The sequence below is a fragment of the Streptococcus sp. SG2 genome, from assembly GCF_030439925.1.
GTDB classification, from domain to species: domain Bacteria; phylum Bacillota; class Bacilli; order Lactobacillales; family Streptococcaceae; genus Streptococcus; species Streptococcus gordonii.
On the sequence record NZ_JAQFJD010000004.1, the window covers coordinates 115,343 to 173,013 of the forward strand.

Annotated in this window: 58 protein-coding genes and 2 pseudogenes (2 of these 60 running past the window's edge); 52 read left to right on the forward strand and 8 right to left on the reverse strand. The window is 40.6% G+C overall.

Going from position 1 to position 57,671, the window contains the following annotated elements:
• A protein-coding gene (locus tag PCY09_RS08815; RefSeq protein WP_125397246.1) for a dipeptidase crosses the window boundary here: on the forward strand, window positions 1–963 show its 3' portion. 372 nt of this gene lie to the left of the window's left edge; the window shows 963 of its 1,335 coding nt (coding positions 373–1,335); the start codon falls outside the window, past its left edge; the stop codon is at window positions 961–963.
• A 36-nt stretch (window positions 964–999) separates the two neighbouring features.
• Here the strand turns inward: PCY09_RS08815 and PCY09_RS08820 are convergent, their stop codons facing one another.
• Window positions 1,000–1,470, reverse strand: a complete 471-nt coding sequence (locus PCY09_RS08820) for an arginine repressor (RefSeq protein ID WP_012130653.1) — start codon at window positions 1,468–1,470, stop codon at window positions 1,000–1,002.
• 11 nt (window positions 1,471–1,481) lie between these two features.
• The gene (queA, locus tag PCY09_RS08825) at window positions 1,482–2,510 is read right to left on the reverse strand and encodes a tRNA preQ1(34) S-adenosylmethionine ribosyltransferase-isomerase QueA (protein WP_125397245.1); all 1,029 of its coding nucleotides are present in this window, start codon (window positions 2,508–2,510) and stop codon (window positions 1,482–1,484) included.
• Window positions 2,511–2,817: 307 nt separating this feature from the next.
• Between queA and nagB the strand changes: the two genes are divergently transcribed.
• The 21 genes and pseudogenes from nagB to PCY09_RS08930 all read left to right on the forward strand — a co-directional run bounded on the left by nagB (window position 2,818) and on the right by PCY09_RS08930 (window position 22,854).
• Entirely contained in the window at window positions 2,818–3,525 is a 708-nt protein-coding gene (gene nagB, locus PCY09_RS08830; protein ID WP_125397244.1) for a glucosamine-6-phosphate deaminase, read from the forward strand.
• A 154-nt stretch (window positions 3,526–3,679) separates the two neighbouring features.
• Complete coding sequence (locus PCY09_RS08835; protein WP_301556713.1) at window positions 3,680–5,047, forward strand: DUF1958 domain-containing protein; 1,368 nt, start codon at window positions 3,680–3,682, stop codon at window positions 5,045–5,047.
• Window positions 5,048–5,144: 97 nt separating this feature from the next.
• A complete protein-coding gene (locus PCY09_RS08840; protein ID WP_125397242.1) occupies window positions 5,145–6,317 on the forward strand; it encodes an MFS transporter in 1,173 nt (390 codons plus the stop codon).
• A gap of 86 nt (window positions 6,318–6,403) precedes the next feature.
• Entirely contained in the window at window positions 6,404–7,357 is a 954-nt protein-coding gene (locus tag PCY09_RS08845) for a competence protein CoiA (protein ID WP_125397241.1), read from the forward strand.
• Between the two features lie 152 nt (window positions 7,358–7,509).
• Window positions 7,510–7,905, forward strand: a complete 396-nt coding sequence (locus tag PCY09_RS08850; RefSeq protein WP_301556710.1) for a DUF1310 family protein — start codon at window positions 7,510–7,512, stop codon at window positions 7,903–7,905.
• A 136-nt stretch (window positions 7,906–8,041) separates the two neighbouring features.
• A pseudogene (locus PCY09_RS08855) lies at window positions 8,042–8,427 on the forward strand (DUF1310 family protein).
• Between the two features lie 188 nt (window positions 8,428–8,615).
• Complete coding sequence (pepF, locus tag PCY09_RS08860; protein ID WP_125397240.1) at window positions 8,616–10,418, forward strand: oligoendopeptidase F; 1,803 nt, start codon at window positions 8,616–8,618, stop codon at window positions 10,416–10,418.
• Window position 10,419: 1 nt separating this feature from the next.
• Window positions 10,420–11,106, forward strand: coding sequence for an O-methyltransferase (locus PCY09_RS08865; RefSeq protein ID WP_125397239.1), 687 nt, complete (start codon window positions 10,420–10,422; stop codon window positions 11,104–11,106).
• 202 nt (window positions 11,107–11,308) lie between these two features.
• Entirely contained in the window at window positions 11,309–12,238 is a 930-nt protein-coding gene (prsA, locus tag PCY09_RS08870; protein ID WP_125397238.1) for a peptidylprolyl isomerase PrsA, read from the forward strand.
• A 228-nt stretch (window positions 12,239–12,466) separates the two neighbouring features.
• Window positions 12,467–12,952, forward strand: a complete 486-nt coding sequence (locus PCY09_RS08875) for an LURP-one-related/scramblase family protein (protein ID WP_125377022.1) — start codon at window positions 12,467–12,469, stop codon at window positions 12,950–12,952.
• A 34-nt stretch (window positions 12,953–12,986) separates the two neighbouring features.
• Window positions 12,987–15,605: an alanine--tRNA ligase gene (gene alaS, locus PCY09_RS08880; RefSeq protein ID WP_125397237.1), complete on the forward strand. Its 2,619-nt coding sequence runs from the start codon at window positions 12,987–12,989 to the stop codon at window positions 15,603–15,605.
• Between the two features lie 229 nt (window positions 15,606–15,834).
• Window positions 15,835–16,857: an N-acetyl-gamma-glutamyl-phosphate reductase gene (gene argC, locus PCY09_RS08885; RefSeq protein WP_125397236.1), complete on the forward strand. Its 1,023-nt coding sequence runs from the start codon at window positions 15,835–15,837 to the stop codon at window positions 16,855–16,857.
• A gap of 17 nt (window positions 16,858–16,874) precedes the next feature.
• The gene (gene argJ / locus PCY09_RS08890) at window positions 16,875–18,068 is read left to right on the forward strand and encodes a bifunctional glutamate N-acetyltransferase/amino-acid acetyltransferase ArgJ (protein ID WP_125397235.1); all 1,194 of its coding nucleotides are present in this window, start codon (window positions 16,875–16,877) and stop codon (window positions 18,066–18,068) included.
• Between the two features lie 11 nt (window positions 18,069–18,079).
• A complete protein-coding gene (gene argB / locus PCY09_RS08895) occupies window positions 18,080–18,817 on the forward strand; it encodes an acetylglutamate kinase (protein ID WP_082307464.1) in 738 nt (245 codons plus the stop codon).
• A gap of 2 nt (window positions 18,818–18,819) precedes the next feature.
• Window positions 18,820–19,962: an acetylornithine transaminase gene (locus PCY09_RS08900; RefSeq protein WP_125369922.1), complete on the forward strand. Its 1,143-nt coding sequence runs from the start codon at window positions 18,820–18,822 to the stop codon at window positions 19,960–19,962.
• A 146-nt stretch (window positions 19,963–20,108) separates the two neighbouring features.
• The gene (locus PCY09_RS08905) at window positions 20,109–20,438 is read left to right on the forward strand and encodes a hypothetical protein (protein ID WP_061602164.1); all 330 of its coding nucleotides are present in this window, start codon (window positions 20,109–20,111) and stop codon (window positions 20,436–20,438) included.
• An 11-nt stretch (window positions 20,439–20,449) separates the two neighbouring features.
• Window positions 20,450–20,653 (forward strand): helix-turn-helix transcriptional regulator, encoded by a 204-nt coding sequence (locus PCY09_RS08910; protein ID WP_008809497.1) that lies wholly within the window; start codon window positions 20,450–20,452, stop codon window positions 20,651–20,653.
• On the forward strand, window positions 20,650–20,892 hold the full coding sequence (locus PCY09_RS08915; RefSeq protein WP_048777491.1) for a hypothetical protein: 243 nt from the start codon (window positions 20,650–20,652) through the stop codon (window positions 20,890–20,892). Before PCY09_RS08910 ends, PCY09_RS08915 begins: the two co-directional genes overlap by 4 nt.
• Window positions 20,889–21,629, forward strand: a complete 741-nt coding sequence (locus tag PCY09_RS08920; RefSeq protein ID WP_048777490.1) for a DUF3169 family protein — start codon at window positions 20,889–20,891, stop codon at window positions 21,627–21,629. Before PCY09_RS08915 ends, PCY09_RS08920 begins: the two co-directional genes overlap by 4 nt.
• Before the next feature lie 18 nt (window positions 21,630–21,647).
• A complete protein-coding gene (locus tag PCY09_RS08925) occupies window positions 21,648–22,181 on the forward strand; it encodes a DUF3267 domain-containing protein (protein ID WP_125397234.1) in 534 nt (177 codons plus the stop codon).
• Between the two features lie 4 nt (window positions 22,182–22,185).
• Complete coding sequence (locus PCY09_RS08930) at window positions 22,186–22,854, forward strand: CPBP family intramembrane glutamic endopeptidase (RefSeq protein ID WP_061595978.1); 669 nt, start codon at window positions 22,186–22,188, stop codon at window positions 22,852–22,854.
• 97 nt (window positions 22,855–22,951) lie between these two features.
• Here the strand turns inward: PCY09_RS08930 and nrdF are convergent, their stop codons facing one another.
• The 3 genes from nrdF to nrdH all read right to left on the reverse strand — a co-directional run bounded on the left by nrdF (window position 22,952) and on the right by nrdH (window position 26,541).
• Window positions 22,952–23,911: a class 1b ribonucleoside-diphosphate reductase subunit beta gene (nrdF, locus tag PCY09_RS08935; RefSeq protein ID WP_061595977.1), complete on the reverse strand. Its 960-nt coding sequence runs from the start codon at window positions 23,909–23,911 to the stop codon at window positions 22,952–22,954.
• Window positions 23,912–24,077: 166 nt separating this feature from the next.
• A complete protein-coding gene (gene nrdE / locus PCY09_RS08940) occupies window positions 24,078–26,237 on the reverse strand; it encodes a class 1b ribonucleoside-diphosphate reductase subunit alpha (RefSeq protein WP_061595976.1) in 2,160 nt (719 codons plus the stop codon).
• 85 nt (window positions 26,238–26,322) lie between these two features.
• Complete coding sequence (nrdH, locus tag PCY09_RS08945) at window positions 26,323–26,541, reverse strand: glutaredoxin-like protein NrdH (RefSeq protein WP_008809491.1); 219 nt, start codon at window positions 26,539–26,541, stop codon at window positions 26,323–26,325.
• A gap of 445 nt (window positions 26,542–26,986) precedes the next feature.
• Here nrdH and PCY09_RS08950 point away from each other — a divergent pair, with 445 nt between their 5' ends.
• The 16 genes from PCY09_RS08950 to PCY09_RS09025 all read left to right on the forward strand — a co-directional run bounded on the left by PCY09_RS08950 (window position 26,987) and on the right by PCY09_RS09025 (window position 44,887).
• Complete coding sequence (locus PCY09_RS08950; RefSeq protein WP_006596636.1) at window positions 26,987–27,250, forward strand: phosphocarrier protein HPr; 264 nt, start codon at window positions 26,987–26,989, stop codon at window positions 27,248–27,250.
• A gap of 1 nt (window position 27,251) precedes the next feature.
• The gene (ptsP, locus tag PCY09_RS08955; RefSeq protein WP_061602163.1) at window positions 27,252–28,985 is read left to right on the forward strand and encodes a phosphoenolpyruvate--protein phosphotransferase; all 1,734 of its coding nucleotides are present in this window, start codon (window positions 27,252–27,254) and stop codon (window positions 28,983–28,985) included.
• 257 nt (window positions 28,986–29,242) lie between these two features.
• A complete protein-coding gene (gene glgB, locus PCY09_RS08960; protein WP_045503874.1) occupies window positions 29,243–31,144 on the forward strand; it encodes a 1,4-alpha-glucan branching protein GlgB in 1,902 nt (633 codons plus the stop codon).
• A 184-nt stretch (window positions 31,145–31,328) separates the two neighbouring features.
• Complete coding sequence (locus tag PCY09_RS08965) at window positions 31,329–32,471, forward strand: glucose-1-phosphate adenylyltransferase (protein ID WP_061594345.1); 1,143 nt, start codon at window positions 31,329–31,331, stop codon at window positions 32,469–32,471.
• Complete coding sequence (gene glgD, locus PCY09_RS08970; protein WP_061594344.1) at window positions 32,461–33,600, forward strand: glucose-1-phosphate adenylyltransferase subunit GlgD; 1,140 nt, start codon at window positions 32,461–32,463, stop codon at window positions 33,598–33,600. Before PCY09_RS08965 ends, glgD begins: the two co-directional genes overlap by 11 nt.
• Window positions 33,597–35,027 carry a glycogen synthase GlgA gene (gene glgA / locus PCY09_RS08975; RefSeq protein WP_125397233.1) on the forward strand — a complete coding sequence of 477 codons (1,431 nt, stop codon included), beginning with the start codon at window positions 33,597–33,599 and terminating at the stop codon, window positions 35,025–35,027. The genes glgD and glgA overlap by 4 nt, the downstream gene beginning before the upstream one ends.
• Window positions 35,028–35,241: 214 nt before the next feature.
• Window positions 35,242–37,638, forward strand: coding sequence for a glycogen/starch/alpha-glucan phosphorylase (locus PCY09_RS08980; RefSeq protein ID WP_125397232.1), 2,397 nt, complete (start codon window positions 35,242–35,244; stop codon window positions 37,636–37,638).
• Window positions 37,639–37,790: 152 nt separating this feature from the next.
• Window positions 37,791–38,291, forward strand: a complete 501-nt coding sequence (locus PCY09_RS08985; RefSeq protein WP_061594341.1) for a phosphatase PAP2 family protein — start codon at window positions 37,791–37,793, stop codon at window positions 38,289–38,291.
• Window positions 38,292–38,597: 306 nt separating this feature from the next.
• A complete protein-coding gene (locus tag PCY09_RS08990; RefSeq protein ID WP_045503865.1) occupies window positions 38,598–38,798 on the forward strand; it encodes a F0F1 ATP synthase subunit C in 201 nt (66 codons plus the stop codon).
• 35 nt (window positions 38,799–38,833) lie between these two features.
• The gene (gene atpB / locus PCY09_RS08995) at window positions 38,834–39,550 is read left to right on the forward strand and encodes a F0F1 ATP synthase subunit A (RefSeq protein ID WP_045503863.1); all 717 of its coding nucleotides are present in this window, start codon (window positions 38,834–38,836) and stop codon (window positions 39,548–39,550) included.
• Between the two features lie 18 nt (window positions 39,551–39,568).
• A complete protein-coding gene (atpF, locus tag PCY09_RS09000; protein ID WP_045503861.1) occupies window positions 39,569–40,063 on the forward strand; it encodes a F0F1 ATP synthase subunit B in 495 nt (164 codons plus the stop codon).
• A complete protein-coding gene (locus tag PCY09_RS09005) occupies window positions 40,063–40,599 on the forward strand; it encodes a F0F1 ATP synthase subunit delta (protein WP_008809480.1) in 537 nt (178 codons plus the stop codon). The genes atpF and PCY09_RS09005 overlap by 1 nt, the downstream gene beginning before the upstream one ends.
• A 14-nt stretch (window positions 40,600–40,613) precedes the next feature.
• The gene (atpA, locus tag PCY09_RS09010; RefSeq protein ID WP_125397231.1) at window positions 40,614–42,119 is read left to right on the forward strand and encodes a F0F1 ATP synthase subunit alpha; all 1,506 of its coding nucleotides are present in this window, start codon (window positions 40,614–40,616) and stop codon (window positions 42,117–42,119) included.
• Between the two features lie 15 nt (window positions 42,120–42,134).
• Window positions 42,135–43,016 (forward strand): F0F1 ATP synthase subunit gamma, encoded by an 882-nt coding sequence (locus PCY09_RS09015; RefSeq protein WP_008809478.1) that lies wholly within the window; start codon window positions 42,135–42,137, stop codon window positions 43,014–43,016.
• 37 nt (window positions 43,017–43,053) lie between these two features.
• On the forward strand, window positions 43,054–44,460 hold the full coding sequence (gene atpD / locus PCY09_RS09020; protein WP_012130613.1) for a F0F1 ATP synthase subunit beta: 1,407 nt from the start codon (window positions 43,054–43,056) through the stop codon (window positions 44,458–44,460).
• Window positions 44,461–44,467: 7 nt separating this feature from the next.
• Window positions 44,468–44,887 carry a F0F1 ATP synthase subunit epsilon gene (locus PCY09_RS09025; protein WP_111705876.1) on the forward strand — a complete coding sequence of 140 codons (420 nt, stop codon included), beginning with the start codon at window positions 44,468–44,470 and terminating at the stop codon, window positions 44,885–44,887.
• A gap of 42 nt (window positions 44,888–44,929) precedes the next feature.
• On the opposite strand, the gene PCY09_RS09030 is transcribed toward PCY09_RS09025, so the two are convergent.
• Window positions 44,930–45,793 carry a YitT family protein gene (locus tag PCY09_RS09030; RefSeq protein ID WP_012130611.1) on the reverse strand — a complete coding sequence of 288 codons (864 nt, stop codon included), beginning with the start codon at window positions 45,791–45,793 and terminating at the stop codon, window positions 44,930–44,932.
• Between the two features lie 253 nt (window positions 45,794–46,046).
• On the opposite strand from PCY09_RS09030, the gene tmk reads away from it, so the two are divergent.
• The 9 genes from tmk to nth all read left to right on the forward strand — a co-directional run bounded on the left by tmk (window position 46,047) and on the right by nth (window position 52,300).
• Window positions 46,047–46,685 carry a dTMP kinase gene (gene tmk, locus PCY09_RS09035; RefSeq protein WP_012130610.1) on the forward strand — a complete coding sequence of 213 codons (639 nt, stop codon included), beginning with the start codon at window positions 46,047–46,049 and terminating at the stop codon, window positions 46,683–46,685.
• The gene (locus tag PCY09_RS09040) at window positions 46,682–47,581 is read left to right on the forward strand and encodes a DNA polymerase III subunit delta' (protein ID WP_061585656.1); all 900 of its coding nucleotides are present in this window, start codon (window positions 46,682–46,684) and stop codon (window positions 47,579–47,581) included. The genes tmk and PCY09_RS09040 overlap by 4 nt, the downstream gene beginning before the upstream one ends.
• Before the next feature lie 14 nt (window positions 47,582–47,595).
• Window positions 47,596–47,919, forward strand: coding sequence for a DNA replication initiation control protein YabA (gene yabA / locus PCY09_RS09045; protein ID WP_061602156.1), 324 nt, complete (start codon window positions 47,596–47,598; stop codon window positions 47,917–47,919).
• A 2-nt stretch (window positions 47,920–47,921) separates the two neighbouring features.
• Window positions 47,922–48,776 (forward strand): 16S rRNA (cytidine(1402)-2'-O)-methyltransferase, encoded by an 855-nt coding sequence (rsmI, locus tag PCY09_RS09050; RefSeq protein ID WP_061602155.1) that lies wholly within the window; start codon window positions 47,922–47,924, stop codon window positions 48,774–48,776.
• 47 nt (window positions 48,777–48,823) lie between these two features.
• Window positions 48,824–49,321 carry a methylated-DNA--[protein]-cysteine S-methyltransferase gene (locus tag PCY09_RS09055; protein WP_061602154.1) on the forward strand — a complete coding sequence of 166 codons (498 nt, stop codon included), beginning with the start codon at window positions 48,824–48,826 and terminating at the stop codon, window positions 49,319–49,321.
• A gap of 9 nt (window positions 49,322–49,330) precedes the next feature.
• Entirely contained in the window at window positions 49,331–49,684 is a 354-nt protein-coding gene (locus PCY09_RS09060) for an arsenate reductase family protein (protein WP_061602153.1), read from the forward strand.
• Between the two features lie 487 nt (window positions 49,685–50,171).
• Window positions 50,172–50,627, forward strand: a complete 456-nt coding sequence (locus PCY09_RS09065; RefSeq protein WP_061602152.1) for a hypothetical protein — start codon at window positions 50,172–50,174, stop codon at window positions 50,625–50,627.
• 318 nt (window positions 50,628–50,945) lie between these two features.
• Window positions 50,946–51,440, forward strand: coding sequence for a hypothetical protein (locus PCY09_RS09070; protein ID WP_125397230.1), 495 nt, complete (start codon window positions 50,946–50,948; stop codon window positions 51,438–51,440).
• 230 nt (window positions 51,441–51,670) lie between these two features.
• Window positions 51,671–52,300 carry an endonuclease III gene (nth, locus tag PCY09_RS09075; RefSeq protein ID WP_125397229.1) on the forward strand — a complete coding sequence of 210 codons (630 nt, stop codon included), beginning with the start codon at window positions 51,671–51,673 and terminating at the stop codon, window positions 52,298–52,300.
• A gap of 180 nt (window positions 52,301–52,480) precedes the next feature.
• Here the strand turns inward: nth and PCY09_RS09080 are convergent, their stop codons facing one another.
• Together PCY09_RS09080 and PCY09_RS09085 are read right to left on the reverse strand one after the other, a co-directional pair.
• Window positions 52,481–52,867 (reverse strand): VOC family protein, encoded by a 387-nt coding sequence (locus PCY09_RS09080; RefSeq protein WP_125397228.1) that lies wholly within the window; start codon window positions 52,865–52,867, stop codon window positions 52,481–52,483.
• Between the two features lie 11 nt (window positions 52,868–52,878).
• Window positions 52,879–53,706 carry an exodeoxyribonuclease III gene (locus PCY09_RS09085; RefSeq protein WP_125397227.1) on the reverse strand — a complete coding sequence of 276 codons (828 nt, stop codon included), beginning with the start codon at window positions 53,704–53,706 and terminating at the stop codon, window positions 52,879–52,881.
• A 150-nt stretch (window positions 53,707–53,856) separates the two neighbouring features.
• Here PCY09_RS09085 and PCY09_RS09090 point away from each other — a divergent pair.
• From PCY09_RS09090 to PCY09_RS09110, 5 genes and pseudogenes are all read left to right on the forward strand, one after another.
• Window positions 53,857–54,108: pseudogene (locus PCY09_RS09090) on the forward strand (YetF domain-containing protein); the annotation flags it as partial.
• 127 nt (window positions 54,109–54,235) lie between these two features.
• Complete coding sequence (gene metG / locus PCY09_RS09095) at window positions 54,236–56,236, forward strand: methionine--tRNA ligase (RefSeq protein WP_125397226.1); 2,001 nt, start codon at window positions 54,236–54,238, stop codon at window positions 56,234–56,236.
• 154 nt (window positions 56,237–56,390) lie between these two features.
• Window positions 56,391–56,525 carry a hypothetical protein gene (locus PCY09_RS09100; protein ID WP_260469974.1) on the forward strand — a complete coding sequence of 45 codons (135 nt, stop codon included), beginning with the start codon at window positions 56,391–56,393 and terminating at the stop codon, window positions 56,523–56,525.
• A 4-nt stretch (window positions 56,526–56,529) separates the two neighbouring features.
• Complete coding sequence (locus tag PCY09_RS09105; RefSeq protein WP_125397225.1) at window positions 56,530–57,186, forward strand: DUF4230 domain-containing protein; 657 nt, start codon at window positions 56,530–56,532, stop codon at window positions 57,184–57,186.
• 202 nt (window positions 57,187–57,388) lie between these two features.
• A protein-coding gene (locus PCY09_RS09110; protein WP_111723948.1) for a hypothetical protein crosses the window boundary here: on the forward strand, window positions 57,389–57,671 show its 5' portion. It continues 254 nt past the right edge of the window; only the first 283 of its 537 coding nucleotides appear in the window; the start codon lies at window positions 57,389–57,391; its stop codon lies beyond the right edge, outside the window.

Sequence of the window (57,671 nt, forward strand, 5' to 3'; positions counted from 1 at the left end):
TTGTATGCAGTTAAAGCATTGCTGGATAGTGGAGTTCGCTTCAAAAAACGGGTGCGTTTCATTTTCGGAACAGATGAGGAGACACTCTGGCGTTGCATGGGTAGATACAATGAATTGGAAGAAAGGGCGACTCTTGGTTTCGCTCCTGATTCATCCTTCCCATTGACCTATGCCGAAAAGGGGCTTTTACAGGTCAAGTTACATGGACCGGGGTCCGATTTTATCAAACTTGAAGCTGGAGATGCTTTTAATGTTGTACCAGCTAAAGCTAGTTATCAGGGTCCTTTCTTAGAGAAAGTAATTGCGGGCCTAAGAGCGACAGGCTTTGATTACGAAGTGTCGGCTAATCAGGTGACGGTTCTGGGTGTTCCAAAACATGCTAAAGATGCTGCTGAGGGTGTCAATGCAATCGTTCGACTGGCTAAAGTACTCCAAGTTCTTGCTCCCCATCCTACTTTAGCCTTTATTGCTGAAGCGGTAGGAGAAGATGCAACAGGAGCCCACTTATTTGGACCAGTTTCGGATGAACCATCCGGAAGTTTATCTTTTAATATTGCCGGATTGACAGTCAGTTCCGAAAAATCAGAAATCCGAATTGATATTCGAATTCCTGTTTTAGCAGACAAAGAAAAATTAGTTCAAACATTGACCAACAAGGCATCTGATTATTGCTTGGCTTATGAGGAGTTTGATTATCTAGCACCTTTATATGTACCAAAAGATAGTGAGTTGGTCAGTACTTTGATGAGTATTTATCAAGAAAAAACTGGTGACGATAGTCCAGCTATGTCATCTGGAGGAGCAACCTTTGCTCGTACCATGCCAAACTGTGTAGCCTTTGGGGCCTTATTCCCAGGAGCAGAGCAGACGGAACATCAGGCTAATGAACGAGCTAAACTAGATGACCTTTACAGAGCAATGGATATCTATGCGGAAACGATCTTTCGTTTGGCTGGAGAATAAAAATAAAAAGGAGTTGAAGATTTCAACTCCTTTTGCTTATTTACTAAAGAAAAATGGTGGGGCAAATTCTTTAAGCTTATCAAAACATTCAATGGCAGACGGATTGTCTTCACAAATGATCAAACAAACATCATCTCCACAGACAGTTGCAACAATTTGAGGTAATTCCAGTGCATCCAGAATAGCTCCAAAAGACTGGGCTAGTCCGGGGAGAGTTTTCATGACAACTTGATTCTGAACCGGTCGTAGCATGATGAGGGCATCTTCCATATAAAAACGCAGGCGCTTCTCCCAGCGGGAAGGAGCAATGCTATTTATAACATAGTAAGAAATATTGTTTTCAGTGACCTTGACCAGGTTGAGGGCCTTCATATCACGAGATAAGGTCGATTGGGTAACAATAACACCATTGGCTTCGAGGAGTTCCTGAAGTTCTTGTTGAGTATGGACTTTTTTCTCCATAATCAGGGAACGAATTAAACGATGTCTACTTTCTATTTTGTTCATAAAATTACCTACTATTTGATAAACATAGCGTCTCCAAAGCTGAAGAAGCGGTAGCGCTCAGCAATAGCGTGTTCGTAAGCCTTTAAGGTTAGGTCTCGTCCGGCAAAGGCTGAGACTAACATAACTAAAGTCGACTTTGGTAAGTGGAAATTGGTCGAAAAGGCGTCGACAATTTGCCACTGATAGCCTGGTTTGATAAAAATATTGGTCCACCCAGAATCAGCTTGAATGTCGCCTTGGAACTTATTTCCGATAGTTTCTAGAGTTCGGATTGAAGTTGTTCCGACAGCTATAACACGGTGACCATTTGCCTTAACCTCACGGAGAGTAGCGGCAGCTTCTTCAGACAAAGTGTAAAATTCAGAATGCATTTCGTGTTCTTCTAGATTGTCGACAGAAACGGGTCGGAAAGTGCCAAGTCCAACGTGAAGGGTCAGATAAACCAACTTAACTCCCTTGGCTTCAATTTGTGCAAGCAGTTCTTTAGTAAAATGAAGTCCAGCTGTTGGAGCAGCAGCGGAGCCATTCTCTTTAGCATAGACAGTTTGGTAGCGTTCGCGATCTGCTAATTTTTCATGAATATAAGGAGGCAGGGGCATTTCACCCAAGCTCTCTAGCACTTCTAAGAAGATCCCTTGATAGTCAAAGCGGACAATCCGTCCCCCGTGTTCTAGTTCTTCTACAACCGTAGCTGTCAGTCGACCATCCCCAAAGGAAACTTGAGCACCAACTTTCAGACGTTTAGCTGGTTTTGCTAAGACCTCCCAATGATCTCCCTCAGTGTTCTTTAAAAGTAAGAGTTCAACGTGACCACCAGTCCCAGGTTTCTCACCGTAGAGACGAGCAGGCAGGACCCGAGTGTTATTCATGACAAGGGCGTCGCCAGGCTGAAGTTGATCAATAATTGAGTCAAAATGCTGGTCAGAAAATTCTCCGCTTGATCGGTCTACAATCAATAAACGGGAGGCATCGCGTTTTTCAAGAGGAGTTTGGGCAATAAGCTCCTCTGGTAAGTGAAAGTCAAAATCGGCAGTGTTCATTATTTCTCCTTAAACAGTCCATATAATCCATAAAAAGTAAGCACAACATAAAATTGGAAGGCTAGTTAGTAAAATTCCAATACAAAGAGCAATCATTCTTAATGTTTTGATGGCTCTAAAAAATAGGCTGAGTACGAGAAAGACAACACCCAGTAAAAATAAAAGTAATAAATACAGTAACATTCTTATATTATATCACGATTTTATCTTTCTTTGCTGGCAAAATTTAAAATATTAAAATTTCTATCTTGACAAAAATTGGTCTATACCATATAATAATATTAGAGAAAAGTTCAGGAGGATTCTGATGAAAATTATTCAAGTAGCTGACCAAAATGAAGGCGGGAAAGTAGCAGTAGAAATCTTAAGAAGCAAGCTAGCAGAAGGCGCTAAAACACTTGGTTTAGCTACTGGTAGTAGTCCGCTTAGTTTCTATAAGGAATTAATTGAAAGCGATATTGATCTCTCTGATTTAGTCAGTGTAAATCTGGATGAGTATGTTGGCTTAGAGGCTGATGATCCCCAATCTTACCATTACTTTATGAATGAAAACCTTTTTTCTCATAAAGCTTTTAAAAAGAGTTTTTTACCAAATGGAAGAGCTGAGGATGCTGAAGAGGAGACGGAAGCTTACAACAGAATTTTAGCGGAGAATCCAGTAGATTTCCAAATTTTAGGAATTGGAACTAATGGTCACATTGGTTTTAATGAGCCAGGAACAAGTTTTGAGAGTCAAACCCACCTGGTTGATTTGACTCCATCTACAATCGAAGCAAATGCTCGTTTCTTTGAAACAATCGACCAAGTTCCGACTCAGGCAATTTCCATGGGGATTGCAAATATTATGGCTGCCAAGTCAATTGTCTTGTTTGCTTATGGGAAAGGAAAAGCTCAGGCAATTGCTGGAACAGTAGCAGGACCTGTTACTGAGGAGTTGCCAGCCAGCGTACTCCAGGGCCATGAGGATGTTACGATTATTGCAGATGCTGAAGCACTTAGCCTATTAGATAACTAAAATTTCCTGCCTGTTTATCAGGTGGGATTTTTTTGAAAAAATATATCTACTTTTCAGATGTATTTTCTAAAATATTTTCTATTTTGTTTGGGAAATATGATATACTAATTAGTAACGATGAAAAATTAGGAGGCTTCTGGTGAAGAAGAAATGGATAGCACTTGTTTGCTTGGTAACATTATTATTTGGGGCAGCTACAGTTAGTGCAGATGAGCTGATGGATATTACTCGGAAAGCCTATCCAGATGTAAAAGATATCAATCGTCCCAGATCTTCACTGATTATAGATGGGAATACGGGAGATGTCCTTTGGCAGGATAACATTGATGAAGTTCGAGATCCAGCGAGCATGAGTAAATTGATGACACTTTATCTTTTGTTTGAGGCTATGGAGCAAGGAAAGCTTTCAGAAGATACCATCATCAAAGCTAGCCAGACAGACCAGAATATTGCTGGAATTTATGAAATTTCCAATAACAAAATTGTAGCGGGTGTAGATTATACAATATCTGAGTTGATTACTATGACAGTCGTTCCTTCTTCTAATGCAACGACAGTTATGATTGCAAATTACTTATCTAATAATGATCCAGACGCTTTTTTGGACCAAATGAATAGTAAGGCTAAAGAACTTGGCATGACCAATACACATTGGTATAATGCTAGTGGAGCTGCGGCTTCATCCTTTAAAGGCTTCTACACTCCTCAACGATATGATAATAATGCGACCAACCAGACAACAGCTCGTGATCTAGCAATCCTTGCTTATAATTTTGTTAAGAAATATCCTGGTATTCTAAAATACACAAACAAGCCAGTAGTTACTGTCAAAAAAGGAACACCTTATGAAGAAACTTTTGAGACTTACAATTACTCAGTTCCAGGAGCCAAGTATGGATTGGAAGGAGTAGATGGCTTAAAAACAGGTTCCAGTCCTAGAGGAGCCTTCAACTATATTGCAACTGTTAAACGTGGTGAACAACGTATTATCAGTGTGATTATGGGGGTAGGAGATTGGTCTGATCAGGATGGTGAGTACTATCGTCATCCGTTTGGAAATGCTTTGATTGAAAAAGCCTACGCAGATTACGAATATAAGAAACTCCTGACTGCAGGAGAGCACAAAATTGATGGAAAAACCTATAAACTTGAAAAAGATTTTTATGGGACTGTCAAAAAAGGAACAAATCCAAAGCTAGTTGTGAAGGATGGCGTTTTGGAAGTTGATAATGGACTTTTAACCCTGTCTACATTAATTAGCGATGGAATGAAAGTAGAACTGGCTGACGATGGAGACTCACCAGTTATGGATTCTAAAAATGATCAAGGAGCAAATTCTTCAAATAAGGCAAAATCTGGACTTTTATTAGATCCCAAATTGCTTTTATTAGTTCCAGTCTTGGTACTTTTTGCGATTGTTTTTCTTGAATCTGGTCGAAGAAAAAAACGGAATCGACCTCTTGCTGGACGCGATAACCTGGAAGATGATTCTCAGAATTATTCGCGTCGAAATGGGCGATAATGTATAGTGGCTGGGATTTCCCAGCCCTTTTGTAATGTTAGAAATACACTCCAATGTTTTTTAATAAGATTTAATATTAGTAAAGAATGAGAGAACGATGTTTAAAAAGTTTTATAATAGCTATCTAGCTTATGTCCTGGTTTATACTTTTTATTTTTTATCCTTTGCCTTGTTTTCAAGCTTGATTTCAGTTTATATGTTGGGGTTGGGCTTTTCAGCTGGTCAGACATCTGTGGTCGTATCGGTCGCTTTTTTTGCTTCGATGCTGGCTCAACCGGTTATGGGAATTTTGAATGACCGCTTGAGTATCAAGAAGGTGACCCTGTTTAGCTTTGGAGCCATTATCTTTATTGCAATCTATTTTATGCAAGTCAGAGATTTGTTAGGCTTAACTATTGGATACAGTTTGGTGGTTATGCTGATTAATGGTGTCAATCCAGTTATGGATGTACTTGCTGCACGAAGTCCCTATACTTATGGAAAAATTCGAATCTGGGGAACGATTGGCTATGCTTTAGGTTCTCAACTGGCTGGTGTACTGTACCAGTATGTTTCTCCTATGGCTATTTTTATTGCTTTCATCGGAGCAATGATCATTACAATTGTCGGTGTCCTTTCCATTAAAATCCGCTCTGAATCTCCCAAATCAGATGAAGCCCCAAAAACCAAGAAAGACTCTTATATCAGTCAGATTTTGACCAATAAAACCTATCTCTACTATTTACTGATTGTTGCTCTTTATTCAGGAGTTGGAAATGCAGGTCATACTTATATTCCTGCCATGTTGCAACATAGTGGTTTGAGTGTTGGAATGGCCTCAACAGTTGTATCAATTTCTGTTATCTGTGAGTCACCTCTGATCTTTTATTCTTATCTTTTTATGGATAAGCTGTCTGCTAAAAAGCTCTTATTGTGTCCTTTACTGATTATGCTAGTCCAATACACAATTTATGGCCTCAATCTAGGGCTAGCCTCTAAAATCATTTTGACCCTGGCTTCTAAGCATGTTTCAGGTATGCTTCTCATTATGGTCACTTTAAAGATTGTCTCGGCAATTGTAGACTCCAAGTACTTAGTGACTGCTATTGCCCTAGTACAGACGGTTAGAAGTCTTGGCTCCATTTTTATTCAACATTTTGCTGGAGCTGTTATTGATGCAGCAGGATATGAGACAATGAGTTTCTTTCTAGCAGGTTTAATGGTCTTGGTGATAGATTTAGCTTGGTTTTTAAAGGTACCCGAAAAAGAAGACCAGAAGTTGTTTAGTTGACATTAATTTTTTAAAAAAATTTTTGAGCTTTTGATTAAGCTCTTTTCTTTTACGAATAAAGGAGGTAAATGTTTGAGGAGGTGTTCATGTTTTCAGCGCGTGATAAGGATGGGAAGATCCTTCATTTACTAAAGAAGTCATCCGTTTCAAAAGGAGATTATTTTTGCCCAGGGTGTGGAGGGCCTGTCCGTTTGAAAAAGGGGAAGATCATGCAGCCTCATTTTGCACATATTCGTTTATCCGACTGCCATTATAGTGTCGAAAATGAAAGTAGAGAACATCTAAACCTTAAGGCTGCCCTTTTTCGCTGGGCCAATCAAGCGACAAGAGTAGATGTCGAAGTGTTTTTGCCAGACTTGCAGCAGGTGGCGGATGTCTTAGTTGATGAGCGCCTTGCTTTAGAAGTTCAGTGTAGCAGTCTTTCCCAAGATAGACTTTGGGAGCGAAGTCATAGATATCGCCAAGCTGGCTATCAAGTTCTTTGGCTCCTGGGAAAGAAACTCTGGCTAAGGCAAATATTAACCCCCTTGCAGAAGCAATTCCTATATTTCAGTCAAAACATGGGTTTTCATATCTGGGAATTGGACGAGGAAAGAAAGGTGCTAAGGCTGAAGTATTTGATTCATGAAGATCTTCATGGGCAACTCCAGTATAAAGAAAAAGAATTTCCTTTTGAAAGAGGAGAATTGTTAGATATCTTACGATTGCCTTTTAGTAAGCAGGAAATGAGTAGTTTCTTAGTGAAGTCAGATTCTGATATTTGCCATTATATCCGACAGCAACTCTATTATCGAAATCCCAAGTGGATGAAAATACAGGCCAGCTATTATCAAAAAGGAAAAAATCTTTTAACCATGTCTAGAGAAGAATTCTATCCTCAAGTGCGCCCGATTCGTTCAGACCAGCCTTTATGTCAGATTTCACAAGACCTATCTGCTTATTATGAAAACTTTCAGCGCTATTATCAACATTCTCCAGATAAAAAGTACCAGATCGTCTACCCACCAGCCTTTTACGCAAGTTTAGATCAGTCTTGCTGAAAGTTGGTGTAGCCCAGTTGCCTATTTTTTTTGCATTCTAGAATCTATAAAAATCGTGTATAATAAAATAAACTTACTACCAAATGGATTAAGACGTTAGACTTTATATTAAGTCTCCGTCCCAAAAGGTATCAGAAGTAAAAGGAGCCATCATGAAGAAAATAATTGTCATCTTTTTGAGTATTCTAACGATCAGTTCAGGCATGATTTTAGGAGCTTGTAGTGTGGTAAACAGTCAGTCAGAAAAAAAGAATGAAAATATGCAAATGATTAAACTAGTAGAAAGTAAAGAGGCTGAAAAAGCATTTTATCATTGGTTTACTTATGTTGATCCTCGAGCATTTAAAAAAGAGGGCTTTATACAAAGTTATGAAATAGATAGAAGCTCAGTTTCAAAAAATCCAATGAGTGGGATAGACTTCAATATTATAATAAATGGAAATTCTGATTTTATTATCAGTTGCAATATAAATAAAAATAGTGACGGAGAGATAGAAAGCACTAGTGCCACTTATTCTGATAAGTTATCCCAAGCATTGGAAAAATAGGAGTTTGGCAAGGTATTAATAGATGATGAATAATTAAATGATAAGCAATATGTGGATATTGCATTAAGAGAATATCGTATTGATTCAAAAACTAAGGATGTGGTAATTGGGGAAGAGGGAAACGAAAGGGGTCGTCATGAAGAAAATGATTGTCATCATTCTGAGTATTCTAACTGTCAGTTCAGGCATGATTTTAGGAGTTTGTAGTGTGGTAAACAGTCGTTCAGAAAAAGAAGAAATGCTTCAGATTGCGGAAAGTCGAAAAGCTAAAAAGTTAGTTGAGGAAATGTTAAGGAAGAAAGATCCTGAAGCGTTAACAGAAAAGGGGATAATAAAAAAATATACAATAAATGAAAAAATCTTAAATATAATCCTATGGGTGGCTTAATAGTTGAGATTATAATAAACGATGACCCGGAATTAACAATTACCACAACATTGATGGAAGAGTCTGATGGAAAGCTAGAGCATTCAGGTTATGTAATCTCTGGTGAACTCGCAAAGAAATTGAGAGGAGAATAATATGGCGTATGATAAATAATTTAGTGATAAGAAAAACGACCTCTTTGGATCCGAGTCCTACATCGTAGGGAAACGGGTCCAAAGTTTTTTTAATATATTTTATCAATTGAAATATACAGCCATTTTCAAACTTGAGTTTTATATAAACAAGGAATTTGTGATAAAATAAAAGGAATGGAGGATTTTTTATGGCTAAACAAAGAAATGAAATTGAAGAAAAATATACATGGGATTTAAGCACGATTTTCCCTACAGATGAAGCCTTTGAGACTGAACTTGCACAGGTTTCTGAAGAATTAAAAAATGCAAGTAATCTAGCAGGACATCTGCTGGATTCGGCAGAAAGTCTTTTGACAACAACGGAAATTCAATTAGACTTGATGCGCCGTATTGAGAAACTTTATTCTTATGCTCACATGAAGAATGACCAGGATACTCGTGTGGCAAAATATCAGGAATACCAAGCTAAAGGAATGACTATTTACAGTGAGTTTGGCCAAACTTTTGCTTTCTATGAGCCAGAATTCATGGAAATTACAGAAGACCAATACCAAGCTTTTTTGGCTGAAAAACCTGAACTACAAACTTATCAACATTATTTTGATAAGCTTTTGCAGAAGAAGGAACACATCCTGACCCAGCGTGAAGAGGAGTTGTTGGCTGGTGCTGGAGAAATCTTTGGTGCTGCTAGTGAAACGTTTGCTATTTTGGACAATGCGGATATCGTCTTTCCAGTAGTTCACAATGAAAAGGGCGAAGAAGTCCAGTTGACACATGGGAACTATATTTCTCTAGTAGAGTCTAAAAATCGAGAAGTTCGTAAGGAAGCTTATGAAGCTCTTTATAGTATTTATGAGCAGTATCAGCATACTTATGCTAAGACCTTGCAGACAAATGTTAAGGTTCAAAATTACAACGCTAAAGTCCGCAAGTTCTCATCTGCCCGTGAGGCTGCTTTATCGGCTAACTTTATCCCGGAAAGTGTCTATGATAGCTTGGTTTCTGCTGTAGACAAACACCTTCCGCTTTTACAGCGTTATATTGCCTTGCGAGCAAAGATTTTGGGTATTTCTGATTTGAAGATGTACGATTTGTACACACCTTTGTCAGAAACAGATTACAAATTCACTTATGAGGAAGCCTTGGCTAAGTCTGAGGAAGTCTTGGCAATTTTGGGTGAGGATTATTTGAGTCGAGTGAAGACAGCCTTCTCAGAGCGCTGGATTGATGTTTATGAAAATCAAGGTAAGCGCTCAGGGGCATACTCAGGAGGATCTTATGATACCAATGCCTTTATGTTGCTCAACTGGCAGGATACACTAGATAATCTCTTTACCTTGGTGCACGAGACAGGCCACAGTATGCACTCCAGCTATACTCGTGAGACCCAGCCTTATGTTTACGGAGACTATTCTATCTTCCTAGCTGAGATTGCTTCAACGACCAATGAAAATATCTTGACAGAAAAGCTCTTGGAAGAAGTAGAAGACGACGCTACTCGCTTTGCGATTCTTAATCACTTCTTGGATGGCTTTAGAGGTACGGTCTTCCGTCAAACTCAGTTTGCGGAGTTTGAGCATGCAATCCACAAGGCTGACCAAGAAGGACAAGTATTGACTAGCGAGTTTCTCAATGAGCTCTATGCAGACTTAAACGAGAAATACTACGGCTTGAAAAAAGAGGACAATCCGCAGATTCAGTACGAATGGGCACGTATTCCTCACTTCTACTATAATTATTATGTTTTTCAATACTCTACAGGATTTGCAGCCGCTTCGGCCTTGGCTGAAAAGATTGTCCATGGTAGCCAAGAAGACAAGGACAAATATCTGAACTATCTCAAAGCTGGGAACTCTGACTATCCGCTCAATGTCATTAAAAAGGCGGGTGTGGATATGGAAAAAGAAGACTATCTAAATGCTGCCTTTGCAGTCTTTGAGCGCCGTCTGGATGAATTTGAAGCCTTGGTAGAAAAGTTGGGATTAGCATAAGATGGTCGAGACTTATAATCAAAACTCTAATCCCAATATGCGCCGGCCAGTAGTCAAGGAAGAGATTGTAGACTTTATGAGACAGCGTCTCCAGCCGGTCGCTGGTGGACTTAAGGAGCTGGAGGATTTTGCCAGAGCTGAAAATGTGCCCGTGATTCCCCATGAGACAGTGGCTTACTTTCGCCTGCTTCTCGAAAGTCTCCAGCCAGAGAAGATTTTAGAAATTGGGACTGCTATTGGTTTTTCGGCCCTTTTGATGGCGGAGCATGCACCTCAAGCTCAGATTACGACTATTGATCGCAATCCAGAGATGATTGAGCTCGCCAAGGCTAATTTTGCTAAGTATGATAGCCGTCAGCAGATCACCTTGCTGGAAGGGGATGCAGTGGATTTGCTTGAGACATTAGAGGATTCCTACGACCTTGTCTTTATGGACTCTGCCAAGTCCAAGTATGTGGTCTTTTTGCCTCAGGTCCTCAAGCGCCTCAATCCTGGCGGTCTGGTCCTCATTGATGATGTCTTCCAAGGAGGAGACGTTGCTAAGCCTTTTGAAGAAATTAAACGCGGCCAACGGGCTATTTACCGAGGTTTACATAGTCTTTTTGATGCAACTTTGGACAGTCCTGATCTGACTGCGAGTCTGTTACCGTTGGGAGATGGCCTTCTGATGCTTAGAAAATCAAAATAAGCTGTAGATTTATAGGATTTTATCTAATTTTTAGAAAAATTTAAGCCATCAAATTTAATTTGTGGTACAATAGGAAAAGTGAGTAAACCAAGCTGTGCACTTCATTTTTAAAGAATAAAGAACGCAGTAACTCAATCAAGAATAGAGACAATGGAATGAATTGTTTCAAGTCTAACAATTTTACAAAGGAGTTTTCATTAAAATGAAGAAAAAAATTGTCGCTGGGGCAGTAACCCTTTTGTCAGTAGCTGTCTTAGCTGCTTGTGGAAAATCATCAGGTTCTGACAAGGACATCATTACTATGAAGGGTGATACTATTACAGTATCTGAGTTTTATGATAAAGTGAAAAGTAACCCTTCTGCTCAGCAAGTTTTGTTGAATTTAACGATTAAAGAAGTATTTGAAAAACAATATGGCAAGAAAGTGACTGATAAAGAAGTCGAAGAAGCTTATGAAAAGAGTTCAAAGGCTTATGGAGATAATTTTGCTCGTGTCTTGGCTCAAGCAGGTTTGACAGAAGATGCTTATCGTGAACAAATTAGAACCAATAAGCTTGTAGAGTACGCCGTTAAAAAAGCTGCAGAAAAAGAACTTACTGATGAAAATTATAAAGCTGCATATGAAGCTTATACACCAGAAGTAACTGCGCAAATTATCAAGGTAGATAGTGAAGATAAGGCTAAGGAAGTGTTGGCAGCTGCTAAAGCTGAAGGAGCTGATTTTGCACAGTTGGCTAAAGACAATTCAACCGATGGCGATACCAAAGATAAAGGTGGCGAAATCAAGTTTGACTCTGCAGCTACTAATGTGCCAGATGCTGTGAAAAAAGCAGCTTTTGGTTTAGAAGCTAATGCAGTTTCAGATCTTGTAACTGTTCGTAGCAATCAAGGACAAGCAAGCTATTATATCGTTAAGTTGGTCAGCAAGACAGAGAAGTCTTCTAAGTGGGAAGATTATAAAGACAAATTGAAGCAAGTTATCTTAACTGCTAAGCAAAACAATACAAGCTTCATCCAAAGTGTTGTAGCAAAAGAATTGAAAGATGCAAACATCAAAGTTAAAGATGCTGCTTTCCAAAATCTCTTTTCTCAATACACCCAAACAAATACTTCATCTTCTTCATCAAAATAAGTTGACGAAGAAAGCATAAGCAAGTATAATGAAATGGTGAGAATTGATTTTTCAAGTTCTTAGTTCAGAGAATTGGCGGTGCTGCAAGCCATCTGAGACGAAAAATCATGCTACTCATCCTGCAAAATTGAATACGAAATGAGAATGACAAGTTCATTGAATGAAGGTGGTACCGCGGTTTTTCGCCCTTCGTGATATGGACTTGTCTTTTAATTTTTGGAGGTGTTTATGAAGACATTTCTTGTGAAACAAAAGTTTCGTTTTGGAGGCGAACGCTTCGATATCAAGGATGATGGAGGAGTAGTAAACTATCAGGTGGAGGGATCTTTTTTCAAAATTCCTAAGACCTTTACTATCTATGACGCCAATGGGGAGCAGGTCAGTGAAATCAGTAAAGAAATTTTTACCTTGCTTCCTCGCTTTAAGATTCAGCTACGTGACGGTTCGAATTTCTTCATTCGGAAGAAGTTGACCTTCTTGCGTGATAAGTATGAGTTTGATAGATTAGGGCTTCGAATTGAAGGCAACATCTGGGATTTAAATTTCAAATTGTTGGATGATCGTGATCAACTTGTCGCTGAGATTAAGAAAGAGATTTTCCATTTGACCTCGACTTACACTGTAACTGTCCTTGAGGACTCTTATGCAGATCTAGTCATTTCCCTCTGTGTGGCTATTGACTATGTCGAGATGCTGGAAAGTTCATCATCATAGGAAAAATATTGAAAAGATTTAAGGAGAAAAATAAATGAAACAAATGTCAAGTGCTCAAATTCGTCAAATGTGGTTAGACTTTTGGGCAAGCAAAGGCCACTCTGTAGAACCATCAGTCAGCTTGGTTCCTGTAAATGACCCAACTCTTTTGTGGATCAACTCAGGTGTGGCAACTCTTAAGAAATATTTTGACGGAACTATCAAGCCTGAAAATCCACGGATTACCAATGCGCAAAAAGCCATCCGTACCAACGACATCGAAAATGTCGGAAAAACGGCTCGTCACCATACTATGTTTGAAATGTTGGGGAACTTCTCTATCGGGGATTACTTCCGTGATGAAGCCATCACTTGGGCTTATGAGCTTTTGACAAGCCCAGAATGGTTTGATTTCCCAGCTGAAAAACTCTACATGACCTACTATCCAGACGATAAAGATTCTTACAATCGCTGGATTGAAGTAGGAGTGGATCCAAGTCACTTGATCCCAATCGAGGACAACTTCTGGGAAATCGGTGCGGGACCTTCTGGACCTGATACTGAGATTTTCTTTGACCGCGGAGAAGCTTTTGACCCAGAAAATATCGGTATTCGCCTGCTTGCAGAAGATATCGAAAACGACCGTTATATCGAAATCTGGAATATCGTTTTGTCACAATTTAACGCAGACCCTGCTGTTCCTCGTAGCGAATACAAGGAATTGCCACATAAGAACATTGATACGGGCGCTGGTTTGGAGCGTTTGGTGGCCGTTATCCAAGGGGCTAAGACAAACTTTGAAACAGACCTCTTCATGCCGATCATCCGTGAAGTTGAGAAGTTGTCAGGTAAGGTCTACGACCAAGATGGCGACAACATGAGCTTCAAGGTCATCGCTGACCACATCCGTTCCCTCTCATTTGCTATTGGAGATGGAGCTCTTCCAGGAAATGAAGGTCGTGGTTATGTCCTTCGCCGTCTCCTCCGTCGCGCGTCTATGCACGGTCAAAAATTGGGCATCAATGAGCCTTTCCTTTACAAACTCGTTCCAACAGTTGGCAAAATTATGGAAAGCTACTACCCAGAAGTGCTTGAAAAACGTGATTTTATTGAAAAAATTGTCAAGAGCGAAGAAGAATCATTTGCCCGTACCCTTCACTCAGGTCAACACTTTGCCCAAGGTATCGTAGCAGACTTGAAAGAAAAAGGTCAATCAGTGATTGCAGGTTCAGATGTCTTCAAACTCTACGACACTTACGGATTCCCAGTGGAATTGACAGAAGAAATCGCTGAAGAAGCTGGTATGACTGTAGACCGAGAAGGTTTTGAAGCAGCCATGAAAGAGCAGCAAGAACGTGCGCGTGCGTCAGCTGTTAAAGGTGGCTCAATGGGTATGCAAAATGAAACCCTTCAAAACATCACTGTAGAAAGTGTCTTCAACTACAATGCTAGCCAATTGCCTTCTAAGTTGGTGGCTATCGTAGCTGAAAACGCTGAAGTTGAAGCTGTTTCAGAGGGAACTGCCTCTCTTATCTTTGCGGAAACACCTTTCTACGCTGAAATGGGTGGACAAGTAGCTGACCACGGTCAAATCTTGGATGCTACAGGAAACCTTGTTGCTACTGTGATAGATGTTCAAAAAGCACCAAATGGACAAGCGCTTCATACTGTTGAAGTTCTTGCACCACTTGCTTTGAACCAAGAATACACTTTAGCGATTGATACTGACCGTCGTCTTCGTGTGATGAAGAATCACACAGCGACTCACCTGCTTCATGCAGCTCTTCACAATATCCTTGGTCACCATGCGACTCAAGCAGGTTCTCTGAACGAAGTAGAATTCCTTCGCTTTGACTTTACGCACTTCCAAGCCGTAACTCCTGAAGAATTGCGTGCTATTGAACAGCAGGTCAATGAGAAAATTTGGGAAGCAATTGCAGTGGAAACTGTTGAGACAGATATTGACACTGCTAAAGAAATGGGAGCTATGGCCCTCTTTGGTGAGAAGTATGGTAAGGAAGTCCGCGTTGTGACCATCGGCGACTACTCAGTGGAACTCTGTGGTGGTACCCATGTTGGCAACACTTCTGAGATTGGTCTCTTCAAGATTGTCAAAGAAGAAGGGATTGGTTCAGGTACTCGCCGTATCTTGGCAGTGACTGGTAAGGAAGCTTTTGAAGCCTACCGCGAACAAGAAGACGCTCTTAAAGCAGTAGCAGCTACCTTGAAAGCGCCTCAACTCAAGGAAGTACCTCACAAAGTCGAAGGACTTCAAGAGCAACTCCGTCAATTGCAAAAAGAAAATGCAGAGTTGAAAGAAAAAGCTACAGCTGCAGCAGCAGGCGATGTCTTCAAAGATGTGAAGGAAGTCAACGGACACCGTTACATTGCTAGTCAAGTTTCTGTATCAGATGCAGGTGCTCTTCGTACATTTGCAGATAACTGGAAACAAAAAGACTACTCTGACGTGCTTGTCCTAGTTGCAGCTATCGGTGACAAAGTTAATGTCCTTGTAGCAAGTAAGGCCAAAGACATTCACGCGGGTAACTTGGTTAAAGAATTGGCTCCAATCGTCGATGGACGTGGTGGTGGTAAACCAGACATGGCCATGGCAGGAGGAAGCAACCAAGCGAAAATCCAAGAACTCCTGGATGCAGTAGCAGGTAAATTGTAAGAAAAAAAAGATCTATCCACTTGGATAGGTCTTTTTCCGTGCTCTCAGCTTCATCACTTCTCTGTATGAGAAGAAGATATTCTGTTTTTAGGAAAGAAAGCATGAATGTTTTTTCAAAAAATAATGTTATTTTCGAAGTTTTTTTGTATAAAAATACAAAAATTACTTGACAAAGTGAAGAAATATACGTAGAATATAACGCATATTTATACGGAGGTGTTTTAAAAATATGCGAATTTCGATTGTAGGAATTACTGGTTACTCAGGAATGGAACTCCTCCGTATTTTACTGCAACATCCGCAGGTGGAGGTCGTTTCCCTTCATGCCAGCCGAGATATGGAGGCTCCTGTTTCAGAGCTTTATCCTCATTTGAAGGGGATTTGCGACTTAAAAATAGAAGCTTTTGACAGTCAGGAAATAATGCGACGAGCAGATCTTGTTTTCTTTGCAACGTCAAGTGGAGTGGCTAAAGATTTGTCAAAAGACTTTGTAGATGCAGGATTTCCAGTCATTGACCTATCAGGAGATCATCGTTTATCAGGGAATATTTATAAAAAATGGTATCAGAAAGAGCCAGCTGAAGACTATGTCCAAAAAGAGTTTATTTATGGGCTGTCTGAGTTTACAGATGTCCGAGGGAAGCGATTTATTGCCAATCCCGGCTGCTATGCAACGGCTACAGAGTTGGCCTTGATTCCCTTGTTGCAGGCTCAGGCTATTGAGCTAGACTCCATTATTGTCGATGCCAAAAGTGGCTTGACAGGGGCGGGGAAAAATCCAGCTGCATCCAGCCATTTTGTTCATGTGCACGACAACTATGTGACTTACAAGCTGAATCAGCATCAGCATATTCCTGAGATTGTACAGCAGTTACAGTGTTTTGATGAGGGATTGCAGAAGATTCAGTTTTCAACATCCCTCATTCCTGTCAATCGAGGTATCGTGGCGACGGTTTACATCAAGTTGAAAGAACCTTTGACTCGAGAAGAACTGGCTACTATTTATCAAGAATGCTATCAGGAGAAGCCTTTTGTCCGTATTCAAGCAACTCTGCCGAGTTTGCATCAGGTTGTCGGTACTAATTATACAGATATTGGTTTTGACTATAATCCTGTGACAAATATTTTAACTGTCGTGGCTGTGCTGGATAACCTGATCAAAGGGGCTGCTGGTCAGGCAGTTCAAAATATGAATCTGATGTTGGGCTTTCCTGAAACAGATGGCCTGCTCAGTCAACCGTCTTATGTCTAGATGAGAAAGGGTTAGATATGAAGATTATTGATGGAACAATTGCCAGTCCGCTAGGCTTTTCGGCTGACGGTTTACACGCTGGCTTTAAGAAAAAGAAGTTGGATTTTGGCTGGATTGTATCAGAAGTACCGGCCAGTGTGGCTGGAGTCTATACGACCAATAAAGTCATTGCTGCTCCGCTTCTAGTGACCAAAGCCTCAATCCAAAAGAGCCAGAAATTGCAGGCAATAGTGGTTAATTCTGGTGTTGCCAATTCCTGTACAGGCCAGCAGGGACTGGACGCTGCCTATGAAATGCAGCGATTGACTGCTCAAAAGCTGGAGATTGAGCCTGACTTAGTAGGTCTAGCTTCTACAGGAGTCATCGGCGAGCAGCTTCCAATGGATGCTCTGAAAAACGGCCTGTCACAGATTCTGGTGAGTGGCAAGGCAGAAGATTTTGCTGAGGCTATCTTAACGACGGATACTTGCACTAAGACCTGTGTAGTCACAGAAGAGTTTGGCTCAGAGCTGGTGACTATGGCGGGAGTGGCTAAGGGATCGGGCATGATTCATCCGAATATGGCGACCATGCTGGCCTTTATCACTTGTGACGCTAATATTTCCAGTGCTACCTTACAAAAGGTTCTCAGTCAGCATGTGGAGACGACTTTCAACCAAATTACGGTGGATGGAGATACATCGACCAATGACATGGTGCTAGTCATGGCGAACGGCTGCCAACAAAATGAAGAAATTCTGCCAGATACGGAAGAATTTGAAAAGTTTTCTAAGATGCTCCGCTATCTTATGGCTGACTTGGCTAGGAAAATTGCCAAGGATGGCGAGGGAGCGACCAAGCTGATTGAAGTTAATGTGCGGCATGCTAAGGATGAACAGAGCGGCCGTATGATTGCTAAGAGTATCGTTGGCTCTAGCTTGGTCAAAACAGCTATTTTTGGTCAAGATCCCAATTGGGGCCGAATCTTAGCAGCTATCGGCTATGCGGGAGCAGATGTCTCGGTTGATGACATTGATATTTGGATTGAGGGGATTCCAGTTATGCAGGCTTCTAGCCCTGTGGCTTTTGACCCTGAGGAAACGAGTGATGCCATGGCTGGGGAGCTACTGACCTTGACCATTGACCTGCACGATGGGGATGCTGAAGCCCAGGCCTGGGGCTGCGATCTATCCTATGATTATGTGAAAATCAATGCCCTCTATAGAACCTAAGGAGAAATGCAATGAAAGATGTGATTGTTATAAAAATTGGTGGTGTTGCTGCGCAAAAGCTGTCTGATAAGTTTATCAAGCAGATGCAAGAATGGATAGCAGCTGGTAAGAAAATCGTGGTCGTTCACGGGGGCGGTCTGGTAATAAACCAACTCATGAAAGAGCGTCAGCTACCAACTCGCAAGGTTAAGGGGTTGCGGGTGACAGCCAAGTCTGACTTACCCATCATTGAGCAGGCCTTGTTGGGTCAAGTCGGCCGGACACTGACTCAAGAACTGAACGATTCAGATATTGAAAGTCTTCAGCTGGTTTCACATTTGGGAAAGACAGTTTCGGCAGATTTTATCGATAAAGATCTCTATGGCTATGTCGGTCAGGTGACGGCGATTCAAACTGCTTATCTAGAGCTGCTGCTGGCTGAGGACATCGTCCCAGTGTTGGCTTCGCTAGGACAAAATGCAACTGGCGAGCTCTTAAATATCAATGCAGACTATCTGGCAGCAGCTGTTGCCAGCAGTTTACAGGCAGAGAAGCTGATTCTGATGACAGATATAGAAGGGGTTTTAGAGGATAAAAAAGTGCTGCCTCAACTTCTGACCAGTCAGGTTTCCAAGAAGATTCAGACAGGTGTCATCAAGGGTGGCATGATTCCCAAGATTGAGAGTGCTGTTCAGACTGTGCTTTCCGGTGTCGGGCAGGTTCTGATTGGCGATAATCTTTTGACGGGCACCTTGATAGCAGAGGGATAATGATGACTTATTTATTTGAAAACTACAAGCGAGCGCCTATTGAGTTTGTTAAAGCAGAGGGCTCCTATCTGATTGACAGTGAGGGAAAGGTTTATTTGGACTTTTCATCGGGGATTGGCGTAACCAATCTTGGCTTTCACCCGCAGGTTCAGCAGGCTTTGATCCAGCAAGCAGGGCGCATCTGGCACAGCCCCAATCTTTATCTTAGCTCCCTGCAAGAGCAGGTGTCTCAGGAACTGGCAGGTTCTTATGATTATTTGGCATTTTTCTGTAATAGCGGAGCGGAAGCCAATGAAGCAGCTATTAAGCTAGCTCGTAAGGCTACTGGCAAGCAAGGCTTTATCACCTTTCAGCAATCCTTTCACGGTCGGACCTTTGGTGCTATGGCCGCAACAGGACAGGATAAGATTAAGGAAGGATTTGGTGATGGGGTGCCCCATTTCAGCTATGCGGTTTACAATGATCTTGCCAGCGTAGAAAAGTTGGTCAATCAGGATACGGCAGCTGTCATGTTGGAATTGGTCCAAGGAGAATCAGGGGTTCGTCCAGCAGAAGCAGCTTTTGTCAAAGACTTGGCTGATGTCTGTCAACAAGAGGGGATTTTGCTGATTGTTGATGAGGTCCAGACAGGTATGGGGCGCACTGGTCAGCTTTATTCCTTTGAGCATTATGGGATTATACCGGATATTGTGACACTGGCTAAGGGTCTGGCCAATGGCCTGCCCGTAGGCGCTCTATTAGGAAAATCCAGCTTGGCTCCCGCTTTTGGACCTGGCAGTCATGGTTCTACCTTTGGTGGCAATAAATTAGCCATGGCAGCTGCCTTGGAGACCTTGCATATCATGAAAGAGGCGGGCTTTATGGAAGAAGTCAGGTCTAAGAGTGCCATCTTACTGGAGCAGTTGCAGCTTGCTTTTCAGGACCATCCAAAGATTTCTGCTGTTCGCGGTCTGGGCATGATGATTGGGATTGAGACAAGCGCCAGTCTGTCAAAGATTGTTGAAGCTGCTCGTCAGAAAGGCTTGATTATCCTGACCGCCGGAGAGAATGTTATCCGTCTCCTGCCGCCTTTGACTATCAGCAGGGAGGAAATCCAGCAGGGGATTACTGTTTTAAAAGAAGTATTTTCAGAAGTAGATGAATAAAGGAAAAGGATTCAGTTTGAGCTGGATTCTTTTTTGTCTATGATAATAGTACTTTTGACAAGAATTGTTATTTTTTTGACAAAGATACTTGTCAAAAAGAAAAGAATCTGTTACAATACTTTTGAACAGGAAATGGAGGGACGCTTATGAATGTATTCTTATGGTTCTTGTTTCCGATGACTTTTATGGTTTTTATCTTTGGGATTGATTCTTCCAATAAGTTAAAACGGATGCAGGGACGGATAAAGTCTTTAGAAAGAAATAGAAAAGGAGAGAAAACAATGTCACGATTTTTAAAAGAGATGATTGGAAAGAAACCAATGATTACTAGGGAATTGATTGGGACAAATGATTGGCTTGTAGTGGATGTGGATGAAGACTGGGTTAAGCTTAGTAAAACAGATAAAAAAGGCCAGAAAAAAACGAAGCTTATGCGCATTGAAGATATTCGGTCTGTTGAATTGCTGGAGAATTGAGAGGAAATTTCATGAAATTAAAGAATCGTCTCAAGGAGTTGCGAGCGCGAGATGGCCTCAATCAGACAGAGTTAGCAAGGAGAGCAGAAGTATCCAGACAGACTATCAGTCTCTTGGAACGAGGCGAGTACACTCCCTCTATCATTATTGCGTTGAAAATTGCTCATATTTTTGGAGAAACTGTCGAGAACGTTTTTAGAATCGAGGAAGAATGAAACAACTTAAAAATAATCGTCAACTTTTGCTTTTATCTTTGTTTATTGTTTATGTCTTGTCTTATGTTTTAAAAGATGCAGGGCTACTTCAAATAGAATTGCCCCTGAGGTTAGAATGGGCTGTTGTGTTTTATCTCACTCTAGCAGCTATCCTAGATAAAAGAATAAGCCATAAACGAAAAGCTAGCGGTAAGTCGAGTATAAACTCTAGATTGAGAGATAGGAAAGGAAAATCATGACAACGAAAAAAAGAATAATGAGAAATGTAATTTTCTTAATTCTAGCCATAATCATTGGAGGAGCAATCGGCTTCTTTGCTGCTCGCATTGAACATGTCTCTTGGCCAAGTTTTTTGAATGTAGGACTACTACAAAACATAGGACGTGTTTGCTTGACCATTCTTTATCCTTTAACCTTTTATTTAATCTACCAAGCAAATAAGTATCATCTGTCTATGGAGAAAGAAGAGGATGAGGATAAGGAGTATGAACTTTATCGTCAAACCTTTAAAACGTTAGAATCTGTGACGATCTTATTTAATGTCACCTCTGCTTTGACTTTATTTACCTTATTTGTTGGTGTAAACTATGTTTTTCCATTATTAGAAGCTGGTGCGGTGTTTTGGATTAATCTATATGATGGAGTTATTCTTCTAGCCCTTGTAATTGCCCAAATAGTATTGCTCAAGACGACACAGAAAATTCGAAAATATAAACTATCGATAGCACCTACCGTTGAAGAAATGAAGAAATTTGCTTTTTCCTTTGACGAGGGAGAACTACAAGCTAACTATGAACAGAGCTTTTTGATCCTCTTTAATCTAAATCAACGGGTCATTCCTAGCCTTTATGTTCTGATGTGGTTAGTGGGCTTACTGACTCCGATGAATGTTGTTTCAGCTTATATCGTACTGACCATTATTTTCATTTATATCAATGTCATGTTCTATCCTATGGTTAAAAAGTACTTTAAATAAAAGAAGAGAGGATTGACTATGAAATTACTGCGAAAGATTGATTTTTTAACGGATAAGAAAACGAACCTTTGGCTTAATATAGGAGCTCTTTTATTAATTCTCCTTTTTCTCTTTTTCTTTGCTTGGGTAGCACTTGAATTGTTAGAAGAAGACGAGGGGCTGTTCGTCTTTACAGACTTTTTATACTTGTTCGCCTTGCTGGTTGTGCATGAGTTGATCCATGGCTTTTTCTTCAAGATCTTTGGTAATGAAAAAACGAAGGTCAAATTTGGTTTTAAAAACGGTATGGCCTACGCGACTAGCCCTGGGAGTTTTTATAGCAGGGGTAAGATGTTGATCATTGCTCTGGCACCCTTTGTTTTGATCAGTCTCTTTTTAACAGTCTGTTGTGAACTTGAATGGCTATCCAGCCCTTCCTACATTGCTCTGGCTAGCATTCATGCAGCCTCTTGTATCGGTGATTTTTATTTGTCTTATATCCTCATTAGTCAGAAGGAAGAAATTCTTGTTGAAGATACCGAAGTTGGTCTAAATATTTATCGAAAGGATTAGAAATATGAAGAATACAAAGAACATCAAAACCTTCCTTGTCCATTTAGGACTTTATTCTTTAGTTATATTGTCTTATTTTGTTATTTTTTCAAGCATCATTTCTAGTGTTTTAGAATCTCTGATGATGGGAACCTCTCAATATATTGCTCTCCCGATCCTTTTATTCTTATCGGCTTTATATATTATTCCTTTGTGGAAATGGTATCAGCATGATTTTAAATTAGAGGTGAAAAAAACAAGGATAATCTCTTCTGTTTGGCTACCGGTCATTCTTTTGATCGCTTTTATAATTTTCCAAGAATTAATGCCCACGAATCCGTCGGAAAATCAAAATAATGTAGAAATGCTGATTGCTTATCAGCCTGCATTTGCTTTTATTTTTGTGGTTTTCCTTGCTCCGATTGTTGAAGAGCTGCTGACTCGAGGTTTTATGGCTAAGTTCTTTTTCTCAAACCAAGTGACTTCCTTACGAAAGTTACTCTATATTCTTGTCTCCTCTACTCTATTTTCTCTACTTCATAGGCCAGCAACCCCAGGCCAATTTCTAACGTATTTTATTATGGGAGTTATCTTTGCCTTAGGATATTTATGTAGAAAAGATTTACGTTATGCGATTGCTTTGCATATGGCTAATAATTTGCTTGCCTTTCTTCTTCTCATTTTCCTTCGTTAAAAAGTGAGAACCAATACTATTGAATGATCTTTTCAAGATTTGTTATTTAAAATAGTATATAAAAAACCCATTCCAAATTTTGGAATGGGTTTTGTTTTTATAAGCCATAATTGTAGTCTTCATCTTGCATAGCTTCCACTTCACCAAGTAGGTAGCCATTACCAACTTGGGAGAAGAAGTCATGGTTGGAAGTACCAGTTGAGATACCGTTCATAACAATTGGGTTTACATCATCAGCGGTATCTGGGAAGAGAGGATCTTGGCCTAGGTTCATCAAGGCCTTATTGGCGTTGTAGCGTAGGAAGGTCTTGACTTCCTCTGTCCAGCCAACACCGTCATAGAGACTTTCTGTATAACCTTCTTCATTTTCATAGAGGGTGTAGAGCAGATCGTACATCCATTCTTTGAGTTTTTCTTGCTCGTTTTCTGGTAATTCGTTAAAACCTAGCTGGAACTTGTAGCCGATGTAGGTTCCGTGGACGGATTCATCACGGATAATCAGCTTGATAATCTCAGCGACGTTAGCCAGTTTATTATTCCCCAGATAGTAAAGTGGAGTGAAGAAACCAGAGTAGAAGAGGAATGTTTCCAAGAAAACGCTGGCTACTTTCTTTTCTAAGGCTGTACCATTTAAGTATATCTCATTGATAATTTCAGCTTTCTTTTGCAAGTATGGGTTTGTATTGGTCCAAGCAAAGATTTCATCGATTTCTGACTTGGTGTTAAGCGTAGAAAAGATAGAAGAGTAAGACTTGGCGTGAACGGACTCCATGAATTGAATGTTGTTGAAGACAGCTTCTTCGTGGGCTGTACGGACGTCCTTACGTAGGGCATCTACACCAGATTCAGACTGGAGGGTATCCAGCAGGGTCAGACCACCGAAGACCTTGCCGACCAAGTCCTTTTCCTTGTGAGACAGCTTTCTCCAGTCATCCAGGTCATTAGACAGGGGAATTCGGGTATCCAGCCAGAATTGTTCTGTCAATTTTTCCCAAGTTGATTTATCGATAACATCTTCAATAGCGTTCCAGTTAATGGCTTTGTAGTAAGTTTCCATTTGAAATCTCTTTCTATGTGTTGTGATGTGATAAAGAATCATTATTATTTTATCACAATTTTATAAGGGGATCGAACAAAAAGTCGGCGAACCGACTTTTGAGTTGTTAGCTGATAATAGTAATCGAGTCAGTAAGTAAAAACGAGATGACTGATTACTAGAAGAACTAGATCACACAGCTTTCACATTGGTTGGCACCGACTTCGCCACCATCATCAGTGAAGGTACGGACGTAGTAGATGGACTTGATACCCTTGTTGAAGGCGTAGTTACGCAGGATAGACAAGTCGCGGGTAGTTTGCTTGCTTTCTTTTTTCCACTCGTAGAGGCCTTTAGGAATATCGCTGCGCATAAAGAGAGTAAGGGAAAGACCTTGGTCCACGTGCTCAGTTGCCGCTGCATAGACATCGATAACCTTGCGCATGTCCATGTCGTAGGCGCTAGTATAGTATGGGATGGTCTCAGTTGATAGACCAGCAGCAGGATAGTAGATCTTACCGATTTTCTTTTCCTGACGTTCTTCGATCCGTTGAGTAATTGGGTGGATTGAGGCAGAAACGTCATTGATGTAGCTGATAGATCCATTTGGTGCAACGGCTAGGCGGTTCTGGTGGTAGAGACCATCAGCCTTGACCTTATCTCGTAACTCTGCCCAATCCTCTGCAGATGGAATAAAGATTCCTGCGAAAAGTTCCTTCACACGTTCAGACTTAGGTACAAATTCACCCGTTAGGTATTTGTCAAAGTAAGTTCCGTTAGCATAGTCAGATTTTTCAAAGTTGTGGAAAGTCACGCCACGCTCGCGAGCGATATTGTTAGACTCAACCAAGGTCCAGTAGTTCATGAGCATGAAGTAGATGCTGGTGAACTCTACAGCTTCCGCTGATCCGTAATCGATCAACTGCTGAGCTAAATAACTGTGTAGCCCCATAGCACCTAAACCAAAAGTATGGGCTAGGCTATTTCCGTGATCAATAGAAGGCACAGCTGTAATGTGTGAACTATCAGTAACGAAAGTAAGAGCGCGTGTCATAGTTCGGATAGACTTTCCAAAGTCAGGAGAAGTCATCATGTTGACAACGTTGGTAGAACCTAAGTTACATGATACATCTGTTCCCAGGTGAAGATACTCTTGGGCGTCATTCAAAAGACTAGGTTCTTGCACTTGCAGGATTTCAGAGCAAAGGTTACTCATGATGATTTTACCGTCAATTGGATTTGAACGGTTGGCTGTATCGATATTTACGACATAAGGATAGCCAGATTCTTGTTGGAGTTTAGAAATTTCTGTTTCCAAATCACGAGCCTTGATCTTGGTTTTAGTGATATTTGGATTAGCGACCAACTCATCATATTTTTCAGTGATGTCAAGGTAGGCAAATGGCACACCATATTCGCGTTCAACAGAATATGGGCTGAAGAGGTACATTTCTTCATTCTTACGTGCCAATTCGTAGAATTTATCTGGAATGACAACACCGAGTGAGAGGGTTTTAACCCGAACTTTTTCGTCAGCATTTTCTTTCTTAGTTGAAAGGAAAGCGATGATATCTGGGTGGAAGACGTTGAGGTAAACAACTCCAGCTCCCTGGCGTTGTCCCAGCTGGTTAGAGTAGGAGAAGCTGTCTTCAAAGAGTTTCATAACAGGCACAACGCCAGATGCAGCTCCTTCATAACCCTTAATAGGTGCTCCAGCTTCCCGTAGATTGCTGAGGGAAATACCGACTCCGCCTCCGATACGAGATAGTTGAAGGGCAGAGTTGATAGAGCGACCGATTGAGTTCATATCATCTGTTACTTGGATGAGGAAGCAAGATACCAATTCACCGCGACGAGCTCGACCTGCATTAAGGAAGCTTGGTGTAGCTGGTTGGTAGCGTTGGTGGATGATTTCATTGGCAATATCCTTAGCAATCGCTTCATCTCCATTGGCAAAGTAGAGGGCGTTAAAGAGAACACGCTCTTCCATGCCTTCTAAATAGTACTCGCCATCATTGGTCTTTAGTGCATATTGATTATAGAACTTGTAGGCTGCCATGAAAGATTTAAACTTGAAATCTTGCGCATGGATAAAAGCAGCCAGCTCTTCGATGTACTCAGGAGAATAAAGCTGGATAAATTCTTTTTCTAGATAGTTTTCTTCTATTAAATATTTAATTTTTTCTGTAATTGAAGAAAATTGTTTAGTATTCGGCTCAACGTTTTCTTTAAAGAAAGCTTCTAAGGCTTCTTGGTCTTTATGAAGCATGATTTGACCGTTGACAGGACGGTTAATCTCATTGTTAAGACGGAAGTATGTAACGTCTTCTAAGTGTTTTAAACCCATAATCGTTTCCTTTATAATTCTTTTCTACAAAAGAAAGTGCTCCTATATACTATAGAAGCTCCCCTTCTTTTTTGTCTTGCTATTCTTATGACAGTTGTTTTAATTTATTTGGTTGGAAACCAGAGAAAGCATCAGTTGCTGTTTGAATAACTGGAGCAGCATTGAAGCCTAGGCTTTTGACGTGCTCGATATATTCTGGCTGTTCGTCAAGATTAATTTCTCTATATTCCACATGATTTGTATCCAAGAATCGTTTGGTCATTTTGCATTGAACACAATTATTTTTTGAGTAAATCGTTACCATAAAAGGAACTCCTGTTTATTAAAATTTAATTCTTTCTTAGTATATCTCAAAGAAAAAATCTTGTCAATGGATTAGACTAAATATTGTGTTATGTTTTATTATAACACAGTATAGAATACAAGATATGGTGTTTTGCAGTGACGGTGAAAAGAGAAGAAGCATCTTAAAGATTGATAAATCAAGGTTTTCACCTAGGTAACAAAATTCTTTTCTAATTTTTTTGAAAATAGAGTTAACAATTCTCAAATAAAAAGTTATCTGGAGGCATAGCTAGATAGAACTTATAAAATAAGGTGTCTGATAAGATTTTAGATTGAAAAATGCTGTTGAAATTTGAAAAAACTGATACTGATTCTTGAAAAAGATTTCAAAAAATGATATAATCAGAAATTGTAAGGGTTATCAAAATATCCTAAAAAAGAATTATTTAAAGGAGAGTCTAATTATGGCTTCTAAAGATTTCCACATTGTGGCAGAAACAGGTATTCACGCTCGTCCAGCAACTTTGTTGGTTCAAACTGCAAGTAAATTTGCTTCAGATATCACTCTTGAATACAAAGGTAAATCAGTAAACTTGAAATCAATCATGGGCGTAATGAGCCTTGGTGTTGGTCAAGGTGCAGACGTAGTTATCTCTGCTGAAGGTGCAGATGCTGACGACGCACTTGCAGCTATTGCAGAAACAATGGAAAAAGAAGGATTGGCATAATATGACAGAAATGCTTAAAGGAATTGCGGCATCTGATGGTGTTGCTGTTGCTAAGGCATATCTATTAGTCCAACCGGATTTGTCATTTGAGACTGTTTCAGTCGAAGATACGAATGCAGAAGAGGCTCGTTTGGATGCAGCTCTTGAAGCTTCACAGAACGAGCTTTCTGTTATCCGCGAGAAGGCAGTAGGTAGCCTTGGTGAAGAAGCAGCCCAAGTATTTGATGCTCACTTAATGGTGCTCTCTGACCCTGAAATGGTTGGTCAGATTAAAGAAACAATCCGTACGAAAAAAGTGAACGCTGAAGCGGGTCTTAAAGAAGTAACGGATATGTTTATCACAATTTTTGAAGGTATGGAAGACAATCCGTATATGCAGGAACGTGCAGCGGATATCCGTGACGTTACAAAACGTGTTCTTGCAAACCTTTTGGGTAAAAAATTGCCAAACCCAGCTTCTATTAATGAGGAAGTGGTTGTCATTGCACATGACTTGACTCCATCTGATACAGCACAGCTTGATAAAAACTTTGTTAAGGCTTTTGTAACAAATATCGGTGGACGGACTAGTCACTCAGCAATCATGGCTCGTACGCTTGAAATTGCAGCTGTTCTCGGTACTAATAATATTACAGAATTGGTAAAAGATGGGGACATCATTGCAGCGAATGGTATCACTGGTGAAGTGATTATCAACCCAACTGAAGAGCAAATCTCAGATTTCAAAGCAGCTGGTGAAGCTTATGCTAAACAAAAGGCTGAATGGGAATTGCTTAAGGATGCCGAAACTGTAACTGCAGATGGCAAACACTTCGAGTTGGCGGCTAACATTGGTACGCCAAAGGACGTTGAAGGTGTAAATGCAAATGGTGCAGAAGCTGTCGGTCTTTACCGTACTGAGTTCCTCTACATGGATTCTCAAGATTTCCCAACAGAAGACGAGCAGTATGAAGCATACAAAGCTGTTCTTGAAGGAATGAACGGAAAACCAGTGGTTGTTCGTACGATGGATATTGGTGGAGATAAGGAACTTCCTTACTTCGATATGCCACATGAAATGAACCCATTCCTTGGCTTCCGTGCTTTGCGTATCTCTATCTCTGAAACTGGTAATGCAATGTTCCGTACACAAATTCGCGCTCTCTTGCGTGCGTCTGTACATGGACAGTTGCGTATCATGTTCCCAATGGTAGCTCTTCTGACAGAATTCCGTAAAGCTAAAGCGGTTTACGAAGAAGAAAAGGCTAAGTTGCAGGCTGAAGGTGTTGCTGTAGCAGACAATATCCAAGTGGGGATCATGATTGAAATCCCAGCAGCAGCTATGCTAGCGGATCAATTTGCTAAGGAAGTTGACTTCTTCTCTATCGGTACCAATGACTTGATTCAATACACCATGGCAGCGGACCGAATGAATGAACAAGTTTCTTACCTCTACCAACCTTATAACCCATCTATCCTTCGCTTGATCAATAATGTTATCAAGGCAGCTCATGCTGAAGGCAAGTGGGCAGGTATGTGTGGAGAAATGGCTGGTGACCAAACTGCAGTACCATTGCTTGTTGGTATGGGCTTGGATGAGTTCTCTATGAGTGCGACATCTGTTCTTCGGACTCGTAGCCTCATGAAGAAGCTAGATACTAAGAAGATGGAAGAACTGGCTCAACGTGCATTGACAGAATGTGCAACGTTGGAAGAAGTCTTGAAACTTGAAAAAGAATATCTGGACTTTGATTAATTAATTTTATAGAGCGGGAAACCGCTCTTTTTTAGAACCATTTTCAAAATGGTTCTTTCTTTAAATTTCGTTCGTCAAAACATCAACTTATATATGGATGAAAATGAATCAACAGGAAATTGGCATATAAGAAAACGGAGAGAGGGCAATCGTTCGGTTTTTGGAAAAAATTGCCAAAATTTATGAAATTTACTTGAAAAAATGTCGAAATTAAGATAAAATAGAAACATAGAAAACGCTTACAAAGAGGTGATTGCATGGACAAAAACGAAGCATTAAGAACCTTTACAACTGGTGAAAACTTTCATTTGCAACACTATCTAGGAGCACATCAGGAAGAAGTAGATGGTAAGGTCGGCTACTCTTTCCGTGTTTGGGCTCCCAATGCTCAGAGTGTTCATTTGATTGGTGATTTCACTAATTGGTATGAAAATCAAATTCCTATGGCACGTAATGAAGCAGGGGTCTGGGAAGTATTTACAGACCTACCAAAGGAAGGAGATATTTACAAGTACAATGTCAAACGTAGCAGTGGTCAAGAAATTTTGAAAATTGATCCACTGGCTATCTATTTGGAAGAGCGTCCTGGAACTGGAGCAGTTATCCGTACTATTCCTGAAAAGAAATGGAAAGATGGTCTCTGGCTAGCCCGTCGGAAGCGCTGGGGCTTCTTCTCACGACCTGTCAATATCTATGAAGTGCATGCTGGCTCATGGAAACGCAATGAAGATGGCAGTCCTTATAGCTTTTCTCAGTTAAAAGAAGACTTGATTCCTTATCTAGTGGAGATGAACTACACACATGTGGAATTTATGCCACTTATGGCTCACCCACTGGGACTTAGCTGGGGTTATCAGCTTATGGGCTACTTCGCCTTTGAGCATACCTATGGTACACCTGAGGAATTCCAAGATTTCGTCGAAGAGTGTCACTTGAACAATATCGGGGTCATTGTGGACTGGGTGCCAGGTCACTTCACTATTAATGATGATGCTTTAGCCTACTATGATGGGACACCGACTTTCGAGTATCAGGACCACGATCGGGCTCATAACTATGGTTGGGGTGCTCTCAACTTTGATTTGGGCAAGAATCAGGTTCAGTCTTTCTTGATTTCCAGCATTAAATTCTGGATTGATTTCTATCATCTGGACGGTATTCGGGTTGATGCTGTCAGCAATATGCTCTATCTGGACTATGATAGCGGACCTTGGCAACCAAACAAAGATGGAGGCAATCGCAATTATGAAGGGTATTACTTCCTGCAACGCCTCAATACGGTTATCAAGCTAGCTCATCCAGATGTCATGATGATTGCAGAGGAAAGTTCCTCAGGGACCAAGATTACTGGTATGAGAGAGCTGGGTGGCCTAGGTTTTGACTACAAGTGGAATATGGGCTGGATGAATGATATCCTTCGTTTCTACGAAGAAGATCCGATTTATCGTAAGTACGATTTTAATCTGGTAACCTTTAGCTTTATGTACGTATTCTCTGAAAACTTCCTACTGCCGTTCTCACATGATGAAGTGGTTCACGGCAAGAAGAGTCTCATGCACAAGATGTGGGGCGACCGTTATAATCAATTTGCAGGGCTCCGCAATTTGCTGACCTACCAAATCTGCCATCCGGGCAAGAAATTGCTCTTTATGGGATCAGAATTTGGTCAGTTCTTAGAATGGAAGTCAGAAGAGCAGCTAGAATGGTCTAATCTGGACGATCAAATGAACAAGAAGATGCAGGGCTTTACTGCTGCACTCAATGCCTTCTATAAAGACAATCGTCCGCTTTGGGAAATTGATCTGAGTTATGATGGTATCGAAATCATTGATGCAGATAATGTTGATCAAAGTGTCCTCTCCTTTATTCGTAAGACTGAAAAAGGAGATATGTTAGTTTGTGTATTCAATATGGCGCCGGTAGAGCGGAAGAACTTTACCATTGGTGTTCCAGTGGAAGCCATTTATGAAGAAGTATGGAACACTGAATTAGAAGAATGGGGAGGTGTTTGGAAGGAACATAACGAAACAGTTCAGTCTCAAGAAGGACTTTGGAAGGATTATCCTCAGACCTTGACCTTCACACTGCCAGCTCTTGGAGCCAGCATCTGGAAGATCAAGCGTCGTATTAAATCAAAGTCGACTAAAAATAAAAAATAGGGTTATCCCATTTGTTGTAATTGAACTTGTATTAAAATATCGGAGAAAAATACGCAATTTGCGAAATGAAATGAGCCATAAGTTCGGATGCTGTAAGGTATAAGTCTTCCTTGGAGTACCGTTCCGTCAACACATTTCCTGTTTTTGATGTTTAATGCACTCGAACCTTAGCAAGGAGTAGTCTATGAAGAATGAAATGCTAGCTTTGATTCTTGCCGGTGGGCAAGGAACACGTCTTGGAAAGCTTACACAGAGTATTGCAAAACCTGCAGTACAGTTTGGTGGACGATATCGTATTATTGACTTTGCCCTGTCTAACTGTGCTAATTCCGGCATTCACAATGTCGGTGTCATTACTCAATACCAGCCTCTGGCTTTGAATAGCCATATTGGAAATGGGTCCAGCTGGGGATTAGACGGCATTAATACAGGGGTGTCCATTCTTCAGCCTTATTCTGCTAGTGAAGGAAATCGCTGGTTTGAAGGAACTAGTCATGCAATATTCCAAAATATTGATTACATTGACAGCATCAATCCAGAATATGTCTTGATCTTATCTGGAGACCATATTTACAAGATGGATTATGATGATATGCTCCAGTCTCACAAGGACAATAATGCCAGCTTGACAGTAGCTGTACTGGATGTGCCTCTCAAAGAAGCCAGCCGTTTTGGTATCATGAATACAGATGCTAATAATCGGATTGTTGAATTTGAGGAAAAACCAGAAAATCCTAAGTCAACTAAGGCTTCTATGGGGATTTATATCTTTGATTGGCAACGCCTGCGCAATATGCTGGTGGCAGCTGAAAAGAGCAATGTAGATATGTCCGATTTCGGTAAAAATGTTATCCCTAACTACTTAGAATCTGGCGAAAGTGTTTATGCTTATGATTTTGAAGGCTATTGGAAAGACGTTGGTACGGTTGAGTCTCTCTGGGAGGCTAATATGGAATATATCAATCCAGAAAATGCTTTGGATAGCCGTAACCGTCGCTGGAAGATTTATTCTCGTAACTTGATTTCTCCGCCAAACTTCCTCAGTGAAAATGCCAAAGTAGAAGATTCTCTGGTTGTTGATGGTTGCTTTGTCGATGGGACTGTTAAACACTCCATTCTTTCTACTGGGGCTCAGGTTAGAAAGGATGCCGTTATTGAGGACTCTGTCATCATGAGCGGGGCTATTATTGGTCAGGGTGCTAAGATTAAACGGGCTATTATCGGAGAAGGCGCCATCATTGCTGAAGGTGTAGAAATAGATGGCACAGAGGAAGTATTTGTTGTTGGATACAACGAGAAAGTGGGGGTACCAAAAGATGAAGATTGATAAATATTCAGCGATTTTAGGAAATACAGTCGGTTTCCACGACATGTCTACTTTGACAGATCATCGTCCAGTTGCCAGCCTTCCGTTTGGTGGGAAATATCGCTTGATCGACTTCCCGCTTTCAAGTCTGGCTAACGCAGGAATTCGTAGTGTCTTTGGTATCTTCCAACAGGACAACATTAGCTCAGTATTTGACCATATCCGTTCAGGTCGTGAATGGGGACTATCTACTCTCCTCAGTCACTACTATTTGGGGATCTACAATACTCGTGTAGAAAGCTCTACAGTCGGTGAGGAATACTATGATCAGCTCTTGACTTATCTCAAACGTTCTGGTTCTAACCAAACGGTTGCTCTCAACTGTGACATTTTAATCAATATAGATCTCAATCAGGTTTTCCACCTACACAATACAACGCAGCAACCGATCACAGTTGTTTATAAGAAACTGCATAAAGAAAATATTTCTGAAGTAAACTCTGTTTTAAATATTGATGAAACGGACCACGTCAGAGGTCATAAGCTCTTTGATGAGCGGGAAGATGCAGAACTCTTCAATATGTCTACGGATATCTTTGTTGTGGATACTCCATGGTTAATTGAAAAGTTGGAGGAAGAGGCTAATAAAGAATACCCTCAAAAGCTTCGCTATGTCCTACGTGATTTAGCGGTTGAAGAAGGTGCTTTTGCCTATGAATATACTGGCTATTTGGCCAATATCCACTCTGTAGCAACATACTATCAGGCTAACATTGATATGTTAGAAAGCAAAAAATTCTATTCACTCTTTAGCCCAAATCAAAAAATATATACCAAGGTTAAGAATGAGGAACCTACCTATTATTCTCCTTCTTCAAAAGTGTCTCGCGCCCAATTTGCATCTGGAAGTATTGTAGAGGGTGAAGTTGCTAATTCAGTGATCTCACGTAACACTAATATCAAAGCTGGTAGCCAAGTGAAAAATAGTATTCTATTTCCTCGAGCTAAAATTGGGGAAAATGCAACAGTTGAATATGCCATCCTTGACAAAGGCGTTGAGGTTGCAGAAGGCGTCGTAATACGTGGAACAGAAGATAATCCAATTGTTGTTAAAAAAGGTCAAAAAGTAACAGAGGACATGATTCAATGAAGATTTTATTTGTAGCAGCAGAAGGAGCACCATTTTCGAAGACAGGTGGTTTGGGGGACGTTATCGGCGCTCTCCCAAAATCACTTGTTAAACATGGTCACCAAGTTGGTGTTATTCTTCCTTATTATGATATGACGGATGCTAAATTCGGCGATCAAGTAGAGGATCTCTTCTACTTTGAGGTCAGCGTTGGATGGCGACGTCAGTATGTTGGGGTTAAGCGCCTGGTTTTGAACGGTGTGTCCTTCTATTTCATTGATAATCAGCATTATTTCTTCCGAAGTCATGTTTATGGAGACTTTGATGATGGGGAACGTTTTGCCTATTTCCAACTAGCAGCAGTTGAGTTGATGGAGCGGATTGATTTCATTCCAGATATCCTCCATGTACATGACTATCATACTGCGATGATTCCTTTCTTGGTTAAGGAAAAATATCGCTGGATTCAAGCTTATAACAATATCAAGACAGTTCTAACCATCCACAACTTGGAGTTTCAAGGACAATTCTCTGATAGTATGTTGTGGGAATTATTTGGAGTAGGCTATGAGCGCTATGCTGATGGGACTCTTCGCTGGAATGACTGTCTCAACTGGATGAAGGCTGGTATTCTCTACGCAGACAGAGTGACGACTGTATCTCCAAGCTATGCTGGTGAAATTCGGACTCTAGAATTTGGTTGCAATTTGGATCAGATTCTGCGGATGGAATCTGGTAAGCTAGTGGGTATTGTTAATGGTATTGATACAGAGATTTACAATCCTGAAACAGATCCATTGCTAGCCCATCACTTTGATAAATCTGATTTATCTGGTAAACTAGAAAATAAGCGAGCTTTACAGGAACGCGTAGGCTTGCCTGTTAGAGATGATGTTCCACTTGTTGGGATTGTATCGCGTCTGACTCGGCAGAAAGGTTTTGACTTAGTGGTTGAAGAGTTGCATAATTTTCTTCAGCAAGATGTACAAATCGTCCTTTTGGGGACAGGTGATCCAGCTTTTGAACAAGCCTTTGCTTGGTTTGGTCAAGCTTATCCAGACAAGCTTTCGGCTAACATTCTCTTTGATGTGGGATTAGCCCAAGAGATTTATGCTGCCAGTGATATTTTCCTGATGCCTAGTCGCTTCGAACCTTGTGGTCTATCTCAAATGATGGCTATGCGTTATGGAACCTTGCCTTTGGTACATGAAGTTGGCGGTCTGCGCGATACAGTAGAACCTTATAATGTTTATACAGGTCAAGGAACTGGATTTAGCTTTAATAATTTTTCTGGTTATTGGTTGAGCTGGACTTTTAAAGAAGCTCTTAACCTCTATACCCACGATAAGGAGGCATGGAAATCCATGCAAGAACAGGCCATGGAAAGAGATTTTTCTTGGGACACGGCTAGTTTGGCATATAGTGATTTGTACCAATCACTTCTATAACATTTACTTTGGAATCAGTATAAGCAAATCCTCTCTTGACCATGGGACAAGGGAGGATTTCCGTGAGAATTACATTTTTATATATTATCATGCTGTTTTGGAGCTCTGTTTTTAGCCTGTAGCTGAAGCGAGTGTTTCCCATCTTGATTGAAAAAAGTATTTCTATATTAAAAAACTGTTTCCCGCTATCAAGAAAGGGAGATAATCGTCCACTATGGAACTGACAAAAGAGCAATTTATCCGAGATTTTAAGGATATTTTGCATGAAAGACAACTAATAAAAGTAGCTGATGCAACGCCGAGAGAACTCTTCCAAGCTCTGGCTAATACTGTTCGTAAGTATATTACTCCGCTATGGTTGGAACGCCGTAAGAAGTTGGTAGAACACCGCCAAAAAACAGCTTATTACTTCTCTATTGAGTTTTTACCGGGTCGTATGTTAGAAACTAACCTACTCAATCTTGGGATCCTTGATACTGTCAAAGATGCTTTTGCAGAAATGGGAGTAGATTTTACAGCTGTAAAAAATGCTGAGCATGACATGGCCTTAGGAAATGGTGGTCTCGGTCGTTTGGCTGCTGCCTTTATGGATTCTCTTGCTACAACGGGCTATCCTGGTTTTGGAAATGGGATTCGCTATCGCTATGGCCTCTTCAAACAACGGATTGTAGATGGATACCAGGTTGAAATTCCCGATGACTGGTTTGGAAGACTGGGGAATGTCTGGGAGACTCGAAAGGATCATGATATTGTAGACGTTAAAATTTTCGGTAATGTTTATCTCCGAGCTAACGAAGAAGGAAGAATTGTACCGGTTTATGAGAATTCTAAAACCTTGCGTGCGGTGCCTTATGATGTACCTCAGATTGGTTTTGGCAATGATAATGTCAATAATCTGCGGCTTTGGGATGTTGAGATTCCAGAAGAATATGAGCTAGATTATCCGACGATCGAAGCTCGTCGCCGTGTACAGGACATTACAGCTATTCTCTATCCAGATGATTCTAGTCATGAAGGTAAAGAACTACGTTTGATTCAGGAATACTTTATGACCAGTGCAGGTTTGCAGACTATTATCACTTCTTATTTGAAGCAAGGCCTACCTTTAAAAGATATTCATGAGAAGGTTTCTGTCCATATCAACGATACCCATCCAGCTGTTGCACCGGCTGAATTTATGCGTCTTTTGATGGATGAATATAGCCTTGAATGGGCAGATGCTTGGAATGCAACTGTTAAGACCATGAGTTATACCAACCACACTATCTTATCTGAAGCTTTGGAAAAATGGGATGCTGAGCTCTTTAAGAATGTCCTGCCTCGGGTCTATCAAATTATCTTGGAAATCGATAACCGTTATGTGACGGAAATGGCTAGTCGGGGAATTGCTCCGCAAGTCATCGAAAATACTCGGATCGTCAAAGACAATCAAATCCACATGGCCCATCTGGCTATCATTGGTGGCCATTCGGTAAACGGGGTTGCTAAGCTTCACACAGAACTGCTCAAAGAAGATACCCTACGTGACTTTTATGCTATCTATCCAGAGAAATTTAATAATAAAACCAATGGAATTATCCAACGTCGCTGGTTGCAGATTGCGGATGAGCCTTTATCAGCTGAGATTGATAGGCTGATTGGGAAAGGTTGGAGAAGTGATATCCATGAGCTGCGTAAGCTTTTGGAATTCAAGGATGACAAGCAAGTGCTGGGCGATTTCTATCGGGTTAAGCAAGAAGCTAAGGCTCGTCTGGCTAACTTCATCAAGGAATCAACAGGGGTAGAAGTTTCTACAGAAGCTATCTTTGATGTCCAGGTAAAACGCCTCCACGCCTACAAGCGTCAGCTACTCAACCTGCTTCATATCATCAAGCTCTACTGGGACCTTAAGGACAATCCTGATAAGGATATGGTGCCACGTGTCTTTATTTTCGGCGCCAAGGCTGCTCCGGGCTACCACTTTGCCAAGTCTGTTATCAAACTGATCAATGAAATGGCCAATCTGGTCAACAAGGATGAAAGCCTGCAAGGCAAACTCAAGGTTGTTTTTCTGGAAAACTACCGAGTCAGCCTAGCTGAGCTCATCATTCCAGCAGCAGATGTATCTGAGCAGATTTCTCTGGCTTCCAAGGAAGCTTCTGGTACTTCCAATATGAAGTTCATGATGACAGGTGCCATTACCCTAGCTACACTGGACGGAGCTAATATCGAAATCAAGGACGAGGTCGGTGATGACAACATTGTCATCTTCGGAATGGACAAGGACCAAGTTTACGAGCACTATGCTCGCCACGATTACTACTCACGCGGTGTCTATGAGAGCAATCCAGACATTCGTCGAGTGGTCGACACCTTTGTCAACGGAACCATTCCAAACGTTCGTGAAGAAGGCTCTGAAATCTACGAAGCCCTCATCACCCACAATGACGAATACTTCCTCTTGGAAGATTTCCATTCCTATGTAGAAGCTCAAGAGAAGATTGATGCTCTCTATCGTGACAAAGAAAAATGGGCACGCATGAGTTTGATTAACATTGCTACATCTGACAAGTTTACCTCAGATGATACCATTGAGCAATATGCTAAGGAAATCTGGAACTTAGAGAAGTAGTATTCTTTGACAATTATGAATATTAAGAGGTTGAGACTTTGTGCTTAGTCTCTTTTGGTATTCAACTGGGATCGCATTTTAAACTGCCAAAATTAAAACCGAAATTAGAAAGAACATATGAGCTTAACTTATTTGAAAAACGGTGGTAGGGTTTGAAAGACTATACGACTTTTTATCGACACTTAACGGCTCCCTTTCGTAGTCGACCTCAGTGGGTGAAGGGATTTGCTTATTTTAATCGGGCGATGATAATTTTCATGCCCCTAGTCTATGGACTAGTCCTGCTTAGTGCCTATATAAATAAAGGGTGGAAAGGATTGCTTGCTTTTTGGCTCCTACCAGCTATTGGATTTGCTCTGTTGTCAGCTATTCGCAAACGGCTGAATCAAGCACGCCCTTACGAAAAATGGGCTATTCAGCCTTTGCTGGCTAAGGATACATTAGGCAAGTCCATGCCCAGCCGTCATGTTTTCTCATCAGCCTTGATTTCTATGTGTCTGTTCCACTTTTTTTGGCTACCGGGGCTTATCTGTCTCTTGCTTTCAGCAGGGCTTGCCATAGTGCGCGTGATTGGCGGGGTACACTATCCAAAGGATGTGCTGGTCGGATATCTTTGTGGAATTTTATGGGGGAGTATTCTTTTCTTATTATAAAATGTCTAAGGAGCTTTCACTTTTTCTACCGCTAATTTAACTAAAGAAACTTGGTAGAGGTTGTGGATTTGTTATTATTGAATTAAAAAAGAAGAACATTTTTAGCACTTTTGTCCTATTTAAAAGCCATCTTTCAGGAAAAAAAGAGAAAGAAATAGCGAAATATAGCGGTTTTTATTTACTATATTTAATGAAGAAAAGGGTAATAAATTAAAATCGCTTACAATGTATAAAAACATTTGACAAAACAGTTTTTTAGGACTAAACTAAGGAAGTAATTTTAAAAACACAAAAGGAGAATTCATCATGAATTTAACATATTTAGGACTTTGTTTGGCCTGCTTTGGCGTATCGCTTGCTGAAGGTATGATTATGAGTAATCTATTTAAGGCAGCGTCTCGTCAGCCAGAAATTATCGGTCAATTGAGAAGTCTCCTGATCTTGGGAGTAGCCTTTGTTGAAGGTACTTTCTTTGTAACGTTGGCTATGTCCTTTGTTATCAAATAAGAAAGTATTCTCTTTAGAAAAGGGGGTGTCATCTGTTGGAAGAAAGTATTAATCCAACTATCAATGTGGGTCCTGTGACCTTTGATTTGACCCTGCTGGCCATGACTCTGCTAACGGTGTTTGTAACTTTTGGACTCGTTTATTGGGCAAGTCGAAAAATGACGATTAAACCGTCAAGAAAGCAGAATGCTCTGGAATACATCTATGATTTCGTTATAGATTTTACCAAGGGAAATGTTGGTGAGCATTATATGAAGAATTATTCGCTCTTTCTATTTTCCCTCTTTCTTTTCGTAACGGTGGCTAATAACTTGGGATTAATGGCCAAGGTTCAGACAACCAATGGTTTCAATCTCTGGACATCGCCGACCGCCAATCTCGCTTTTGACTTGGGCTTCTCTCTTTTAGTGACGGTATTCTGTCACGTTGAGGGAATCCGTCGTCAAGGAATAAAAGGATATCTAAAAGGTTTTGTGACTCCAGGTATCATGACACCCATGAATATCTTGGAAGAATTTACCAATTTTGCTTCGCTAGCCTTGCGGATTTATGGAAACATTTTTGCAGGTGAAGTATTGGCTGGTTTGCTCTTGACTTGGGCACATCAAGCAGCGTATTGGTATCCAATTGCCTTTATTATGAACATGGTTTGGACTGGTTTTTCAATCTTCATTTCCTGTATCCAAGCCTATGTTTTTACCATGCTAACATCTATGTATCTTGGTAAGAAAATTAATGGTGAGGAAGAATAAAAAGAAAGGATAGATAAAATGAATATAACCGTAGGTGAAATTATTGGCAACTTTATCCTGATTGCCGGCTCCTTTCTTCTTTTAGTATTTCTCATTAAGAAGTTTGCTTGGGGCAATATTATTGGGATTTTAGACCAGCGTGCTCAAAAGATTTCAGACGATATTGATGGAGCAGAATCTGCTCGCAAAAAGGCAGAAGATTTAGCGCAAAAGCGTGAAGAAGCCTTGGCAGGAAGCCGTGAAGAAGCTGCTACTATTGTTGAAACAGCTAAAGAAACAGCTGAGAAAAACAAAGCGAGTATTTTAGCTGACACGACAGAAGAAGTTAGCCGATTGAAGCAAAAGGCAAATCAAGAAATTGCTCAATCAAAAGCAGAAGCTTTAAGATCAATCAAGGGTGATGTGGCAGATTTGTCAATTGATTTGGCTAGTAAGATTATTGGCCAAACCTTAGACAAGGAAGCTCAAAGTCAATTGATTGACAGTTATATCGACAAGCTAGGAGATGCCTAATGGACAAGAGAAGCGATGCGATCATTGAAAAGTATGCTGCTCCATTTGTCCAAATAGTGCTTGAAAAAAATCAGCAAAGAGATGTATTTAGAGAACTAAGTCAGATTAAGGGGATTTTTGAAGAAACCCATCTTGCTGACTTTTTATCGCATATTGGCGTCAGTCAAGCTGAAAAAAGTAAGGTTCTTCGTTTGTTTCAAACATGTGATTCGGTCTTGGTTAACAACCTGATCGAAGTCCTAATTACAAACGGACGGGAAGACTTCTTTTATCCAATCTTACTCGATATCTTGAAGAAAATCGAGAAGGAAACCAATGAGTTCGAGGTAACCATTCACTCAGTAGAGGGATTATCAGAAGAGCAGAAAGCTCGCCTTATTCCTGTGATTGAGAAGAAGATGAACCTCAAGGTTCGTTCCATTAAGGAAAATTTGGATAGGAGCTTGATTGGAGGCTTTGCCATTACAGCCAATCATAAGATAATTGACACAAGCATTAAGCGTCAGTTGAAAGCAGTTAAAGAAAAATTGAAATAGAAAGTGGTGTTCTTTTGGCAATTAACGCACAAGAAATCAGCGCTTTAATTAAGCAACAAATTGAAAATTTCCAGCCGGATTTTGATGTTACTGAGACAGGTGTAGTAACCTATGTCGGTGACGGAATTGCGCGTGCGCATGGGCTGGATAACGCCATGAGTGGAGAGCTCTTAGTCTTTGAAAACGGCTCTTACGGGATGGCGCAAAACTTAGAATCAAACGATGTTGGGATTATTATTTTAGGAGATTTTACTGACATTCGTGAGGGGGATACCATCCGCCGTACAGGTAAGATCATGGAAGTTCCTGTAGGGGAAGCCTTGATTGGACGGGTTGTGGATCCTTTGGGTCGGCCGGTAGATGGTCTGGGCGAGATTGCAACAGATAAAACACGGCCAGTTGAAACGCCTGCTCCAGGTGTTATGCAACGGAAATCAGTTTCTGAACCTTTGCAGACAGGCCTCAAGGCTATTGATGCCTTGGTTCCGATTGGTCGTGGCCAACGGGAATTGATCATCGGGGACCGTCAGACTGGTAAGACAACCATTGCTATCGATGCGATTCTAAACCAAAAAGGCCAAGATATGATCTGTATCTATGTAGCTATTGGTCAGAAAGAATCAACAGTTCGTACACAGGTAGAAACGCTCCGTCAGTATGGTGCACTTGACTATACGATTGTCGTGACAGCATCTGCTTCACAACCTTCTCCATTGCTTTACCTTGCTCCTTACGCTGGTGTAGCAATGGCGGAAGAGTTTATGTATAATGGCAAGCACGTTTTGATTGTCTATGATGATTTGTCAAAACAAGCAGTAGCCTATCGTGAATTGTCTCTCCTTCTTCGTCGTCCACCAGGCCGTGAAGCATTCCCAGGGGATGTCTTCTATCTTCACAGCCGTCTCTTAGAGCGTTCTGCTAAGGTTTCTGACGAATTAGGTGGAGGTTCTATCACAGCTCTGCCATTTATTGAAACACAGGCAGGTGATATCTCAGCCTACATCGCAACCAACGTGATTTCTATCACTGACGGGCAAATTTTCTTGAGTGATGGCCTCTTCAACGGAGGTGTTCGTCCAGCGATTGATGCGGGTTCTTCAGTATCGCGGGTTGGAGGTTCAGCTCAGATCAAGGCTATGAAGAAGGTAGCCGGAACCTTGCGGATTGACTTGGCTTCCTATCGTGAGCTAGAAGCCTTTACCAAATTTGGTAGCGACTTGGATGCTGCGACTCAAGCAAAATTAAACCGTGGTCGTCGAACAGTAGAAGTATTGAAACAGCCAGTTCATAAGCCACTTTCTGTGGAAAAACAAGTAGTTATTCTCTACGCTTTGACCCACGGCTTCTTGGACAGTGTTCCGGTTGATGACATTCTTCGCTTTGAGGAAGAATTATTTGCCTACTTTGATGCACATCAAGAAGGTATTTATGAAACAATCCGGACGACTAAGGATCTTCCGAGTGAGGAAGTTCTGGATGCCGCTATTACTGAGTTTGTCAATCAGTCTAGCTTTAAATAAGAATAGAGGTGTCAGATGGCAGTTTCATTGAACGATATCAAAAATAAAATTGCATCCACAAAAAACACCAGTCAAATCACTAATGCTATGCAAATGGTATCAGCGGCTAAGTTAGGAAAATCCGAGGAAGCAGCTAAGAACTTTCAAATTTATGCTTCCAAGGTTCGGAAACTCTTAACGGATTTGCTTCATGGACATGAGGCAGAAAATGCTAAACACCATCCAATGCTGACAAGTAGACCAGTCAAAAAAACAGGTTACATTGTTATCACATCTGACCGTGGCTTGGTTGGTGGCTACAATGCCACCATTCTCAAAGCCATGATGGAGCTGAAGGCAGAATACCATCCAAAGGGAGATGATTTTGAGATTCTCTGTATTGGAGGTGTTGGTGCGGACTTTTGTCGAGCTAGAGGGGTTCAGCCAGTTTATGAACTGCGTGGTTTACCCGATCAACCAAGCTTTGATGAGGTCCGTAAGATTATTAGCAAGGCCATTGAGATGTATCAAAATGAACTTTTTGATGAGCTTTATGTCTGTTACAACCATCATGTCAATAGTCTGACCAGCCAGATGCGGATTGAGCAAATGCTACCGATTATTGACTTGGATCCAAATGAAGCTGACGAAGATTATACCGTTAATTTGGAATTAGAATCTAGTCGGGAAGCTATTTTGGACCAATTGTTACCTCAGTTTGCTGAGAGCATGATTTATGGGGCTATTATTGATGCTAAGACAGCTGAAAATGCTGCCGGCATGACAGCCATGCAGACAGCGACTGATAATGCTAAAAAAGTCATCAGTGATTTGACGATTCAGTACAACCGCGCTCGGCAGGCTGCCATTACGCAGGAAATTACTGAAATTGTGGCGGGTGCTAGTGCCCTAGAATAGGCCACTGATTAATTAGAAATTAAACGAGGGAAATAACATGAGCTCAGGCAAAATTACTCAGGTAATCGGGCCAGTCGTAGACGTTGCGTTTGCAGCTGGAGATAGGCTACCTGAGATAAATAATGCACTTGTAGTCTATAAAAATGATGAGAAAAAATCAAAAATCGTCCTTGAAGTAGCTCTTGAGCTTGGTGACGGTGTAGTTCGGACTATTGCCATGGAGTCAACAGATGGTTTGACACGTGGTTTGGAGGTTCTTGACACAGGTCGTCCGATTTCTGTACCGGTTGGTAAAGAAACCTTGGGTCGGGTCTTCAATGTTCTTGGAGACACTATTGACTTGGATGCACCGTTTGGGGATGATGCAGAACGTCAACCAATTCATAAGAAAGCACCGACCTTTGATGAGTTATCAACTTCATCTGAAATCCTGGAAACAGGAATCAAGGTTATCGACCTTCTAGCACCTTATCTGAAAGGTGGGAAGGTTGGACTCTTCGGTGGTGCCGGAGTTGGTAAAACCGTCTTGATCCAAGAATTGATTCACAACATTGCCCAAGAACACGGTGGTATCTCAGTATTTACTGGTGTTGGAGAACGGACTCGTGAAGGGAACGACCTTTACTGGGAAATGAAAGAATCTGGCGTTATCGAGAAAACTGCCATGGTCTTTGGTCAGATGAATGAACCACCAGGAGCACGTATGCGTGTTGCCCTAACTGGTTTGACAATTGCTGAATACTTCCGTGATGTAGAAGGCCAAGACGTGCTTCTCTTTATCGATAACATCTTCCGCTTTACTCAAGCTGGTTCTGAAGTATCTGCCCTTTTGGGTCGTATGCCATCTGCCGTTGGTTACCAACCAACACTTGCGACAGAAATGGGGCAACTCCAAGAGCGTATCACATCAACTAAGAAGGGTTCTGTAACCTCTATCCAGGCTATCTATGTGCCAGCGGATGACTATACTGACCCTGCGCCAGCAACAGCCTTCGCTCACTTGGATTCAACGACAAACTTGGAACGTAAGTTGGTACAATTGGGGATTTACCCAGCCGTTGACCCACTCGCTTCAAGCTCTCGTGCCTTGGCACCTGAGATTGTCGGAGAAGAGCACTACGCGGTAGCTGCTGAAGTTAAGCGAGTCTTACAACGCTATCACGAATTGCAAGATATTATTGCTATCCTAGGTATGGATGAATTGTCTGATGAAGAAAAGACTTTGGTTGCACGTGCACGTCGGATCCAATTCTTCCTATCACAAAACTTTAATGTGGCTGAGCAGTTTACAGGTCAACCTGGTTCTTATGTACCAGTTGCTGAAACAGTTCGTGGCTTCAAAGAGATTCTTGAAGGAAAACACGACAAGTTACCAGAAGATGCCTTCCGTGGAGTTGGTTCTATTGAGGATGTTCTGGCTAAAGCAGAAAAAATGGGATTCTAAGAGGTGAATGATGGCTCAAATGACAGTACAAATCGTTACTCCGGACGGTCTCGTTTATGACCACCATGCTGCATTTGTTTCCGTAAAGACCATTGATGGAGAGTTGGGGATTTTACCACGACACATCAATACCATCGCTGTTTTAGAAGTAGATCAGGTCAAGGTACGCCGGGTCGATGATGATAAACATATCGACTGGATAGCAGTCAACGGCGGAATCATTGAAATTGCAGATAATGTCATTACGATTGTGGCGGACTCAGCTGAGCGTGAGCGAGATATTGATATCAGCCGGGCTGAGAGAGCTAAACTCAGGGCTGAGCAAGAAATCGAAGAAGCACACGACAAGCACTTGATTGACCAAGAGCGTCGGGCTAAGATTGCTCTGCAACGGGCGATTAACCGGATTAACGTTGGAAGCAAATAAAAAGGAATCCAAATTTTGGATTCCTTTTTGTGTGGATATTATTTAACGAGCGATTGGTTGTTTGTTTTCGTCTAATGTAAATCCTTCTCCTAAAATCTCGTGAGCCTCTGTAATTGTGATAAAGGCGTGAGGGTCAATTCGATGGATAATTTCTTTCATCTGTTGCATTTCATTTCGAGCTAGGACGCAGTAGATGACTTTGTAGTCTTGCTTTGTGTAGTAACCAGTACCATTTAGCAAGGTCACACCTCGACCCAGTTCTTCAACAACAGCCTGTGCTAATTCTTCAGATTTTCCAGTAACGACTAAGAAACCTTTACCGGCATAACCACCTTCAGCGATAAGGTCTATAACACGGGAAGCAATAAAGACAAATACCAGTGTATAAGTTACAAGACGCAAGTCTTTAAAGACAATCACGACTAAGAAAAGAACAAAGAAGTCAACGGCAAACATGAGTTTTCCGATAGAAATATGGGTGTATTTATTTAAAATACGAGCAATAATATCGGAACCTCCGGTTGTTCCACCGGCGTTGAAAATGATTCCTAGTCCGGCTCCGAGGATGATACCAGCTATCAAAGACACAATGACCAAGTCTCCGTCTAAATCTACTACAAAGGGAATTTTTTCAAAAATGGCCAGCCAAGCTGATACAGAGAATGTTCCTATCAGGCTGTAGAAGAAAGATTGTTTCCCCAGAATCTTCCAAGCAAAGAAGAATAGCGGGAAGTTAATCACAAGGTTCATAACGGAAACCGGAAGTTTAAATAAATAGTAGGTGATGAGGGTAACCCCAGTAACTCCACCTTCAAATAAATGATTGGGAATAGCTAAATAATTGATCCCAAAAGAAAAAAGGCCTGCACCAAATATAATCCAAAGTATGTTTTTTAATCTCAGCATAAGAATCTCCTCCAAAAAATTTCCTTTTTATATTGTATCAAATGTTTCTAACTTATGTAATGAATTTAATGATTTTTTTTGATAAAATAGTAAAAGAATTGTAAAAAAATAGAACGAGTATTGCTTTCTGGCAGTAAGGAGTCTGTAAGTTTCTCATATTTGCATACAAACTAGAGGAAAGACGAACGGGCTGCCAAGTATGTAAGGGCATTATAGGAACATTCCTTGCTCTATAAGCATAGAAAAGGAACATATGAAAAGAGGATTATTAGTTTCGCTAGAAGGACCGGATGGAGCTGGAAAATCTAGCGTTTTAGAAGCTTTGGTGCCGATTTTAGAAGCCCAAGGGCATCAAGTAGTGACGACTAGAGAGCCAGGTGGTGTGCCAATTTCAGAGGCTATTCGAGAAGTGATATTGGATCAGAATAATACAGAAATGGATGGGAAGACGGAGCTATTACTCTACATTGCTAGTCGTAGACAGCATTTGATAGAAAAGGTGCTTCCTGCCTTAGAAGCTGGGAAATTAGTTATCATGGATCGTTTCATTGATAGTTCTGTTGCCTATCAAGGTTTTGGCCGTGGTTTAGATGTAGCTGATATTGAATGGCTCAATCAATATGCTACGGACGGTCTTAAGCCGGATCTAACCTTGTATTTTGATTTAGATGTCGAAGAAGGCCTTGCTCGCATCGCTAAAAATAAGAATCGTGAAGTCAACCGTCTTGACTTAGAGGGACTGGAAATGCATCAACGAGTCCGTCAGGGTTATCTCTATAGCTTGGAAAAGGATCCAGAACGCCTAGTTAAAATTGATGCCAGCCAGGCTTTGGAAGATGTTGTAAAAGATAGCCTAGCTGTCTTAAACCAGCATTTAAATAGTAAATCATGAACATTAATGAATTAAAGGAACTTCAACCTAAAATTGTTGATCGTTTTGAACGAATTCTAGAGCAAGATAAGCTGAACCATGCTTATCTTTTTACAGGAAATTTTGCCAGCTTTGATCTGGCCCAGAAATTAGCTCAGAGCCGTTTCTGTCAGAATAAGATGGGTGTTTGGCCATGTGGTGAATGCCGGTCTTGTCGACTGATTGCAGAGGAAGATTTTTCAGATGTTACAGTAGTTCGCCCACAAAATCAAATCATCAAAACAGAACGTATACGAGAGCTACTCAAGAATTTTTCTCAGAGCGGAGTAGAAGGTAACGAGCAGGTATTTATCATTTGTGAGGCAGAAAAAATGCACCTTAATGCGGCAAATTCTCTCTTAAAAATGATAGAAGAACCTCAAAGTGAGGTATATATTTTCCTTCTGACCAGTGATGAAAATTTAATCTTACCTACGATTAAAAGTCGGACTCAGGTCTTTCATTTCCCAAAAAATGAAGATTATTTGGTAGCGAAATTGGAAGAGTCTGGCTTGCTTAAGGACCAGGCGCAGCTTCTTGCAGCTTATAGCCAGACTTTGGAGGAAGCTCAAAACTTGCAGACTAGCAAATCCTTCTTTGATGTAACACAAGTCTGTCAGCGCTTTGTTGATCTTTGTCTTGCTAAGAATGATTTGGCCTTTTTACAGGTTGCTAGATTAAGCAGTTTGGCTGATGATAAAGAAAAACAGGACCAGATTTTTAGGATTCTAGAGATTTTATTTTCTCAACATATAGAGAAAGAAAGTGGTCGGACTTCTTTAGATAGATTGTTTCAATCTCGAAAAATGTGGCGGGCAAATGTTAGTTTCCAAAATGCTTTGGAATATATGATCATACAGCCAGCAAAGCGTAGCTAAGGAGAAAAATAGATATGGATAAAAGAGAAATATTTGACGCTTTAGATGATTTTTCACAAAATCTAATGCTAACTCTGGCTGAAGTAGAAGCAATTAAAAAAAATCTAAAGAGTGTTATTGAAGAAAATACAGTTCTGCGCTTGGAGAATGACAAGCTAAGAGAACGACTCGGAGAAGTGGAAAAAACAGGACCAAGTAAAGGTGGCGGTCAAGGACGCGACAATCTTGAACGGATTTATTTGGATGGTTTTCATATATGCACAGACTTCTATGGTCAAAGAAGAGATAATGACGAAGAAGAATGCGCCTTTTGTAATGAATTATTGTTTAGGGAGTAGCTATGCAAATTCAGAGAAGTTTTAAAGATACGTCTTCCTATGGTAAGCTCTATCTGGTGGCGACTCCGATTGGTAATCTGCAGGATACTAGCACTCGTATGTTAGAAACTCTTGAGAAAGTGGATTATATTGCGGCAGAGGATACACGTAATACTGGTCGCTTGTTGGATTATTTCGATATTTCGACCAAGCTAATCAGTTTTCATGACCACAATTCCAGAGCCAGGATCCCAGAAATCATTGCTCTTTTAAAAGAAGGTCATGATCTTGCCCAGGTATCAGATGCTGGTCTTCCCTGTATTTCGGATCCAGGCCACGACTTGGTAAAAGCTGCCATTGCAGAAAATATCATCGTCGTATCAGTGCCAGGTCCCTCTGCCGGAATTTCAGCTCTGATTGCTAGTGGTTTGGCTCCTCAACCCCACATTTTTTTTGGTTTTCTTCCTAGAAAAAAAGGCCAGCAAAAAGAATTTTTTGAAAGCAAGAAGGCTTATCCCGAGACGCAGATTTTTTATGAATCCCCCCATCGGGTCAAGTCGACTTTGGAAAATATGCTGGAAGTTTATGGAGACAGACAGGTAGTTCTAGTTCGCGAGTTGACAAAGATTTATGAAGAATACCAGCGGGGACTGATATCTGAATTACTGGAAGCCATTGGTGATGAGCCACTCAAGGGTGAGTGCCTACTGATTGTAGACGGTGCTAGTGAGGAGAAAGCTGATAAATCAGAAGAGGAATTATTGGCTGAAATTGATTTTCTCATTGAAACCGGCAGTCAAAAAAGCAAGGCTATCAAAGAAGTCGCGAAAAAATATGGTTTGAATAAGAGTGACTTGTACTCAACCTATCACCAGTAATCATACAAGTGACTGAGAGCTAAAAGACAAGAAAGGGACTAGAAAAGTTGACTTATTATAAAATGATCTATCATTCTCCTTTGGGTCCTCTTTCTTTGGTTGCGGATGAAAGCGGACTGAGAGGTGCTTGGTTTGTTGGCCAGAAATATTTTGAGCGTGGTCTAAGTGGACAAGTAATTGAAGCAAGTAATCCCTTTCTCGAGCAGACTGCTCAGCTTCTTGATGCCTACTTTGCTAGTCAGGATGTAGATTTCTCAAGTTTGACTTTAGCAGATGCAGGGACTGATTTTCAAAAGCGCGTTTGGAACTATTTGAGTCAGATTCCTAAAGGGCAGACGGTGACTTATGGGCAAATTGCCAGAGACCTTGATGTTGCTTCTGCTCAAGCGGTCGGAGGAGCTGTTGGTCGGAATCCATTTTCCGTTATCATTCCTTGCCATCGCGTTTTGGGAAGTCAAGGACAAATGACAGGATATGCTGGTGGTTTAGATAAAAAGCTCTGGCTTTTAAACCATGAAGCAGCAAAGATTGATAGAAAAAAATAGAGGTGAACTATGTTACATTTTATCGAATACCCAAAATGCTCTACCTGCCGCAAGGCCAAGGCTGAGCTCAATCAATTAGGAGTGGACTTTGAAGCGGTAGATATTGTCCAAAATACACCTAGTCGGGACCAACTTCTAGACTGGATCCAGAACTCGGACTTTGACCTCAAGGCCTTTTTCAATACCAGCGGACTCAAATACCGTGAACTAGGACTCAAAGAAAAAGTTCCACATATGACAGCTCAGGAAGCTGCAGATTTATTATCAACAGACGGTATGCTGATTAAACGACCGCTCTTGGTTCGAGATAACCAAATCTTGCAGATTGGCTACCGGAAGGCGTATGAAGAGTTGGGGCTGTGAGAAGATAAGGCTTGATAAAAAGGCTATTATATTCATCTGTAGTCAAATAGAACGACAAAATGAAATAGAGAACATCCAATTGTGTTAGATAATAAAAAAACAGACTGAAATCAAGAAATAGGAAAGATTTAGTCACAGGTAAAGAGGCGAATGGATTGAAAGCCTCTTTTTTCTAACATAGAATTTCTTACCAGTTTGTTGAAGCTGTGGATAAGGCTTCTAAACAATTTCATTTGATATTTTGTAAGATGATCTCCCACCTTGCCAGGAAAGTGATGTTGAAAAACATATGTAGGTAGGTAAGTCCAAGAATTTTGAGGTCTATATTATTAAAGATGAGGAAGAATTATAATGTTTCTATCTTTTAAAATACGATATCGATCTTTTAGAGAAGGTTAGTGAAAAAATATTATATTTATGTGAATTAGTTGTTGATTTAGATACAAATCAAATTGTACACCTTGATTTTCTTAATAGGTTGGAAAATATGTTTAAAATAATAAAAAAAGAATATAATCAGCAAGAGGAGTTAATATATAAAACGGATACAAAGGAATTAATAGCTACTCCAACAATAGCTAGCGATATTACTTTTAGTTTTATATATTTATTTTTAGGTTTTAATTCAGAAAATATGGAATCCACCCAACTTTGGGGGTATCATAACGACTTTTCTTGGATAAAAAGAAGTTTGGTGCCTCCTAAATCTGATAAAGATTTTATTGTTGTTACAGATAATGATATTAATGGTGGAGATAGTTCTCGCATTGACTATGCTTACAATTGGGAAATGTATTATGATGAGCAATCAGGTTGGATTAAAATCGGCTCTGAAATTTTAAGGGAAGATCTTAACCATGTTGAATTTTTCAGAAATACTATTGCTGGTATTGATTGGCATGGCAATATCCAAGAATTTTGGCTCAAACCTAAATTTAAATGATGTGAAACTAATATAGTGTTTCCTAGAATATAGGTTTCTTTGTGACGAATATTTGATCCTCTATTTCGAACTGGTTGACAGGTTTGTCTTGGTTACAGACTGGTATCTATACTTTTATTTTTAAAGATTATGATTTCTTTTTGATTGATGATGAAGAAGAATTGCAAACTTTTAAATGGTGAAGAACTTCTTATCGAAGGAAATAGGTATAAGGAGTATCAAGTGGGATGGAAATAATTATTATAGGTGAGGATTGTTCCATTTGGTATATTCAAGATCACTACCAATCTTTCATAGGAATAAAACAAAGGGAATATAATGTCAAAAAAATTTAATAATAGAACGTTTAGAAAGATAGAACAAACTTATAGAGTTTATTTACCTGACGAATTCAAAAAAGTTTTTGGAAATATGGAGGAACTTCCTGAAAACTGGTATGATTGGAGTGACTTTTCACCTCAGAATGTTAAAATGCTGAGTAATTACATACAAATAATCAAAGAAAATATAGCAGAAGAAATAGAATATGTTGATTGGAGTGATAATTGGGGAGAAGCTCCTAGAGATTTAGAAATTATGAAAAGAGAAATACGAAGTCGTTTAATAAATTCTCCAACATTATTCCCTATTTCTGGTCATAGGTATATTGCGTTATGTAATACTCCGATTTCGCCAGTATTTTCAATTGTTGGTTCCGATATAATTTATTATTCTAAAAGTATAACAGATTATTTTCATGGAATTACAGTAAGCAGAGAGACAAATTTATCTGATTTACCCCAAATTTCTTTTTGGTCCGATATTGCACAGTGATAAAATTGAGATAAAAATATTTTTAGTCCCATCAACAGGAAATCTGCATTGAAAAGAGAAATATTTAGGAAAGAATATACAAGATGTCATGATTTTTCTTTTAGGGAATGTGGTTCAAGTAGATTGTATGATTGAATTTGGGTTAGGAAGCGTGGCAGAAGAAGCTCTTAATGACATTAAAAAGCTTTTCATGATATAATAAATCTATCTCAATCTTAGAAAGAAGAATCATGGTTTTATCAAAAAAACGGGCTCGGCATGTGATTGAAGAGATTATTGCTCTTTTCCCTGACGCCAAGCCTAGTCTGGATTTCCGCAATCACTTTGAGCTTTTGGTAGCGGTCATGCTGTCGGCTCAGACGACAGATGCTGCGGTCAATAAGGCAACGCCGGCTTTATTTGAAGCCTATCCAAGTCCTCAAGACATGGCTGCGGCTGGTGAAGAAGACATTGCTAAATACATCTCCCGCCTAGGACTCTATCGCAATAAGGCCAAGTTTTTGAAGAAATGCGCCCAGCAACTTTTGGACGACTTTGACGGTCAAGTACCACAAACGCGGGCGGAATTGGAAAGTCTGGCCGGAGTTGGTCGCAAGACGGCCAATGTAGTCATGAGTGTGGGATTTGGCATTCCAGCTTTCGCTGTCGATACCCATGTGGAGCGGATTTGCAAGCATCATGATATCGTTAAAAAGTCGGCAACGCCACTAGAGGTAGAAAAGCGAGTTATGGATGTCCTTCCGCCGGAACGTTGGCTGCCCGCCCATCAGGCAATGATTTACTTTGGACGTGCCATCTGCCATCCTAAAAATCCCGAGTGCGATCACTATCCGCAACTCTATAACTTTAAAGACATTTAAAAGAGAGTGGGACAGAAATCGGTAATTCGTTAGAATTCGATTTCGTCGTCCCACCTCCGCACAGTTGAGTAGGGCTGTAAAAGCTGATGAAATCAGCGTAATAGAGCCCACTCAACCACTGCGTCTTGCTCGACAATCCAAAGACAATTGAGAGGCTAGGACTTTTGTCCCAGCCTCTTCTTATTCACTAAATCTTAAAAAATAACCATCTGGATCCAAAATCGCAAATTCATGAGGGTAAATAAAGCTATCTCCTACTCGAAATTCTCTTTTTGTCAGGGGACGATGGATAAGATAGTCAGCTTCCAGCAATTTTTGGTGGAGCTGTGGGACATCTTCAATGCCAAAGGAAATATTGACACCACGTCCGAAAGGATAGGCCAGTTGGGCTAATTCTTCTGTGCTGCCTTCTTCTAGCATAAGTTGGCAGTCTTCAAGTGAGAGGAAGAGAAATTTCTCCTCTGGACGTTCGTATTCGACAGAGAATCCCAGCAAGTCACAGTAGAAGTGGCGCGACTTTTCGATGTCAGATACCATAAATTCGGGAATGACAGCTTGATAGTCCATTTGTTTTCTCCTTAGAGTTCAATCTCCATGACAATGGGTGTGTGGTCTTGGCGCGCACCGGAGTCAATCATATCAGACTTGGTCACCTTGTCTGCCACGCGGTTGCTTGTCAGCCAGTAGTCGATTCTCCAGCCTGTGTTGTTGATTTTAGAAGTCTTGCTACGTTGTGCCCACCAAGTGTATTGGTGAGGGATATCGCCGTGTAAATGGCGGAAGGTATCGGTAAAGCCTTTAGCCAGTAGGTTGGTGAAGCCAGCGCGCTCTTCATCGGTAAATCCTGGTGAACGGCGGTTGCTGGCTGGATTGGCCAAGTCAATTTCCTTGTGAGCTACATTGTAGTCGCCAGTAGCAAGGACTGGTTTTTGTTGATCTAGTGTTGCCAAGTATTCAGCGTATTTGGCATCCCAGACTTGACGGTCATCCAAGCGTTTGAGGCCATCGCCAGCATTAGGTGTATAGACCTGAGTAACGAAGAAGTCGTCAAATTCCAGCGTAATAATGCGACCTTCGACATCCATGGTTGATGGAGCGCCGATTTCTGGGAAAGTTATGGTTGGCGTTAGTTCTTTTTTGTAGAGGAACATGGTTCCTGCATAGCCCTTGCGGGCTGGCTCTTGGGAGGAACGCCAAGTGTTTTCATAGTCTGGGAAAAGATTTGCCAAAATCTCCAAGTGTTTTTTTGTCGGACCTGTCGCAGATAGTTTTGTTTCCTGAATGGCGATAATATCTGCATTTTCTGCTTGCAAGGTCTGAAGGACGGCTTGAGAGAGCTGAGCGCGGGCAGAGTCGCTGGTCAATGCAGCGTTGAGAGAGTCAATATTCCAAGAAATGAGTTTCATAAAATTTCCTTTTCTAGTAGAAGTTTGCTGAGTTTATTATAACAAAATTCAGGACTGATTTATAGCAAAGTGATTTCAAGAAGCTTGGGAAGTAAGAAAGATTTTCTATGCTTATGTTTATGTTTTGAGTCAGACCAGGCAGAATAATGAATTTTCCAGCACAAGCAATTCAAGCGGTTCTGTCTGGAATGAAACAGCTAACTCATCGTCGAATAAAGAGGTGAAGAAAGCCATAAATATCCCTTATCACCAAATAATCTTGTCTAGATTGATATTCTGGAGTCAATTGGCAAAACAGAAGAATGGCTGGTGGAAAGGCTGTCTAAAGACGGCTATACTGATATTTTGAATACCTTCATCGCGGAGTATGAGAGTCGGAATTTGAATGTTGTGACCTATTAAACCTAGAATAATTTCTGGTTTTTTAATTATATTTACTGTGGATGACTGTCTTTTCTCAAACCTTGCAAAATATGGTATAATGAAGTGTTATCAAAAAAGGTTTCATTAGCCTTGAAAGGATTAAAAAATGACTGAAAAACAATCGTTTTATATTACAACCCCTATCTACTATCCGAGTGGTAAACTCCATATCGGGTCTGCTTATACAACTATTGCCTGTGATGTTCTGGCTCGCTACAAGCGTCTCATGGGCTACGATGTTTTCTATTTGACAGGTCTAGATGAGCATGGTCAAAAGATTCAGCAAAAAGCTGAGGAAGCTGGTATTAGTCCGCAAGCTTATGTAGATGGCATGGCAGTTGGGGTCAAGGAACTCTGGAAATTGTTAGACATTTCTTACGATAAATTTATCCGGACGACTGATGACTACCACGAAAAGGTTGTAGCTGATGTCTTTGAACGTCTCCTAGCTCAAGACGATATATACTTGGGTGAATATTCAGGCTGGTATTCTGTATCAGACGAGGAATTCTTCACAGAAAGCCAGTTGGCAGAAGTCTTCCGTGATGAAAATGGAAAAGTAACCGGCGGAATTGCGCCATCTGGACATGAAGTGGAGTGGGTATCAGAAGAGTCTTACTTCCTCCGCCTCAGCAAGTACCAAGACCGCTTGGTAGAATTTTTCAAATCTCACCCTGACTTTATCACTCCTGATGGTCGTCTTAATGAAATGCTGCGTAACTTCATTGAGCCAGGTTTGGAAGACCTAGCGGTTTCTCGTACAACCTTTACCTGGGGTGTGCCAGTCCCATCTAATCCAAAACACGTTGTCTACGTTTGGATTGATGCCCTTCTCAACTATGCGACTGCTCTTGGCTACGGTCAGGACGACCATGCTAACTACGATAAATTCTGGAACGGAACAGTCTTCCACATGGTGGGCAAGGACATTCTGCGCTTCCACTCTATCTACTGGCCAATCCTGCTCATGATGTTGGATATCAAGTTGCCTGACCGTTTGATTGCTCACGGCTGGTTTGTCATGAAAGATGGTAAGATGTCTAAGTCTAAAGGAAATGTGGTCTATCCTGAAATGCTGGTAGAACGTTATGGACTAGACCCTCTTCGTTACTACCTCATGCGTAGTCTCCCTGTTGGTTCAGATGGAACCTTCACTCCTGAGGACTATGTGGGTCGTATCAACTACGAGTTAGCCAATGACCTTGGAAACTTGCTCAACCGTACTGTTTCTATGATTAACAAGTACTTTGACGGTCAAGTGCCAGCCTATGAAGAAAATGTAACAGACTTTGATGGAGCCCTGGCTCAGGTGGCAACTGAATCTATCGCTGACTACTACAAACACATGGATGCAGTTGACTACCCACGCGCCCTAGAAGCAGTCTGGACGCTTATCTCTCGTACCAATAAATACATTGATGAAACTGCTCCTTGGGTCTTGGCTAAGGATGAAGCCCTCCGCAATCAACTTGCAAGTGTTATGAGCCACTTGGCAGCTAGCCTTCGTGTTGTGGCGCACATGATTGATCCTTTCATGATGGAAACGAGCAAGGTTGTCCTCAGTCAATTAGGCTTGCCTCAAGCCACGTCTCTGGAAAATCTAGCAATTGATCAGCTTCCAGCAGGTCTGACAGTCGTAGAAAAAGGAACACCAATCTTCCCACGTCTGGATATGGAAGAAGAAATTGCCTATATCAAAGAACAAATGGAAGGCAACAAACCTGCGGTTGAAAAAGAATGGAATCCAGAAGAAGTCGAGCTCAAACTTAACCGCAAGGAAATCAAGTTTGACGACTTTGATAAGGTAGAAATCAGAGTTGCTGAAGTCAAAGAAGTGTCTAAAGTTGAAGGCTCAGATAAGCTGCTTCAATTCCGCTTGGATGCTGGTGACGGTGAAGACCGTCAAATCCTCTCTGGTATTGCGAAATACTATCCAAACGAGCAAGAACTGGTCGGTAAGAAAGTCCAAATCGTTGCCAACCTCAAGCCACGTAAAATGATGAAAAAATATGTCAGCCAAGGGATGATTCTCTCAGCCGAACACGGCGACCAACTGACTCTTCTTACAGTGGATGAGAAAGTACCAAATGGAAGTTTGATTGGATAGAAGGATTAAAATTTTTGAAAGAAGTGTCTTGATTTTATCTTAAATTTCCCCGCAGCTAAATATTGCTGGGGGATTTTTTTGCATATGAGAAAGCGCTTGACAAGTAGTGTATATACATATATAATATCTATTGAAAAGTTTTAGGGGTAATGTTATGAAAATAGCAAAAACAGTAGCACTTATTTTTGTGGTGCTTTTAATTGTCGTTCTCTTTCCGCTTAATCCATATCTATCAGTTCTTCTGGCTCTGATTAGTTTTGGAACTTTATTTTTGATTGTAAAGAAGTAGGAGAATGAGAATGTTTAAGACTCTTTTTAAAAAAGTACTAGGTGCAAAAATCTATGTTTGGATTGTAATAGTTATACTGACTACTTTATTTGTAGTGGCAAAAACCTTCAATCTTATTGGATATTTTCAGGGAAAGAATGCTTCATCCGAGCGTAGTCAAGTTTACACTCAAATAACTCGTTTAGAGAAAGTTAACCAAAGTGTTTTTTTAGATGTTGGGATTCAGAAGGTTGAAACGATTGAGAAAGATAAGAAGATACCTGGTACTAACATCAGTATTCCATTGTCTGTTAAAAAGGCAATTATCATCCTTAATTATACGGCTAAATTTGGAATCAAAGAAGGAGTTAAAGTTAGGAAAATTGCTGAGCATGAATATGAGTTAACGATCCCTAAATATGAAGTTATAGGAGTTAAGGTCCCAGATAACCCCAAAGACCGATACAAACTATATGACTCGAGTGGCCAATTGTTGAGCGGAGCAACAGAAAACATTGATACCGGAGAACATGTTACTAAATCTCTCAGTAATAAAGAACAGGAAGTATACCTTAGACAATATGAGGAGCAGATTACTGAATCAGCTGAAAAATACTATACAAGTATCGTGACTAGTATCGATCCAGAAGCAAAGCTAACGTTTAAAAATACTAATAAATAGTGAACATTAAGTTCTATCAACTGTTAAAAGCATCTTGCATTAAATTGCAAGGTGCTTTTAGAGTGTTTTAGTTTTCCCAGATATAATCAGTTCTCTATACTAGAAGATATTTCTTTGATTAGGTCGGTTTTATCCTAGCATTTTACCAAGATGAAGAATTAAGGTATACTAGGTGTAAGATTTTTTATTGGAGGTATGAGTGATGATAAAAAAATGGGACAGAAAAACAGTCTTAACCTTACTATATAGTTTTGTCGCACTGGCTTTAGCGGTGACAGTTTGTTTTCTTCTTGTGTCTAAGTTTAGTCATAAGGAGCAGCCAAAACAAGCGAGTTCTTCTACATCAGTTTCGACATCTAAGTCTGACAGCTCAGAGCAAAAAGTTAGTATTTCAGGTGAATATGTAGCGAATACGGGTGATAAAGCTAAAATTGACGGTGGTGATAAGGAATGGAAGATTAATTACCAAACTCCTGATGGTGCTG

Excerpts from the sequence above, each read along its gene's own strand:
- PCY09_RS09065 (WP_061602152.1), top strand. The coding sequence starts at position 50,172 with ATGTTTAAAATAATAAAAAAAGAATATAATCAGCAAGAGGAGTTAATA.
- glgA (WP_125397233.1), top strand. The coding sequence starts at position 33,597 with ATGAAGATTTTATTTGTAGCAGCAGAAGGAGCACCATTTTCGAAGACA.
- nrdE (WP_061595976.1), bottom strand. The coding sequence starts at position 26,237 with ATGGGTTTAAAACACTTAGAAGACGTTACATACTTCCGTCTTAACAAT.
- alaS (WP_125397237.1), top strand. The coding sequence starts at position 12,987 with ATGAAACAAATGTCAAGTGCTCAAATTCGTCAAATGTGGTTAGACTTT.
- argJ (WP_125397235.1), top strand. The coding sequence starts at position 16,875 with ATGAAGATTATTGATGGAACAATTGCCAGTCCGCTAGGCTTTTCGGCT.
- nth (WP_125397229.1), top strand. The coding sequence starts at position 51,671 with ATGGTTTTATCAAAAAAACGGGCTCGGCATGTGATTGAAGAGATTATT.
- glgB (WP_045503874.1), top strand. The coding sequence starts at position 29,243 with ATGGACAAAAACGAAGCATTAAGAACCTTTACAACTGGTGAAAACTTT.
- argB (WP_082307464.1), top strand. The coding sequence starts at position 18,080 with ATGAAAGATGTGATTGTTATAAAAATTGGTGGTGTTGCTGCGCAAAAG.
- PCY09_RS08900 (WP_125369922.1), top strand. The coding sequence starts at position 18,820 with ATGACTTATTTATTTGAAAACTACAAGCGAGCGCCTATTGAGTTTGTT.
- PCY09_RS09105 (WP_125397225.1), top strand. The coding sequence starts at position 56,530 with ATGAGAATGTTTAAGACTCTTTTTAAAAAAGTACTAGGTGCAAAAATC.
- PCY09_RS09085 (WP_125397227.1), bottom strand. The coding sequence starts at position 53,706 with ATGAAACTCATTTCTTGGAATATTGACTCTCTCAACGCTGCATTGACC.
- PCY09_RS09040 (WP_061585656.1), top strand. The coding sequence starts at position 46,682 with ATGAACATTAATGAATTAAAGGAACTTCAACCTAAAATTGTTGATCGT.
- PCY09_RS09005 (WP_008809480.1), top strand. The coding sequence starts at position 40,063 with ATGGACAAGAGAAGCGATGCGATCATTGAAAAGTATGCTGCTCCATTT.
- PCY09_RS09100 (WP_260469974.1), top strand. The coding sequence starts at position 56,391 with ATGAAAATAGCAAAAACAGTAGCACTTATTTTTGTGGTGCTTTTAATT.
- nagB (WP_125397244.1), top strand. The coding sequence starts at position 2,818 with ATGAAAATTATTCAAGTAGCTGACCAAAATGAAGGCGGGAAAGTAGCA.
- pepF (WP_125397240.1), top strand. The coding sequence starts at position 8,616 with ATGGCTAAACAAAGAAATGAAATTGAAGAAAAATATACATGGGATTTA.
- atpD (WP_012130613.1), top strand. The coding sequence starts at position 43,054 with ATGAGCTCAGGCAAAATTACTCAGGTAATCGGGCCAGTCGTAGACGTT.
- PCY09_RS08925 (WP_125397234.1), top strand. The coding sequence starts at position 21,648 with ATGAAATTACTGCGAAAGATTGATTTTTTAACGGATAAGAAAACGAAC.
- PCY09_RS09060 (WP_061602153.1), top strand. The coding sequence starts at position 49,331 with ATGTTACATTTTATCGAATACCCAAAATGCTCTACCTGCCGCAAGGCC.
- PCY09_RS08980 (WP_125397232.1), top strand. The coding sequence starts at position 35,242 with ATGGAACTGACAAAAGAGCAATTTATCCGAGATTTTAAGGATATTTTG.
- tmk (WP_012130610.1), top strand. The coding sequence starts at position 46,047 with ATGAAAAGAGGATTATTAGTTTCGCTAGAAGGACCGGATGGAGCTGGA.
- PCY09_RS09070 (WP_125397230.1), top strand. The coding sequence starts at position 50,946 with ATGTCAAAAAAATTTAATAATAGAACGTTTAGAAAGATAGAACAAACT.
- glgD (WP_061594344.1), top strand. The coding sequence starts at position 32,461 with ATGAAGATTGATAAATATTCAGCGATTTTAGGAAATACAGTCGGTTTC.
- prsA (WP_125397238.1), top strand. The coding sequence starts at position 11,309 with ATGAAGAAAAAAATTGTCGCTGGGGCAGTAACCCTTTTGTCAGTAGCT.
- ptsP (WP_061602163.1), top strand. The coding sequence starts at position 27,252 with ATGACAGAAATGCTTAAAGGAATTGCGGCATCTGATGGTGTTGCTGTT.
- PCY09_RS08840 (WP_125397242.1), top strand. The coding sequence starts at position 5,145 with ATGTTTAAAAAGTTTTATAATAGCTATCTAGCTTATGTCCTGGTTTAT.
- PCY09_RS08845 (WP_125397241.1), top strand. The coding sequence starts at position 6,404 with ATGTTTTCAGCGCGTGATAAGGATGGGAAGATCCTTCATTTACTAAAG.
- argC (WP_125397236.1), top strand. The coding sequence starts at position 15,835 with ATGCGAATTTCGATTGTAGGAATTACTGGTTACTCAGGAATGGAACTC.
- PCY09_RS08915 (WP_048777491.1), top strand. The coding sequence starts at position 20,650 with ATGAAACAACTTAAAAATAATCGTCAACTTTTGCTTTTATCTTTGTTT.
- metG (WP_125397226.1), top strand. The coding sequence starts at position 54,236 with ATGACTGAAAAACAATCGTTTTATATTACAACCCCTATCTACTATCCG.
- PCY09_RS09025 (WP_111705876.1), top strand. The coding sequence starts at position 44,468 with ATGATGGCTCAAATGACAGTACAAATCGTTACTCCGGACGGTCTCGTT.
- PCY09_RS08965 (WP_061594345.1), top strand. The coding sequence starts at position 31,329 with ATGAAGAATGAAATGCTAGCTTTGATTCTTGCCGGTGGGCAAGGAACA.
- nrdH (WP_008809491.1), bottom strand. The coding sequence starts at position 26,541 with ATGGTAACGATTTACTCAAAAAATAATTGTGTTCAATGCAAAATGACC.
- PCY09_RS09015 (WP_008809478.1), top strand. The coding sequence starts at position 42,135 with ATGGCAGTTTCATTGAACGATATCAAAAATAAAATTGCATCCACAAAA.
- nrdF (WP_061595977.1), bottom strand. The coding sequence starts at position 23,911 with ATGGAAACTTACTACAAAGCCATTAACTGGAACGCTATTGAAGATGTT.
- PCY09_RS08950 (WP_006596636.1), top strand. The coding sequence starts at position 26,987 with ATGGCTTCTAAAGATTTCCACATTGTGGCAGAAACAGGTATTCACGCT.
- rsmI (WP_061602155.1), top strand. The coding sequence starts at position 47,922 with ATGCAAATTCAGAGAAGTTTTAAAGATACGTCTTCCTATGGTAAGCTC.
- PCY09_RS09030 (WP_012130611.1), bottom strand. The coding sequence starts at position 45,793 with ATGCTGAGATTAAAAAACATACTTTGGATTATATTTGGTGCAGGCCTT.
- PCY09_RS08850 (WP_301556710.1), top strand. The coding sequence starts at position 7,510 with ATGAAGAAAATAATTGTCATCTTTTTGAGTATTCTAACGATCAGTTCA.
- PCY09_RS08820 (WP_012130653.1), bottom strand. The coding sequence starts at position 1,470 with ATGAACAAAATAGAAAGTAGACATCGTTTAATTCGTTCCCTGATTATG.
- PCY09_RS08990 (WP_045503865.1), top strand. The coding sequence starts at position 38,598 with ATGAATTTAACATATTTAGGACTTTGTTTGGCCTGCTTTGGCGTATCG.
- PCY09_RS08930 (WP_061595978.1), top strand. The coding sequence starts at position 22,186 with ATGAAGAATACAAAGAACATCAAAACCTTCCTTGTCCATTTAGGACTT.
- PCY09_RS08905 (WP_061602164.1), top strand. The coding sequence starts at position 20,109 with ATGAATGTATTCTTATGGTTCTTGTTTCCGATGACTTTTATGGTTTTT.
- PCY09_RS08920 (WP_048777490.1), top strand. The coding sequence starts at position 20,889 with ATGACAACGAAAAAAAGAATAATGAGAAATGTAATTTTCTTAATTCTA.
- PCY09_RS08865 (WP_125397239.1), top strand. The coding sequence starts at position 10,420 with ATGGTCGAGACTTATAATCAAAACTCTAATCCCAATATGCGCCGGCCA.
- queA (WP_125397245.1), bottom strand. The coding sequence starts at position 2,510 with ATGAACACTGCCGATTTTGACTTTCACTTACCAGAGGAGCTTATTGCC.
- PCY09_RS09080 (WP_125397228.1), bottom strand. The coding sequence starts at position 52,867 with ATGGACTATCAAGCTGTCATTCCCGAATTTATGGTATCTGACATCGAA.
- PCY09_RS08910 (WP_008809497.1), top strand. The coding sequence starts at position 20,450 with ATGAAATTAAAGAATCGTCTCAAGGAGTTGCGAGCGCGAGATGGCCTC.
- PCY09_RS08875 (WP_125377022.1), top strand. The coding sequence starts at position 12,467 with ATGAAGACATTTCTTGTGAAACAAAAGTTTCGTTTTGGAGGCGAACGC.
- atpF (WP_045503861.1), top strand. The coding sequence starts at position 39,569 with ATGAATATAACCGTAGGTGAAATTATTGGCAACTTTATCCTGATTGCC.
- yabA (WP_061602156.1), top strand. The coding sequence starts at position 47,596 with ATGGATAAAAGAGAAATATTTGACGCTTTAGATGATTTTTCACAAAAT.